Below are 48,210 nucleotides of genomic sequence, written 5' to 3'. Positions count from 1 at the left end.
GAAATTAAAAAAATAGCTCTCAAATAATTAAATGTTTCAAAAGAACTAATAAAGACAAACTCTTGGTAAAACAAAAAGAAATCTTTCATCTATGAAAAAAAAGAACCTTATAATTTTTGGAACACGACCAGAAGCCATTAAAATGGCTCCTTTAGTAAAAGAGTTTAAGAAATCTAGTGATTTTGAAACTAAGGTTTGTGTAACAGCACAACACCGCGAGATGCTAGACCAAGTACTCGATTTTTTTGAAATTACACCAGACTATGATTTAGATCTAATGAAACCTGGGCAAAATCTTTACGGACTAACAGCAGCGATTATAACAGAGCTGCAACCCGTATTAGAATCGTTTAAACCAGATTTTGTATATGTACATGGGGATACAACAACAACCATGGCTGCAGGTATCGCTGGATTCTATGCAGGAGCAAAAGTTTGCCATGTAGAAGCTGGCCTACGCACCTTTAACAAATATGCTCCTTTCCCTGAAGAAATTAATAGATCTATTACTGGCCGAATTGCGGACTACCACTTTGCCCCTACTACAACCTCTCAAGAAAATTTACTGAGAGAAAACGTAGCTAAATCATCTATTTTAATTACCGGAAATACTGTTATAGACGCACTTTTAGAGAGTTCTTCGAAAGTGCAAAACATGAAGGATAACGAAATAGAGGAGTTAAAGCGAACCTTAGATTTTGATAAAAAAATTGTGTTGGTTACTGGGCATAGACGTGAAAATCACGGACAAGGCTTTATTAACATTTGTAATGCTTTAAAAGAAATTGTTGCTAATAATCCAGATGTACAAATCGTATATCCTGTACACTTAAACCCAAAAGTACTAAAACCTGTACATGAAATTTTAGGAAATCTTTCTAATGTAAAACTAATTCAGCCTCTAGCCTATCCTGCTTTTGTTTGGTTAATGAATAAGTCAGAACTTATTATTACCGATAGTGGTGGTGTACAAGAAGAAGCACCTAGCTTAGGCAAGCCTGTATTGGTAATGAGAGATACTACGGAGCGACCAGAAGCAGTAGATGCAGGAACTGTTATTTTAGTAGGAACTGATACACAAAAAATAGTTAACGAGGCCAATAGCCTGCTAACTGATGTAGATAGATATAAATCCATGAGTAAATTACATAACCCGTATGGAGATGGAAACGCCTGTAAAAAAATAGTAGAATACATTAAAAAACTCTAAATAATGGAAAATCCAGAAGTAAATATTCTAGGACTAGGTTATATTGGTCTACCAACTGCCGCATTAATATCAAAAAACGGCACATATGTGCATGGAGTAGATATTAACCCAGATGTTGTAAAAACAATCAACGATGGAAAAATTCATATCGTAGAACCCGATTTAGGCGAAGCTGTTTCACACGCCGTTTCAAATGGATTTTTAAAGGCAAGTACGGAGGCAATAATAGCAAACACTTATCTAATAGTGGTACCAACACCCTTTAAAAATAATCATGAACCAGATATTTCCTATGTGGAGTCTGCTACCAAAAATATAATACCCCTATTAAAAAAAGGAGATACGTACATCATTGAATCAACCTCTCCAGTAGGCACCACTGAAAAAATGATGAACTTAATCTATGAAGAAAGACCTGAATTAAAAGAAGAAGTTTTTATTGCATACTGTCCAGAACGAGTATTACCAGGTAATGTGATGTACGAACTTGTAAACAACGATCGTGTTATTGGAGGAATCGATGCGAAAAGTACTAAAAAGGCTGTCGATTTTTATCGGAAATATGTTACTGGGGAGTTACATGAAACTAATGCACGAACCGCTGAAATGTGTAAATTGGTGGAAAACTCGTCCCGTGATGTGCAAATTGCTTTTGCAAATGAACTTTCCCTTATTTGTGACAAGGCCGATATTGATGTTTGGGAATTAATTAACCTAGCTAACAAACATCCAAGAGTAAACATCTTGCAGCCAGGATGTGGCGTTGGAGGACATTGTATTGCCGTTGATCCATATTTCATAGTTGCAGAGTACCCTATGGAATCCAGGATAATCGGAAAAGCCAGAGAGGTAAATAACTATAAATCTTTCTGGTGTGCCGAAAAAATTGTTTCAACCAAGCTAGAATTTGAATTACGTCATGGCAGAAAACCAAAAATTGCGCTTTTAGGATTAGCATTTAAACCAAATATTGATGATTTAAGGGAGTCACCAGCCAAATATATAGTTCAACGTGTCTTACAAGATTCTAATAACGAGGATTATTATATTGTTGAACCCAATATTGATGATCACAACGTATTTAAATTAACTGATGTTTCAGTTGCAGTTACAGAAGCAGATATCATTGCCATTTTGGTTGCTCACAAGGAATTTAAAGAACTAATTGAACTCGATAACAAGGTTGTATTAGACTTTAGTGGAGCTTTGAAAAAATGATAAGTTTTACTTAAATTGTTTTAATAATTCTGCAAGATATTTTAGACTGCTAATTGATATGGTAAAAGGCATTAATTAAGGAATATAATTCTATGTACAAAAAGTATTTTAAAAGAATTTTAGACTTTTCAATATCGCTTGTGGCGTTGATTTTACTATCACCAGTGATTATTGCATTAATCATTTTATTGATGTTTGCCAATAATGGCAAACCGTTCTTTTTTCAAAAAAGACCAGGGAGGTATACAAAAATATTTACCATCATTAAGTTTAAGACCATGAGGGATCCTAGAAAGAATGAAACTGAGTTAAGCGATCAAGAGCAGCGTATTACAAAAGTTGGTGCCTTTATTAGAAAAACTTCCTTGGACGAACTTTTGCAATTGGTTAATGTGTTAAAGGGCGATATGTCGCTCATTGGTCCTAGACCACTATTAATCGATTATCTTCCGCTATATAATGCAGAACAAGCAAGAAGGCATAATGTTAAACCTGGTATTACTGGTTGGGCCCAAGTAAATGGACGCGCAACTGTATCGTATGAAGAAAGATTTACTTATGACGTTTGGTATGTCGATAATTTAAATTTTAAGAACGATTTGAAAATCTTGTGGAAAACTGTTGAAAAAATAGTAAATAGGAAGGCAGTGTCTTCTATTGAAGATGCCACTATATTTACGGGTTGGGAGGGGAACCCCTAAACTGTATTTATAACTGAAAAAGGCTATGCATATGGCCTAAACTTCACTAATTCTTAGAGTGTTTTGCTTTTTTCCAGTACTTGTAACTATTCAGTTAGATTATTTTGTTATGAAATGCCAAACTATTGGAGCAATACCCTTCCAAAATCCTAAAGAATACAGAAACAATTAATTTAACCGGATTACCACTTTTTTAAAGTGACAATTTTACTTAATTCAGGTACCTAATTTCATCTAATAATAAGCCTGTAGCTAAAAACCATGTTTATTAAAAGGTGTATAACTTCTACGGTTCTCTATAAATTTAAAAAGTCGGAGAATTGGATTTTTTAAGTAGTAGTGAAGACTTACCTGTTTTTGTACAGGAAAGCCTTCAAAACGGTAAGTCTTCAGAAGTAAAACATAAAACTTTTGTCTATAAAGACAAATCAATTGACGCAGAATACGAATTTTTAGCGGTAAAGTTGATTAAAGAAAGTCATTGTCTTAAAGGAAAAAGTTAGGTAAGCTCCTTTAAAGAAAATTTATACGTTGATTTTCGCAATCGATATTTGGAGATAGCCAGTATTCCCCAACTGTAGCATGGCTACTTAGCCTTACTAAAAAATACTTTAGGGTCGTTACCTGATCGGAAGTAATAAAAGAGAACCGATGCCAAGCTGGCTCAAAATTTTTGTCAATCTAATTGTTCATACATAGCTGGGTAAAAATTGAATTCCTTGCGCAATCCACGAGTAATGAATCTAAAACGGTAGTTTTTCAACCTAAAGTATAATCTTTTGAGACCCTTCAAAGAAATCCAATTCCCATGTTGACCAAACGATTTAACGTTTTGGAAAGACATGAAAATATTTTCACCGTTTCCCACGTCGTATATCCCAGCCGGAAAAGGAACTTTCTGTAACGCTATGTTTGTGTTAAGGATTGTCAATCGGTGATCAAAGTAAAATGTTGAATTAATCCCTATAAAATATCTTACAAGTTCAGGCTTAACAATTATTGAACTCCCACAGAGGTGGTTGAACTTAAATGTTTTAACTAAAAACTTTCTGCCTTCAACATGAATATATCCATTTTTAATATACCAACCAGGAATATGTCCGCTACTGTTGTTCACAAATGTCGAAATATTTTTACTTACATAGTCATCTGAATCTACAGTCATTATGTAATCTGTCTTGAACTCTTTGGAAGCATACTCCACCCCTAGCAATATTTTCTTTCCTTTGTCCATTTCCTTGGCTTTATAAAAGCTCTTAGAACTTTCGAAGTCATTGGGAATTGGAGGTTCGAAATCAACTTGTACGTAATGAAGGTTTTGATGACTAAAAGTAGTTTCTGGAATTTCATGACAGACTACCACGACTTTAAAATTTGAATCTGTCTGGTTACAAATTGACTTTAGGGTTCTCTCCAATAATTGACTGAACTTATTCCAGTCTGAAGTTACCGCTTTACTTTTAACAGGAACAACAAAGGCCAACATATAACAATTGATTTGATGATTCAAATAAAGTACAATTATTTGTCACATTAGAGTTTTATCGACTAAAAACAAAAAATTCGGACCAGATAGCTTTTAACAAAAACAGTGTAATATCAGTAACTGACAACTGTTTCATTTAATCCATAATCTAAGTGTAAGAATGCTTCAAGTCATTGGTTAGCCATGACATAACACTCTAGTTACTACAATCAATCCCTTGGTATCAAGGTAATACTCCTGAAGGCAAAGTGTCAAATTCAATGGGTAACTGATACAAACCGACTTAAGACTTTAAAATGCAATGGAGATCCCTTCCAATTAAACGAGAATATTTTAAATACATAGAAGAAAAAAAATTACAATGGTATAAATAACTAAATTTGAAAATGGTAGAATCAAATTCGAAATAAACCATTATTAATGAAAACAGTAATGATATTGGGTGGAGCAAAAGGAGTTGGCAAGCAAATCCTCTATTCCTGCTTAGACAAAGGTTACAATGTTTCCTTTTGTGGTCGTAACAAAAAGCTTGGTAACGAAATCGTAGAATCTTCAAACACGGTAAATCAGCTTTATTTTCACCATCTGGATTTGAATAAAATTGATGAACTCAAAAGATATCACGATGAAACCTTAAAAAGATTTGGAAAAATTGATGCATTGATTTTATATGCAGGGATTACACCTGTTGCATCTATTTTGGATACGGAAGAAGATATTTACGACAGTGTTTTTAATGTTAATCTTAAAGCACCTTACTTTTTGTTAAAACATGTATTACAAACCATGGTAGAGGTACATACTGGATCAATAGTATTTTTTGGATCGGCGCATATGGATTATGGTGAAGAGGACAGAGCGGCCTATGCTCTTACAAAAAGTACGCTTTATACTCTATCGACCCACATTGCCCGTCATTATGCGAAATATGGAATTCGCTCAAATTACCTAGTTATGGGTTGGACTCATACTGAGGGAGAAGTTGAGTTAAGGGCCAGTGAAGGGGTAAGCGAAGAAGACTTAAAAAACAAAGCCAAGGGTATTATTCCAATGGGGCGAATGCTGAATCCAACGGATCCCGTACCTGCAGTACTATATTTTATTTCAGACGAATCTGCAATGACCACAGGTTCATTGATTAGAATTACTGGAGGTGAATATATTTAATTGCCTATGAAAGCCCAACTCGTTTTTTATGCGGACAACGAACTATTGGAAGGTCCAATATTCGATTCAAGTAATAACCTGCTGTACTTTGTTTCAATTTTTGATGGTTTGGTTTATTGCTATGAAACTGATACTAAAAAAATACTAAGTGTAAGACTAGATTCGCCAGTTAGTAATGTTTATCTCAAAGATTATAAAAAGGTTATGGCGGCATCTAAGAATGGTTTTTATGAAATAGATTTTAATACACTGCAAGCAACCTTTGTCTTTCAAATTGAAATTGATGATGATATGCGATTTAATGATGGTATAGAAGATGCTAAAGGTCGATTCCTTATTGGCACTATGGGTTATCCTGAAGTGAAGTCCAATCGAGGAAAGGTCTTTTCCTATTACCAAGGAAAATGCAAGACTATTATTGAGAATACTACCATTTCAAATGGTCTCGCATTCTCCAAAGATAATTCATTACTCTACTTCATCGACACTCCTTCTAAAAGGGTGGCAAGGTATTCTTACGATATAACCAGTGGCAATGTCAAATTTGAAACAAATGTTATTGAGTTCAAAGAAGATGGAAGTCCTGACGGAATGTGCATGGATAATAATGGAAATCTTTGGATTGCAGAATGGGGAGGGGGATGTGTATCGCTTTGGAATGCAACTTCAGGGAAAAAACTGAGGGTGTTGAAATTACCTTGCCCAAATGTAACCTCCTGCACTTTTGATAATAAAGGAGGAATGTTCGTTTCTACAGCAAAATCTCATACCCAAGACAATAATTTGGGAGGAGGTTTGTTTTATTTTGAGAACAATAATTTCCAGTAAATGAGTCTACCGTTAGTTAGTGTAATTGTTCCTATTTATGGTATTGAGGCCTATCTACCAAAGTGTATTGATAGTCTATTAGATCAGTCCTTTTTTAACTTTGAGTTAATTCTTGTGGATGACGGAAGTCCAGATAATTGCCCTGAAATCTGTGATACCTTTGTAAAAAGAGATACAAGAATTAAAGTAATCCATAAAGAAAATGGTGGATTGTTAAGTGCAAGAAAAGCAGGGCTAGAAAATTCCAGCGGTAAATACATAGCCTTTGTAGATGGTGATGATTGGGTAGATAAGTTTTACTTAGATACATTATACAAACTTGCTATTGCCAATGATGCAGACCTTGTGGTTACAGGGCATTTTAGAGAATTTGATGGTAAAATAGAAACTATCAAGCCTAAAACAGCAGGTATCTATGAGGAAAAAGAAATAAAAACCTCTATTATACCAAAAGCTATTTATAATGGAGAGTTCTGTGAACATGGTATCTCTACTTACGTATGGAATAAGCTATTTAAAAAGGAACTACTTGCTTCTATTCTTATGGATGTACCAAATGATATTATCATGGGAGAAGATGCAGCTATTTCATATTCCTATTTAGCTATTACTAGAAAACTTGTCATCAGTAGAATTCCATTGTGCTATTACCGACAAAGACATGACTCTATAGTAAAGTCCGTAGAGAATCCAAAGAAAGAGTATTACAGGTTGGGCTTACTAATGAACTTTTTAAAGATAAGGTTGAGTGAAGTATTAGATTCAGAGAACTTAAATAAGCAAATCAAGTATTATTTGTACTCGCAAATTTTAGTGCGTTCTGGAGGGTTAATCCTGAATACATCAAATAAAGTACTTCATAATCCATTTTTAAGTGTAAAAGAAAACTCGAAGGTAGTAATCTATAGCTCTGGTTCGTTTGGTCAGCATATACTGGCTACCAATCTCAAATCTAATTTTTTCAAGATTATAAAATGGATAGATGTTGATTTTCATGATATGAAAATAGGAGAGAACGTTGTAGAACCTATTAGTTCTATAAAAAATGACATTTTCGACCATTTGATAATCGCAACGATAAATCCTTCTACCCATAAATCTATTCAACAAGAGTTGTTGCTTATGGGCATAAATCAAACTAAGTTTACAAAAATTAATACAGATGAAACTGTAATTGACAACCTGTTATCACATCTAGGGTTCAATGAAGATTTCATATATAACAACAACTAAATTTAATAAAACTCTTGTTCTATAAAAATAACATCCACGGAGTTTTAAAAAATCTATAATTGATTAAAATCATGCAAAAAAAACTTATAATTCTTGGTGGAAATCCAGAAACAGGTGTTTTGGTAGAAGTTGCAAACTCAATGGGCGTCCATACTATAGTGATTGATCCAAATCCAGATGCACCAGCAAAAAAATTTGCAGCTAAAACATACGATATCGATGGCTTTGATATTGATGGAATTGTTGCTGTTGCAAGAAAAGAAAAGGTTAATGGTGTTTTAGTCGGTGTTGCCGATATTTTAGTCAAGCCTTACAGGGAGATCTGTGAGAGGCTAGATTTGCCTTGTTATGCCAATAAAAAAACCATTGAAGCATTTTGTAGTAAGGACGGTTACAAGCGCTATTGCGCTCAATATGGTGTTCAGGATATTCCAGGAATTTACTTGACTCGGGATAATGCCATAAAAAAACCCGAAAATGTAGATTTTCCATTGATGGTTAAACCAGTGGATAGTGGTGGAGGTGTAGGTATGAAGATTTGTCGTGATGAAGAAGACTATATTGCAACTGTTCAGAATGTATTGAAGTACTCTAAAAAAGGCGTGGTGTTAGTAGAAAAATACATGGACTCCCATTGTGATGACATGGCGGTTTATTATACGTTCAAAGACGGTATCCCTTCCCTTTCGGCCACCTATGATAGATATCTTACAAGACTTCAAGGCGATTCAAGTCCAATCGCCATTGGTACCGTATACCCATCGACATATACCGATTTGTTTGTGAAAAATGTACATCCCAAACTATGCGAGATGTTCGAAGGCCTAGAAATCCAAACAGGTGTTCTCAATGTACAATTTTTTGTAGAGGATAATGTTTTTTATAGCTACGACCCAGGATTTCGTCTACAAGGGGAAGCGCCACATATACACCTAGCCCACATTAATGGGTTTGATCATCGTAAGATGTTGATTAATTATGCACTAACAGGTGTTTTTGGCGAAAGTGATTTTTCAGAGAAAAATGATTACATGTTAAAGGGAGGCGCCGCTTGTTCTATTTGGGTGTTATTAAAGGGTGGAAAAATCGAATCAATTGAAGGGTTAGACGCCATAAAATCCCATAATAATGTGAATTTCGTCGTCGAACGATTTAAAGCTGGGGATACCGTGAAGGATGAGTGGATTGGAACCGAAAGACAGGTCTTATTTAGAATTTATACGGCAGCAGATTCCATTTTTGGTATAAATCAAACCATCGAAGACATAAAAAATACACTTAAGGTTAGCGATTCTAATGGTGAAGATATGGTAATCGAGTGGTTGAAACCTTGGAAAACCGAGGATTATATTTTTAGTTAAAATTCAAGTATTTTCACAGGAATTATATCAACACTACTTATTTTTCTCAATATTAACATGTTAAAAAATTTATAGAATGAATATTTTGGACAAATTTAGTTTAAAGGGAAAGAAGGCAATTGTCGTAGGAGGGGCAGGAGATCTCGGCAAATCCATGGTAGAAGCAATAAGTCAAGCGGGGGCACAAACAGTGGTCATTGATTTTGATCAGCGAGTTTTTGAGATTTGTGATGAGTTCAAGGCAAATGGTCTTAATGTAAGTGCAATTCAAGCAGATGTAAGTCAGATTGAACAAATTAAAGAGTCTTATGCTACTTCACTCGAAATACTAGGCGGCACGGTTGATATCTTAATAAACTCTGCTGGTATCCAAAGAAGATATCCCAGTGAAGACTTTCCAGAAGAGGAATGGAGTAAGGTAATAGCAATTAATCTAGACGCCACGTTCTACTATTGTAAGTATGCCGGGAATAATATGATTGAAAATGGCGGTGGAAAAATTATAAATATCGCTTCTTTGATGAGTTTTCTTGGTGGTATCACAATTCCGGCTTATGCAGCTTCCAAAGGAGGGGTTGGGCAGCTTACTAAAGCCCTCTCTAATGATTGGGCGGCAAAAGGTATTTGTGTCAATGCAATTGCACCGGGATACATGGATACTCAATTGAACACTGCGCTGATCAATGACAAAAAACGTACTGATGAGGTATTTATGAGAGTACCTATGAAAAGATGGGGGAAAGGCGAAGACTTACAAGGGCTGACGGTTTTTTTAGCATCTGCCGCAAGCGATTATGTTACGGGAACTATAATTCCTGTAGATGGAGGGTATTTGGGTCGATAACATGCCATTTAGAGGCACTATCAATCTACTACCCTACTAATTAGAAAAGAAAACTCAATTTCTTATAGTGCACCTGAAGCTATACGGGTGGTTTTTCAAGGACTTAGGACTTATGGAATTCTTATATCCAAGTCACTTTATATCTAGTATCTCTGACAAACCATCTTTTATAGACATTTTTGGAAAAAAGTCTATCTTTTTGTATATGGTATCATCGAATGTAAATCCTTGACCCGACTCTTGTCTATCTTCTAAAAATTCGATATTTATAGGGTTATTCGTTAACTCATAGACGATACTGGCAATCTCCAAATAAGTATTAGGAACCCTTGTAATAGAATCATACACCCCGAACACTCCATTTTTGACTACCCTATAAATGGTTTCAGTAAAATCCGTAATGTGAAGGTAGTTCGCACTTCCACCATGCTTTCCAAATAAGGTGATTTTCTCACCTTTAGATGCCATTTCTATTAGTTGATAAAGAAAAGGATGGTGTTTTACAAAAGCAGGGTCATTGCCATATAATTGCGAAGGCCTTAATATGGTGTAAGGAATTTCATCCTTACCTAAACAATATTTAATAATTTCTTCCGCATGTTGTTTAGAAATATTGTATATACTATAGAGTGGTGATGATTCCTCCAAATGGACAAATATGCTTGATATAAAAACAAAGTGTTTCACATTCATTTTTTTCAAATGAAAACACAATTCCATAGTATCTAATACATTATACTTTTCTGTTTCATAAATCTCCTCATCTGTTGCTCTACCAAATGCAGCAGCTGTGTGAATTACAATGTCTGCATGGTCGGGTAACTGATCAGCTAAAGACTTATTTTGATTCAAATTAATATCACAGTCCCTGCGACCAACGGTAATTATTTCATAATCCTCAGATATCAATGGCATTAGGTACCTTGAAACACTAGAATTCCCTCCAATAATTAGTATTCTCATTTACTCTTAAAAATTGTCACCTATTTCCTAAGGTGAATTAAACATGAATATTAACAAATGTATAACAAATATCTGTTTAGTCTGTAGTGCCTCCAGAGCAGGTTATACATACTGCTGAATACGAAGAAGTTGAAACAACTACCTCTCAATTCAGATGCATAATTTTAAATCAAATTACGAGAAATAAGCGGGCTTTAGGCAAATTAGGTGCAGATTATGATATAGTCTTAGACATAGGTTGCCAAGCATCTCGTAAGCAAATTTGTTTACATCTTCCTGACTGCGAAATTTGGGTGTTAATAGTTAGCCCCAGCTCTTCAGATACTTGCTTATATATTTTACCTTAATGATTGAACTTAGCATATGTTACAGTTAAAAGCTTAACTAGTTTTCTATTGCGCGTGGATAGGGTAGCGAATTTGGAAGAGTTCAATAGCTTTGATTAAGACTCATGCCTTAGCCCATACGGATTCAAAAACCCCTTGCATCAATTAGTAGCATTCCCCGATAGGTTTTCTCTTATCCTTTGACATGAAATCATTTCTAAGAGGATAAATAAAAAACTGTTTAAGATTTGCTCCTCTTTTGTAAGTATTTAAGCCAAGTTATTTAAATATCACAGGTTTGCACCCATACACTCGGCCCTTAACTGTAAGGTAATAGTCATATCTTCTTTGAGGAGAGTCAGAAAATTTAGGTGTCAACCCATGCGAACCTTATCTCTGCCCAGTCCGACTCAATTAATAAGAATGATGTGCCTCAGTACTACAACACTCTGAAAAAGATAATCAAAACCATAAAGGTCAAACAAAAGATAAGCTATCAGTTCAAATCACAGACCGCTGAATTAAACTTCACCAAAATACAGTCTTTCGTTAATGCCACAACCAAAATTGGAATGAAATTGTCAGACTTATTATACTAAAAGCTGAATTTCACTAAAAATACATAGACTGTTTAGTTACATTATTTTTAAAGCAAATTGGGTATTGGTCTTTGCTATACCTTCATATTCGCAACCAGTCATAGTAACAAAGTCTAAAAATGCCCTAAACTCATGATGTGGGCTTTGCAAAATATAGAATTCATCAAAAATTAAAATATCTGATTGTTTTATAAAAGGTAGCAAAGTTGAAAGCACATAAATAGTAGATGAATACAAATCAGCATCCAAATGGATAACCAGCTTTTTATTTTTTAGAGCTAAATCATTTTCACGTGTGAACGCAAACAGTGTCTCTTGAAAAAGACCTTTTTCAAAACTACTTCTTTCATCATTAACACCTTCCGGAGTCTTCCCCAGTGTTGAGAATTTTCCCTTGAAATGATTTTTTTTCCAATCCTCAGGCAATCCTTCAAAGCTATCAAAACCGGTAAATCGTGAATTTTTGTTGGTATTATGTGCTAACCACCATTTAAAGCTTTGCCCTTTCCATACACCAAACTCAATAAAAAAAATATCCTCTTTTCTTAGGTTTTCTTTGTTTTTGATTGTTTCATAGAAATCAGATCGATTAGATAAGGTTTTGATGTGAGCATACTTTCTAAAATGATTAGAATTTTTAATTAAATATGATAGGTGGAGTAAAAAATTAGAAAAATTTACACCCAGCCATCTGGCCTGTTTCAAAGCTATTGTTCTTCTCTTCTTTTTTAAAGTCTTTAATAGCATCAAAAATATTCTTGGTGTAGTTTTTTAAAGTAATGATTATGCTGATTTCAGTCAAACTCTGCGACATTAAAAAAATGTACTTATTAACCTATGGCTCGTTTAGAAAAAGTTGTACAATCAGTTGAAATTCGGTAAATTAACCTATCGACACTTTAGTTTCTATGTATAACTCTGCATGAAATTAAGGGAAAATAACATAGGTTTTGAAGAAATTGAATGTAAAATCAGGGTTTTTGTCGCAAATTTAATCATCAAAGCCCGTGGACAGTAAGCTTGTCTGTATCAGCACTACTTTCGAATATATAGAAGATTAAAATTCTCCGCTAATTGCCCAATAGGTGTAATACAACAATTGCTAGCCTTAAAGAACAATCAATTTTTAAAACAAAGCTCAAAAACAAAAAAGTATAAATAACTTTAAGATCATATATTACCATTCAGCGGCACAAAGGGGTAAATAACCCAAAAATTATTGAAATTTTATTTTTTTTGAAATAATTGGTTTTACTTCGCGTCTAGCCATTTGATAATAAATTGGATACTAATAAAACCAGAAATAATGAAAAAAGAGTATTTAGAAAAGGTACAAACTATAGATGACTTAATTACTGCATTTTACGCTTGCCTTGGGGGTGAACCCGGTGAAAAAAGAGACTGGGAGTTCATGAAATTTTTATTTCATCCGCAAGGGATGAAAATTGGTTATGAATACGATATCAATCGGAACTTTAGACCTCAATGGATACACCCAAATGATTATATAGAACGTATTGGTTTTTGGTTTAACAATACCAGAGAAACCGCTTTTTATGAAAGAGAGTTAGGCAGAGTTGTAGAAACCTATGGAAATATAGGTCATGCCTTTAGTCATTGTGAAGCTTTCCATAGTAAGGAAGATATGGCCAACAACAAGCCTTATAAACAAGATGTAAAAAGCATTCAATTGGCCTATTATCAAGACAGATGGTGCATCATCAACATGTTTTGGCATGGTGTAACTCCTGAATTTCCAGTACCAGATAGATATAAGAAATTTCAACAATTCCCCTAATTTTTTGTCAGGCCTTCCAAGTTTTTGACTCCACTAGTAAGTAGCTCAGTGGAAATTCAGCTTAACAAAATATAAAAAGACTCCTTCTGGAGTCTTTTTTCATTAATCATCCTAATAAAAATGGAATTTTAAAGATTAGCTGAGGTTAATTCTACTCGTATATTTACCTATAAAACAATCAAGGCTTAAAAAATATTGTCTCTTTGCCATCAGACACTGGTCAATTTCTTTAATTGGTGAAGGTGGTTGACTCAATAAACAACTATGGAGCAAGGTTTTTTTCAATCAGTGAATGATGAATGATTTCTTTCCATTTTTAGACAAAATCCTACTTTAATAATCTTTAATCCTATGCACTTACCAAGTTATCATCTTTTGGTTAGGGCTAAAAAATTATTCCTATCATAATCTTTACCATCTATTAATATTCGTTTACGATTATAATTGAAGTTCTTGTTGAATACGCTTTTAGTTTCCTCAAGTAAAGGACTTTTTATATTACTAATATCAATCATAGAATGGAATAAATCATCAGTCACATATGGTCTATCTTTGTTCGCAAATATAGTAGCTACCTTATTTTTATTATTTTTTAAATAATTGGGTGACAACCACACGATGAAAGGAATTTCTACTAAAACCTTAGGCATTTCTTTTGAAAAATCATGCCCAATTTTATTCATTTCATCATATACATTCTCTCCATGATCTGATAAATAAATTGCAGATGAAACATCTCCTTCTTCTGATAAGGTATATTTATCTAGAATGGTCAGAATTGTATCTACCACAAAATCATTGTAAAGGATAGAATTACGATATTCAGCAATCAGTTTTTCTCTTTTAGAATTTTCACCTTTAAAGTGATTAAAATTAGAAGGATATCTTTTATTGTAGGTGTAATGACTACCCATTAAATGCAATACTATAAATTTATTTTTCCCTCTTTTATTTTTTAAAACCGATTCAAAAGATTCGAATAAATCTTCATCATATGCACGGGCAAAGAATGACTCTGCTGTAGAATTACCATTCGCATTAACAAACTTTGAATAATCTGACTTCCTAGCTATGCCACTAATTACATTATCAACAAAACCAATTGGAGACTGATTCGAAATCCAAAATGTTTCAAATCCTGAAGAATGAAAAACATCTAAAATATCAATACTTTCAGTAATATCAAGTTCATTTTCCAAGCTTGACTGCGATAACATAGCTGAGACGCTTTGAAATGTGTAATTGTATCCTGAGACTATATCAGAGTATTTTATAATATCCTTTCTATTTCTAAGCCTAGGATTGGTATTTATATTTGCTCCGTATAAAGACATATGGTTTCTACTACAAGATTCACCAATTATTAAGACAAAAGTATGTTGTTGATCTTGGTTCTGTGGAAATGTAGCATCCACTATTTGAAGTTTATTCTCTTCGCCTGTCTTTTTATAATCACTAAAATTGTTGATGAAAGTATAAGACATCTTAGCCACCTGAGGAAGAAATCGATACTTGGGTATCGTGCTTATTAGACTAACCACGACTACACCAAAAATAATTACAACACTTCCAATATGAATTAATTTGTTTTTAACCTTTTTCTTTTTCGGTGATATTCTTAAAGCAAAAATGAATATAGCAGAATATATAATCAACACGATTAAACCCCATGTCGATTTCAATTCTAGAAATGAAACAGCTTCCTCATAATTAGTATTTAAAATTATAATAAGGCTTGTAAATGTTAAAGGACCTTTCATTGTAATCCAATGACCAATCTCAATAAAGCCAATTAAAAAATATGCCCATAAAGCAATTTTATAAATCCATTTTTTTTGAAAAATGGCAAAAGGAATTGTAAACCCTAACATCCACATTAGATTTGCCAGTAAGGAAAAACTATCTGACAATTCATTATCGATAAAGAATCCCAATAGAACAGGACTCAAAACCAATAACACTAAATAAGGGGGGTAGAGTAAATTTATAGTCCTTAAAATATCCTTATGATTGTACAAGACTGAAATATGTATTTTATGTAAAAAAATTAACCTTAATTTAATATTAAATTAACTTTTATTTATTTATAATTTAACGTTTGTAAAATAAAATCGATAAACTGCTTAAAAATCTGTTGTTTAACCCTATCTGTGTGTTTTCAATGAAAACGTGCACAAAGTATGCGCACATTTCTAACTCGTGAAGATTGCAAAAAAGGATAGACAATGGCATTAAAGTTGCTGATATAAAGTGAGGTTAAGAAGTTATCCACCTAGTAGCTTTACATCCCTTAAGAGACTTAGGCGAATAAAGATTTGAGGATGGAAATAGTAAACCCAAACAGAAAGAAGTAAGTGAACTTAGCAATGTCCATCAAATAGCCAAGGAGATTATTATGAACTATAGACACTATCAGGTAGGTTCTCAATACCAAGCTTTTAAAAGTTTCTTTAAAAAATTGTTGATTACCTCTTAATTCAAATTGCTTAAAAAATAGCTCCTAATAGTTCTTCTTTCTTTATACCAGTGGAAATATTTAAAATTAAAAAACCGCAGGCGCATGCCTCTGCGGTTTTTTAATTTACAAACTTTATGAGATAGTCCTATTTACAAGTTGAGCCTAGTAAATTACTACCTATTTGTTATATTAGAACTTTCTCTAACTATTTGAAAGGCAGACCTCCTATTTTCACTATGTTTGTTTTCTGGACAAGCTACATTATCATCACATTCATTTACCAATTCTTTCTCCCCTAAAGCTTTAGTTATAATTCTTTCTTCTGAAACCCCTCTTGTAGCTAAATATTTTACAGAGCGTTTTGCTCTTTTTTCGGATAGCCATTTATTATATTTATCTGTACCCCTAGAGTCCGTGTGAGCCGATATTTGAATGTTTATTTCTGGATTTTCATTTAAAATAGTAATCAATTTCTCCAAAATCTGCTTATCCTTGGAACTTAAATAAGAAGAATTCAAATCAAAATATACCAATCCAAGCGCATTGATTTTATCTTCGATAGCTTTTTTTTGTGTCGATTCGGTATCAAGTTGAGCTTTTTTGGGAGCTTTGAGCTTTTCAGCTTCTTCTCTTTTTAAACGTTCAGCAAGTTCTTTTGCCTCTCTTTCTGACTTATTAGCTTCGGAAATAGAATCTTGAACTCTTTGCTGTTCTTTTTCAAGCTCTTTCAAAAGGGTTAATTTTTCCTCTCCTTTCTTAGAAAGCCTCTTTTCAACATTAAATCGGTATACAAGTCCAGCAGCATGTTGTATATGATTAGTCGCATTCTCTGTACTCATGGCCCACTTACCTGTAGAATTAAAATCTAGACCTAGCCTGTCGGAAAACCATGTTCTAAAACCAACTGATGCATTATAAGTACCCCTACCAACATTATTAGCGTCTGTATATCCTGCGCCAATTCCTACATAAGGGTCAAAAAACCCAGTTTCGCCCAATATCTTATTCAAATCATAGCTAATACGAAAATCTGCAGCATAATAATCTATATCTTCCGTATTAATTTGGTTGTCAATTGTTTTTCCTTCTTTGTATTTGTTATAAGATCCTATTAACTCCAATCCAAGACCATTCTTAAAGTATTTACCAATACTTAGGCGAGAGGGAAATGGAACTATATTCCAGTTATCTTCTGTGTTAAATAAGTTCGTAAATTCGGAACCTGCATCATCAACAACATTAAAACCTATTCCAAAAATCCAAGAACTTTGGATAATAGAATCATTTTTTGTCAATTCAGAATCTTGAGAGAAACTAACCGCAAAAATTAATAATGCAGTTACAAGCAAGGTTATTCTTGTAGTTTTCATAAAAACTTATTTGGGGTATATCTCAACAAATGTAGAATAATGCCAGAACAGCTGAAAAAACTACCGCTAAATGTGATTAATAATCGATAATAGACCGAAAGATGATTTTAAAGCAGTTTGAAAACGATTTTATTTTCAGAAATAGACATTTTATAGACACAGAAAGGATATGAAACAACCTTATCTTCCTTTTTAGACTTATTCTTCATCTCTATTGCTATTTTAATTTCTTGATCATCATCTTTCAATAGTTTTAGAAAGGGCATAGCTGATGTTTTCTGTTCACCCATGCAAACAACTAGTGCTATTTCTTCTTCAAAATTGATTTTTGGTAAAGGTATACCTGGCTTACGTGTCCTATTAACTCGAGAAAAGAAAGACTTCAACGTTTTCTCGTCCCTAACTATACTTGTTTCCATCGTATCCGTAAAGAAGTAACTATCCTGGACCAAAAGTGTGAGTTCATTATCTTGCTTAATATCAGCTTCTGCCAAACTTTTTTGATTTTTACAAGAAGAAGTTAAAATTATTATCGCAATCAGAATAAGTTTCATGAGCCACTAATAAGAATTCTTAAATCGAGATTTGTATGCCTTATCATATACCTCTTCATACATGGGCAAAATGTTTAAAATATCAAACTGTAATGCCCAATTAAAAGCTTCGTTTTTAAATTTTTCAAGTGTATTCTCATTACTCAATATCTTGATAGAATTTTCAGCCATTTCATTAATGTTGCCAATATCACTTAAAAATCCTGTAACATCATGTTTATTAACCTCTGGTATACCTCCCGCATTTGAGGAAACTACTGGAACTTTATTAATCATAGCTTCTAATGCTGCCAAACCAAAACTTTCCGTCTCAGAAGGCAATAAAAATAGGTCTGAGAAGCATAAGATTCTATCAATTTCATTACTGTTTCCTAAGAAAACGATTTTATTTTTTATTCCAAGTCTTTCACATAATTGTTCCGCCTTTTCTTTTTCGGGTCCCTCTCCTACCATTATTAACTTAGCGGGCATTTTTTCTTGAATCTTATGGAATACATTTACTACATCAGGAATGCGCTTTACTTTTCTAAAATTACTGATATGGGTAATAATCTTTTCATTATCGTTTGCCATCAGTGAGCGCTGACAATCTGTATAATCCGAGCTATATTTTTTCTTATCAATGAAGTTCGGAATTACTTCAATTTCTTTTTCAACTTCAAAAATCTCATTAGTGCTTTTCTTTAAATTCTCGGAAACTGAGGTGACTATATCAGATTTATTTATACTAAAAGTAACCGCAGGTTTATAAAATGGGTGCTTACCCACTAGTGTAATATCAGTGCCATGTAATGTTGTAATCATTGGAATAAAAATACCTTCTTCTTGCAGCATTTTTTTTGCCATATATCCTGCATAAGCATGCGGAATTGCATAGTGAACATGCAAAACTTCTATTCCAAATTGGCGAACGGTGTCAACCAATTTACTGGATAGTGCCAGCTCATAGGGCTGATATTTAAATAAAGGATAGTCTGGAACATTTACTTCATGAAAATGAATGTTATTACTTAAAAGGTCCAAACGTACTGGTTGTTTGTAAGTCACAAAATGTACTTCATGACCTCTTTCGGCAAGAGCTATACCTAATTCAGTTGCCACTACTCCACTCCCTCCAAATGTTGGGTAACATACTATAGCTATCTTCATAGGTATAAAATTAGCTTATATTTTATTTGCTAATTGATAATAGAATCATAAATCGCTTGTTGGATTCTAGTTCGCAATCCAGATTTTACAAGAATATTGTTTCTTGAAGATGGGTAAGTCCTATTGGACAAAAAGACATATACCAATTCTTCATCTGGGTCTGCCCAAGTATAAGTTCCTGTAAAACCGCTATGTCCAAAACTTTTTCTTGAAACACAACCACAGGTTGGCCCACTATCTTTAAGCTGTGGCTTATCAAAACCAACACCTCGCCTAACATCTTTATCGCAGAAATAACACTTATTAAATTTTTCTATAGTTCTAGCATCTAAGTAGCGTTTGCCGCCATAGCGTCCACCTTGAAGATACATTTGCATAATTTTTGCGACGTCATTGGCATTTCCAAACAAACCTGCATGTCCTCCTACTCCACCTTGCATTGCCGCTCCCATATCATGGACATAGCCTTGTACGGTCGCATAACGATAATAATTATCTTCCTCTGATGGAACTATCTCTTTTTTCTCAAACTTTTCTATGGGGTTAAAACTAGTCCGAGTAGCTCCCAAAGACTTGAGTATAAAATCATCAATAAGTACATCAAGTCGTTTTCCTTCGGTGTCCTCTATATATTTTTTAAAAACATAATAGGCGACATCACTATATCGATAACGATTGGATTTTAATTCCTGACGCCCTATTCGATTGTAAATTGAGTCTTTATATGCATCGGTCAAATAAAGCTTATCTGTAACTCTTATACTAAAACCGTCAGATGGTCTATTCCTATAAAACTCTGGTGAAGGCTGCCGTTTTTTGTCTAATGTGCTTGCGTAGAATGCTATCCATGCTGGTAATCTACCATAGTGCGATAATGCTTTTAGAACAGTAACATCTTTTAAATCTGACTCAGCATATTGTGGAATTAAATCCTGGAAAGTATCGTTCAGTTCAATTTTATTGTCCTCTTCCATTTTCATTAGTAATGGCAAAGTGGATAAAATTTTAGTTAAAGACGCTAAATCATAGATATGCTTATCAGTAATACTATCTGAAGAATTGTATTTTGGTTTTCCAAAATTTTTTTGATATACGATCTTACCTTTCTTTGCAACCAAAACTTGAGCACCAGGAAACATTAAAGAATCCATTCCAATTTGCACCAAACTGTCCACAACCTTAAGTTTAGAACTACTTAAACCTACACGTTCTGGAATACTATAGCCTAAACGTGCAATCTCCTTAGTTTTAATACTTGTTTTGACTGGGAAAGCTGTACTTACCGAAACTGGCAATTCTCCTTTTCCTGGTAGTGCACCAAACAGTACTTGAGCAGTTTTCTCTTGAGCAATTTTACTATTCTGGTAACCGATGATAGCGGCATCAATACTGCTAAAGTTTACTACATCAAGTAATGCATATGGTTTTGCAAAAACTGTCAAAACAGTATTGCTTGTGCGTAATCTTGAGATTTCTTGTAACCAAAATAATTCGTTTTTAGAAAACTTATAACCTTTCCATGGGCTATCATTATTTTTATGAAAACCTATAATTACCAGATTAAAATTTTTAAGTTTCTCGCGATACCCAGCAATATCTTTGGCTTCAATTTGTGTAACTTCAGCATACTTTTTCAATGTATTGTAAAATGGTGTTCCGTCATCATCACCAAATTTCACATAGGCAATTCTTTTATTGTCCAAATTTTTAATTGGAACTAAATCAAATTTATTTTTTACAACAGTTATTGCATTTTCAATCGCCTCTTCATAAATAACATCGTTCTCTAGATTATTTATGTCTTCGTACAAATTATCAACAACCACAGGTTTATAATCTTGCAGTCCAGCCTTATATTTTGCCATCAATATTTTCTTAACAGATTCGCTTAATCGCTGTTCTGTAATCAAGCCATAATTATAAGCTTCGATTATTTTTGATTTTGCGTTCTTTACATCAACCGGCATTAAAAGAATATCATTACCAGCCATAAACGCAGAAAGCTCTACCTCTCCTTCAGGAGCGAATTCTGAAACAGCCTTCATATTCAAGGCATCCGTAAACACCAAACCTTTGAATCCAAGTTCTTTTTTAAGTAAATCTGTAATTATACTTTTTGATAGTGATGAAGGATATCCTTCTTTCTTTTCCAAGCTCGGAATATCTAAATGGGCAACCATTACACTGCTAAGCCCATTTGCAATAAGCCTCTTAAATGGGTAAAGTTCAATACTATCCAAACGTTCTTCGGTAAAATCTAGATATGGAAGTGCTTTATGGGAATCTGTCTCAGTGTCACCATGACCTGGAAAATGCTTACCTGAAGATAAGACACCTGCCCGCTCCATCCCTTTCATAAAAGCAATCCCCTTATGGGCAACATTCTCTTTATCCTCACCAAAGGAACGGTTACCAATGATTGGGTTTTTTGGATTGATGTTGATATCTATATCCGGAGCAAAATTGATATGCACTCCCAAGCGCTTCGCATGATTCCCAATTTGGTGTCCAACCTTTTGTACAATAGAATCATCCTTTACAGCACCTAGCGTCATATTCCAAGGAAAGGCATAAGTGGAATCCAAGCGCATGGCTAAACCCCACTCCGCATCCATTCCTATTAACAGTGGTATTTTTGATGCAGCTTGATAAGCATTGGTCAATTTTGCTTGGCGTCCAGGACCACCTGTAGAGAAAATTACACCACCAATATATTCTTCTTCAATAAGTTTCTTAATAGCATCAGTAGCATTTTTATCCTGACTTGATGCTACACTAACCATAAACAACTGTCCTACTTTTTCTTCAAGTGTCATTTCAGTGTACCTATCTTCCACCCATTCCTGCTGTGCAATGGAATCTGCTGTAACCAAGGGGTTTACTTGTCCATGTACAATAGTAAAAGCCAATAAAGAGAAAAGAGAGTAAAAGTATTTACGCATACTAAATTGTCTAGGGCATCAACTTAAAGCAAATAAAAATATTGTATTTCATCGAAGAAACTGAAGAAAATAGGGGAAATCAAACATATTTGGGATAAAATTCACATAAAACGGGCATGCCAACTTTCTGAAGCAGGCACTTCCCAGTTCTCCAAATAATCTTGTTTTGTGGCTACTAGATTGTTAAAAACTACGGTGTTTTTAGAAACTGCACGCTCTTTCGCCATTTTTTTGAAGTCTTTTAGGTCTTTATATGCAACATATTCTCCTTGCTTGTAAGATACATTCATTTTATCCAATAAATTCACATTGTACTTTTTCTCCAGACTTTGAATATAATGCACTGAAGCATCTATGGAACAGCCCGATGCATTAGCTTCTGTTTGATCTAGTCCAATTACAATAAAACGATTGTATTTAATCTCAAAACCAGCCTTTAAATCACTACCGTGAGCAGTCCACTGGGTCAGAAATGTGTTCAGCCCAACTGTAACCTCATCCATTTCTTGTTTGGAAAAACTACGGTTACATTGATAAATCCAGATTCTCGATTCACCTGGTAAAGATTCAAAGTCAACTAGCATTTTAAATAGAATTTGCGATAAGTTCAGCTACGTCCAATACAGTAATATCTTCTTCTTTTTCATGTGCTTTAATCCCGTCTGTCATCATTGTATTACAATATGGGCAGCCGGTAGCGATAATATTAGGATTAGTCTCTAAAGCATCTTTAGTACGTAACACATTGATGTCCATATCTCCTTTTTCAGGTTCTTTAAACATCTGTGCACCTCCTGCCCCACAACACAGAGCAGTCTTTTTGTGGCGTTTCATCTCTATAATATCCGCATTGGTTTTTTGAAGAACATTTCTTGGAGCGTCATAAACTGAATTTGCCCTTCCTAAGTAACACGGGTCGTGAAACGTAATTCGCTTCCCTTTGTAAAATTCACCCTCAACCTCTAAACGTCCGTTATCAATAAGTTCCTTAATATATTGTGTGTGATGAACTACGTTATAGTTACCACCCAAACTTGGATATTCATTTTTAAGCGTGTTATAGGAATGTGGGTCACATGTTACGATACGTTTTATTTCGTGGCCATTTAAGATTTCAATATTCATCATAGCTTGCATCTGAAACAAAAACTCGTTGCCAGCACGCTTTGCAACATCCCCTGTACAGCTCTCTTCTGAACCTAAAACAGCAAAGTCAACATTAGCTTTATTGAGTATTTTAACAAAAGCCCTAGAAATTTTTTTAGCTCTATCATCATAACTACCTGCAGAACCAACCCAAAATAAGATTTCAGGCTGTGTGCCCTGCGCCATGAATTCTTCCATAGTCTTTACCTTAAGTGTTTCACTCATAGTTTTTGATTTATTCGTTTACCCAGTTTAAGCGATCCATCTGATTATAGGGCCATGGCGCACCATTGTTTTCAATATTGGACATCATATTGTTCAACTCAGTAGGAGCAGCGGATTGCTCCATCACCAAATAGCGCCTCATTTCCACAATAATGGAAAGGGGGTCTATACTCACAGGACAAGCTTCTACACAGGCATTGCAAGTGGTACATGCCCAAAGTTCTTCATTGGTAATGTAATCTCCTAAAAGCTGTTTTCCATCATCAACAAAAGTTCCCTTGTTTTTGTCCATGTTCTTACCCACCTCTTCCAAGCGGTCGCGAGTATCCATCATTATTTTTCTGGGTGATAATTTTTTACCTGTCTGGTTTGCAGGACATTCCGAAGTACATCTACCACATTCTGTACAGGTATAAGCATTCAATAATTGCACCCAACTTAAATCCATTACGTCCGAAGCTCCAAATTTTTCAGGTTCGGCAGTATCTTCTGCCGGAGCGGCAAATGGGTCAGCTGAAGGGTCCATCATCAATTTAACTTCATTGGTTACGGCCTCCAAATTATCAAACTCCCCATTTGGCTTTAGTTTTCCATAGTAGGTGTTTGGAAACGCAAGTAGAATGTGTAAATGCTTCGAGTAATATAAATAGTTTAAAAAACCTAATATCCCTAGAATATGCAACCACCAAGCTGTACGCTCTATCATTATTAAATTGGAGATTGATATACCATCAAATAATGGGGCTATGAACTGGCTTATAGGAAAAGATCCTGCCTCAACATAATGTTCAGCCCCTAATTGCTGCAACTGAAAATCTGCAGCATTCATGGTCAAAAACAAAAACATCAACACCAACTCAATATAAAGAATTAGGTTTCCATCTTTTTTCGGCCAACCTTCCATTTCTGGTTTAATAAATCGTTTCAGTTTAATAATATTTCTTCTTATCCAAAAAATTACCACGGCGACAATAACCAAAAATGCCAGTATTTCAAAAGAACCTATTAAAAAATCATATGCAGAACCTAATGGGGCAAAAATTCTATGCGTACCTAATAAACCGTCTATAATGATTTCCAGTACCTCTATATTGATAATTACAAAACCAACATACACTATGATATGCATAAGCCCGGCAATTGGCCTTACCACCATTTTGGTCTGACCAAGGGCTATTCTCGCCATATTTTTCCAACGCTGGGACTTATTGTCACCAACTTCAACGGCTTTACCTAACTTTATGTTCCTGGATAGTTTTCTAACGTTTCTAACAAAAAAACCAATACCTAATAAAAGGGCAATCGCAAATAAAATGTTAGGAAGATATTGCATATAGTTGGTTAGTTATTATTCTTAGCTGCAGGATCGTTTTCTGGAAGCTCGTATTCTTTTTGTTTCTTACCAAAAACAGAAACATTAACATAACGCTTAGGGTTCAGTCTAAAGTCCTGAAGTAGTAAATCCAATTCACGTGAAGCATTGGAGAGGTTATCATATAACTCATCATTGTTAGCCATTTTACCTAAGGAACCTTCACCTTTTTCGATTTTTCCCAATATTCCATTTAAGCTTGAAATTGTCGTCTGTAAATTGTTCATTGTTTTAGCCAAATCAGCTTCTACCAAAGATTCTGATAATTTGGCAAAATTTGTACTCGTGGTATTGATGTTTTTAATGGAACTGTCTAATTGAAGCTTGTTGCCTTCTAAAAGTTCATTCATGGCACTCGCAGTAGTTTGGAAATTTCTGACCAGTGTATTTAACCCCGCAATACTTTGGCGAAGTTCTCTTTTGGTTTGGTCATCCAAGACATCATTAAAATTCATAAGCAATGAATCCGCATTGGAAACAGCCCCCTCGACCTTTAACTGCAAGGGAGTTAATTTTTCTTGAACCAATGCAGTAAGTCCTGGTTTAATATTTGCGCTTAGGGTATCTCCAGATTTTGCCATTGGGGCATTGTCAAATACTGGTTTTATTTGAATTCCTTTTCCACCAATGATGCCAGTGTCATATAACTCGGCCTTACTGTTTTTTGAAAAATTAAAATCGCTATTGACAGAGAAAGTAACCAATAGTTTTCCTGAGTCGTCCTTAAAACGGATACTGTTTACATTTCCAACGCTAAATCCATTTATTACAACCTCAGTTCCTGGTTGTAAACCACCAACATTGTCATATACCGCATAAAATGTTTTGCTATTGTCAAAAATTGAAGATGCTTTTAAATAGCTGTATCCAAATATGACGCAAAGGATACCAAGAATAACAATAAGACCTGTTTTAACTTCTCTAGATAGTTTCAAAGGTTTAGTTTTCTGTTCTAAACAAAATTAGGAATAATTTTAAGACATATGTTTATTGAACTGGAACAGATTTTAAAGCTTCCTGTAACGGGATTCTAACTCCGTTTTTATAAGCAACTATATACGAAGTGGTATACCCCTTAGCATCTGCATTGGATTTAAGCAATTTAGCTTTTAAATAAGAGTTGGTATTGCCATACATGTAGCGATACAAATTTTTAACAGGTTCTTTTGATAAGGTATTTAAACCTTTAAAATTATTACCATCCAAAGGGATAATCTTGGAGCTTGCCATTAATTGTACCTTAAAAATCACGTTATCCGCAGCCACAGTTTCCATTTTTTGTGGCTTAGTTTCTTTGGTCACTATCTTTGTCGCTTTTACAACATCTGGAGCTTTCTCTTCGGTTTTTACAACAATTTCCTTTTTTGGTGGCGTGATAACTTTATCTTTAACTTCTTTTATAGGTTCATCATTTTTAACGATAACTTCTTTAGGGGTACTTTTATCCAATTCTATAAGATTGGCATCAACCCCATCTTTATAACTTAGTATAGCATTGGCAATAGCGGTACCCATTTCATTTTGCCCTTTTGCTGAATTCAAATAAGCTCCTTCACCTTTATTGGTTAAAAAACCTGTTTCTACTAAAACACTGGGCATGAATGTTTGGTGAAGCACAATAAAACCCGCTTGCTTTACTTTTCTATCCTTACGTTTTAACTTCTTGGCAAAATTGTCCTGCATTAATTTTGCCAACTGAATACTTTGCTCAAGAAATTCCTCCTGCATAATCGTCAATCCTATTACGGACTCAGGTGAGTTTATGTCGTACTTTGCATATTTTTGTTCGTAATTATCCTCTAAATATATTACCGAGTTTTCCTTTTTTGCAACCTCAAAATTTTGCTTGTTGGCATGCAGCCCAAGCACAAAAGTTCCTGCACCATTGGCATCCGATGTATGGGAATCACAATGTACAGAAACAAAAAGGTTGGCGTTAGCTTTATTGGCTATTTCCCCTCTTTCAAAAAGGTCCACAAAAGTATCGTCATCCCTAGTGAATATAACTTCTATGTCTTCTTTCTTATCCAATAGCTCCCCTACTTTAAGGACTATTGCCAAGGCAATATCTTTTTCCAGATATCCATTTCCAAGGTTTCCCGGGTCATGACCACCATGTCCAGCATCTAAAACAACAATAAATTTATCTTTCTGTGGTGCTTCGGTATTATTTTTGATAAAAGAAGTAAAGAGCAAAAAAAGTGCACTAAAGAGTATTGGTAATAACCGATTTTTAATCATAAGAGCATTTCATTTTCAATGTTCAGCCTTGGTTAAATTTATCGTAATGTCCAATTAACAGAACAAAAAATATATGTAAGTTTGAGCTTCAAAAACCAAGCCAACCTGCTACAAAAATAGGATTTATCACGTTGCAAGCAAACAAACATCTTCTTCTTTTCCTATTGGTGCTGGTAACAAGTGTGCAATTTTTGGCAGCCCAAGAAGACCCAATTACACCATTGCCCATAAAAGCAGTAAGAGATACGTTAACTGCACCCCTGCTACCACCAAATATATTAAATGATTCTATCCTGGTTGATTCTATTGGCCAAGACTCATCACAAAACAAAAAGCCGTTATTACTCGATAAGATAAAGTATAAGGCAAAAGATTATGTGAGATTGAGTCAAAAAGAAAATAAAATCTATTTGTACAATGAAGCCGAAATCTATTATCAAGACACTGAGCTTAAGGCAGGTATCATTATAATGGATTATGTAAAAAATGAAGTATATGCAGGCAGAATAAAAGATTCTACAGGCACCTATTCGCAATTGCCATATTTTAAACAGGGAGAAAATGTAGTGATTCCAGATTCCATTCGATTTAATTTTGATACTCAAAAAGCATTAATATGGAATTCAAGAACTGAGCAGCAAGCTGGTGCAGGTTCATTGGGAACTGATGCTATGAAAGTACTTGCAGAAATAACCAAAAAAGAAAACGATTCAGTTTACTTTTTAAAGTCTGCTAGACTTACCACATCAAAAGATACCCTAGATCCAGATTATTATATTAAGATCCACAAAGCAAAGTTTGTTCCTGGAAAAAAAATAATTGCTGGGTTCAGTAACATGTATTTGGTGGATGTACCTACTCCAATTGCATTGCCCTTTGCCTATTTTCCATTAACAACCGGTAGAACTGGTGGGCTAATTTTTCCAACTTTTACCAATGATCCAAGAAGAGGCTATGCCATACAAAATGGAGGGTATTATTTTCCAATAAGTGATTATGTGGATTTTAGTATTCTAGGGGACTTCTTTACCAATGGTAGTTATGGATTTAGGACCCAATCCATATATACAAAACGATACCGCTACAGAGGTACCGTTAATTTTAGGTATGAGAACCAAATTACCAGCCAGAAAGGGTTTGATGATTTTTTAAGAAGTACGCTTTACAATATTCAAATATCACATAGCCAGGATCCTAAAGCGAGTCCCAATTCTAGATTTTCTGCTCAAGTAAATCTAGGAAGTAGTCAATATTTCACCAATTCATTTAATCAAATTAACGTACAGAACACTCAGAACAATAACCTGTCCTCATCTATTTCCTATTCTAAAACATTTCCCGAGTATCCATCGGTAAATGTAAGTTTAACAGCTACACATAATCAAAACATTAGCAGCAATGCCACTTCTGGAACTGATAACATCACCTTGACCTTACCCACCTTACAGGCAAGTATGGAACGTATATTCCCCTTTGCAAAGCGTGATGGAATTAAAAAGGGAATCATACAAAATGTCAACTTCCAATACAACGTTAGGGCGGAAAACCGTATTCGTACCAATGATGAAGATTTTCTAACAGGCAGAATGTTTGAGAATGCCCAAATTGGTGCAAGACATACCATTCCATTGAATACAAACTTTAAGGTAGCCAAATACTTTAGTGTTTCTGTTGGTGGTAACTATGAGGACATATGGACGGCCCAAACTTTCCAAAGAGGTTTAGACCCCAATAACCCAGACAGCAATGCAGAAGTAGTATTGGACACTATTAACGGTTTTGACAGGTATAATCGTTACGGATTAAGCGCAAGCATAGGAACAACCATCTATGGAACGTTCAATTTTGGAGAGGATAAGAAAATTCAAGCTATTCGTCATGTTATGCGTCCTTCTATAGGCTGGGGTTATACACCTTCATTTGAACAATTTTATGATAGTTATACAGACCTAAATGATGAGGAGGTATTGTTCAGTAGATTTGAAGGGACTTTAAATGGTGCTCCAAGTTTAAATAAATCCAATTCAGTTAGTTTCTCCCTGCAAAATACGTTAGAAGCAAAAGTCAGGGATAAAGATTCTACCAAACTAGAACCAAAAAAAATAAAGCTCCTCAGTAATTTTAATCTTTCCACCGCTTATAATTTTGAAGCAGATTCCCTAAAATTAGCTCCAATAGGTTTTAATGGAGGGACTAGTATCTTGAACAATAAGATGAACATTAACTTTTCTGGAAGTATGGATCCTTATGCCGTTGACAACAACGGCAGAAGAATTAATACCTTTAATGTTTCCAATGGTGGTAGTCTGCTACGTTTAACAAGAGCCAGTATGAACTTTAGCTATTCCCTAAACAATGAAACTTTTAAAAGAAAAAAAGAAGGTGGAGAAGAAGACAATGAAAGTGCACTGAATGATGAATACCGGGCTAGAAGTGGAGGTAGAACAGATGACCTCTTTGGCTTTGGCCTTAATGATGATACTTTTAACAGGAACAGTAGTAAAAATAATGATGATATAGAAAATCCAATTTATGGCACGGTAATTCCTTGGGATTTACGCATGCAATTCACCACCTCTTATAACAATAGCAATAGACAGAATGAATTTGGCACCGCCTCTTTAATGTTCTCTGGCAATATTTCACCCTCACCAAGGTGGAGCGTAAGGATTTCTTCTGGGTATGACTTTCTTGGCCGCAACAATAACAACAAACCAGGTTTTACACAAACACAACTTGGTTTTCAACGAAACTTAAAGAGTTTTGATCTTCGTTTTAATTGGGTACCTTTTGGGCGCAACGAACGCTGGGACTTTTTCATAGGGATAAGCAGTTCCATTCTACAAGACTTAAAATGGGAAAGTAGAAGTCAACGAATAAGATAATTCAGAAAATTAACAAAGAAGTAAAAGATGAAAAAGATAATTACAACACCAAATGCTCCAGCTCCAATTGGACCTTACAATCAAGCAACGTTAATACATGAGACCCTTTACATTTCTGGACAAATTCCGATAGACCCAGCTACAGGAGAATTAGTAGAAGGAGATATCAAAAAAGAGACTACACAATCTATGGAAAATCTAAAGGCAATATTAGCAGCAGCTGAAATGACTTTTGAAAATGTAGTTAAAACTTCAATTTTTGTAAAGGACATGCATCAGTTTAGTGAAATAAATGAAGCTTATGGTGCATATTTTAACTCCAAAACTGCACCAGCTAGAGAAACTGTAGAAGTTGCCAATTTGCCAAAATTTGTAAATGTGGAAATATCTATGATTGCAATTAAATAGTGCTTTTATGGAATTCAACCAAGCCATCTATTGGTCGTTGTCTAATTACCCCTAAAATAAGATCATTGCGGTGTACGACCGTTGCCAGTTCTTCCCTTAAGTAATAAGCAATGCTACCTACAAAACTCACAGGTACTTTGGTGGCCAACTCAAACTGCATAATATAATTGTTTACAAATTGCTGAAACGCTTTGTCGATAACCCCACGGCAGTACGGATGGTCCTTATTTTCAACAATAAATTTTGCAAACGTTGCCAAATACGTATTTGGGTTGGGCTGCTTGTACAGATGTTCTTTTATTACGTCTGCATCCAAATCATACTCCTTAGCGAATTTAATCCCTAAATCTTGGGGCATTTTATGGAAATAATAATCTCTTAATAGTTTTCTGCCAAAGAAATTGCCACTACCGTCATCCATTAGGATATAACCTAATGATGTTACTTTCTGAAATAATTGATGGCCATCATAATAGCTACAGTTAGAACCGGTTCCCAAAATACAGACTATTCCCTGATGACCTATTTTAGTAGTTGAATAAATTGCCGCATAGGTGTCTTCCCTCACTTCTGTTTTTGCATCGGGAAAAAAATCATTGAAAATTTCCTTCAAAAACTTCTTCATTCTATCCGTGCCACATCCGGCTCCATAGAAATATAGGTGGGTTACCTTAGCCCTATTTTTCGATAACTCAAAATTATTGGCCAGACGATCTTCAATTACCTCTCTTGTCAATACCTCTGGACTAAGTCCCAAAGTTTGTGTAACAAAAAGCTGTTCTCCTTTTTCATCCAGTGCAATCCAATCAGACTTTGTGGCGCCACTATCAACTATTAAAATCATATGTTCTAAAATAAGTATTCCTGAAAATAAAGAATTTATCCATTATTTTCAGGAATAATTTAAGGGCTATATTTAAAGGCTAGCTACGTGCTGCGCTAAATCTATCATTTTGTTGGAAAAGCCTGCTTCATTATCATACCAAGAAATTAGCTTGAAAAACTTTGAATTTAATTCAATCCCAGCTCCAGCATCAAAAATACTTGTATGTATGTCAGAAACGAAGTCTTGAGAAACAACAGCATCTTCCGTATAACCTAAAACTCCGTTCATTTCTCCTTCAGAAGCTGCTTTAAAGACTTTTTTAATTTCTTCGTAAGTAGTTTCTTTTTCTAATCTAACTGTTAAATCAACAACGGATACATCTGCAGTAGGCACTCTGAATGCCATACCTGTCAACTTACCTTCCAAAGCCGGAATAACCTTGGTAACGGCCTTAGCGGCACCAGTAGATGCTGGAATAATATTCAACATTGCACTTCTACCACCTCTAAAATCCTTTTTAGATGGTCCATCTACAGTTAGTTGGGTCGCAGTAGTTGCGTGGACAGTGGTCATCAGTCCTTCCTCAATTCCAAAATTGTCGTTCAATACTTTTGCAAGCGGAGCCAAACAGTTTGTTGTACAAGATGCGTTAGAGACAATTATATCAGAGGCTTTTACCTCGTTGTGATTTACACCCATAACAAACATTGGTGCATCTTTTGAAGGAGCAGAAATCACTACTTTTTTTGCCCCACCATCAATATGGTACTGAGCTGTATCCATTGTGGTGAAAATACCAGTACACTCAGCTACAATATCAGCACCTGCTTCATCCCATTTTAAGTTTTTTGGGTCTCTTTCCGCTGTGATTCTAATGGTTTTTCCATTAACTACCAAATGTCCATCCTTAACATCTACTGTACCATCAAATCTACCATGAACAGAATCATATTTAAGGAGGTACGCTAAATGCTCTACATCCAAAAGATCGTTAATGGCAACAACGTCAACGTTATCTCGCTTTACCGAAGCCCTAAAGACTAATCTACCAATTCTTCCAAATCCATTTATACCTATTTTCACTTGTGCCATTCTTTTGTTTTTAAAAAAGTTGAAATTATGTTGTCATTATATCTGAAACTCGTATAAGCTCCTCGTCTATTGCTGTATGTGCACTTATCGCGTCTTTGATTGGGACCAATACCAATTTGGTATCACGAATTCCAACCATATAATTTGTTTTCCCCTCCTGCAAGGCTTCAACCGCCTTTACACCCATTCTACTAGCTAAAACCCTATCAAAACAGGTAGGGTTACCTCCTCGTTGCATATGTCCCAATACTGAAACCCTAACATCATAAATTGGAAGGTTTTCCTCTACATATTCTTTCAGCTCAAAAACATTCTTTCCAGTTTTATCACCTTCAGCAACTATTACTATACTAGAAGATTTACCAGATTTTTTACTCCTCTTTAAAGAATCTAGTAATCTTTCCAAACCTAAATTCTGTTCTGGAATCAAAATTTCCTCTGCTCCTGCTCCAACACCAGCGTTCAATGCAATATGCCCTACATCTCGTCCCATAACCTCTACAAAAAACAAACGATTATGAGAACTTGCAGTATCTCTAATCTTATCAATTACATCTACTACAGTATTTATTGCTGTATCAAAACCAATAGTATATGATGTTCCAATGATATCATTGTCTATGGTACCTGGAATACCTATAACTGGGAAATCATACTCTTCATTGAATAATTGGGCGCCGGCAAAGCTTCCATTGCCACCAATGACCACAAAAGCATCAATTTCTGCCTTTACCAATTGTTCATATGCTCTTTTTCTACCCTCGGGTGTTCTAAAGTCTTCGCAACGAGCAGATTTAAGGACCGTACCTCCCTTGTTAATTATGTTGTTTACGCTTCGTGCATCCATTGGTTTAAAATCACCATCTATCATTCCTTGATAACCTCTGTAAATCGCAACGCATTCCAATTTCATAAATGCACAAGTACGAACAACAGAGCGTATTGCGGAATTCATACCAGGTGAGTCACCACCTGAAGTAAAAACCGCTATTTTTTTGATTTTCTTGGTCATTTCAAATTTTGAGAAATCAAAACTAGCAAACTTATTCCAATAAAAGAACGTCGTATTGTTCTATTTATCAATGCATAAACAACTCAAACGTTTTCGCTTAAAGTTTTTTTAGGTTTCAAAAAAAATAGTGGGAATTTTAGGGTTGTGGAAGCTCTTTTTTAGTGTAAAAACGGATAAGACTATCTTTTCCCATGACATTGCCAGACGATGGAGCTGCTTTCGTTTTCTCTGGTTTCTTGTCTTTCTTTTTAAGTACTTTTTGCATTAGCTCTTTAAAAGTATTAAAATCTACTTGATACGATAGACCAACACCTTGGGTATAGCCCTGCTCCCCAAAAAATTGTTGAATTTGATTTTCTCTGTTGAATATTTTTGCCCTAAGCGTACCATCTTCATTAATTAGAACTTCTACCTCTACATCTCCGGCCACTACAGTTTCAGAAAGTCCCCCAACCGGAACACCTACCCTACCGTTTACCAAGACCCTGTCAGAAATCTGTGTGGAGACAGTTACCCCTATTCTATCTTGGGTAAATAAATCTGCTTGCTCATCAGTATAACCTTGCTCATAAGAAACTCCAAAATTTAACTTGTCATTATCACCCGCCAGTAGTTGGTTCAAATAACCTGATGCTGACTGTAGGGCATTACCTATAGCAGCTTGACTCGTAATGTTGGTTTGCTCACTCCAAAAAGTACCTTGTGCCAATAAGAAAAAGGCGTTATTGCTTTTAATGGTAGGGTCTTGCAACCGATATTCCAGTTCTGATTTTATTACCGAGTTTGTGCCTGGGAACTCTATATCAAAATCGATTAGCGGACTTTCTAACTCTCCATTTAAAAGTATGACCACTTCGGTAGGTATTCTCCCAGTAAACCCATTATCGTCAAGCAGGGGTGCAGGATTTGCATTAAGTGGATAAACTGCTTCCATATCCAATGTGGCTTCCAAAGGGTCACCTTGCCATACCACTCTACCGCCTGGTCTTACACTAAAAGTTTTATCTATTAGACCAGCTCTTTTAAAATTGTATTCCCCCGTTACACTAACAAACTCACCATACATATTAAATTTTCCGTTGGTGTTGATCTCTATCAATAAAAGTCCGGCACCAGTTCCTTTTAAAGAGCTTCCGGTATTTTGATCAATAACAATCTCAACTTCAGCATCGGGAGTTACATCCAAATCAAAAGCCATTTCAATACCCTGGTAATCGTCAAGTACTCTTTCCTCTTCAAAAGATTTAACTTCATTTTTATCTATAAAATTGATGAAAGAATAGTCCCCAACAGTGGTTAGATCACTTAGAGGTATTTTTAGAGAACTGCCTCTGGCTGTGGAACCTTCAAAATTTATGTTCAGAGCATTTGTGGAACCAAAAATACTGCCTGTACCATTCACAAAGCCCGTTCCATAATACAAAGCCTCTTCATTAAACTCCGTGTTCAATATTAAAAAGCGGTTGTCGTTAGTATCTAAATTTAGGTTCAGCATCCAATCGTCAAAGCCCGTGTGTGAAATACTACCATCTAAGGTCGCGTTTGTACGCTCTGCTATATCTGTTAACTCAATATCATCAAAATTAAACGAGCTACCAGATAAGATAATTCTGGACCTAGGGGCAAAATCATAGTTAACATTCAAATAAGGAATTCCAATGCCCGCATCCGTTAAAGTCAGCTCACCATTAATCTCAGGATTTCTAGCATTCCCAGTAATTTTTGCTTGTCCACTAAGCATACCGCGAATATTGGAAATAACATCTTCCCCTAATGGGGCAAAAGGCTTCAAGTTAAAGTCATTAAAAGAAGCTGATAAATCCAAGGTGGTTTTTCTTTGGTCAAAAACTTTACCATTGATGTTCATTTTTTCAATACCATCTTTTCTTAGCCAAGTATTAACACCAAATTCTGTTAGGTCGTTATTTCCAAAAATCATCATTTCCAAATCTCCAAGTTCAATTTTATTTACTGCGAAATCTTTAATGTTCAAACTTGATGTTGGGAGGTATTTATTATCCTTTTGCAAAATATTTAAAAAGCCATCCACCTGGCCATCCAATTTAAGGCTATCGATTGCAGGTGTAATTTTATTAAGTGATACTATTTTAAACTGAAGTTCCAAATCTTTATACGTTGAATCTGCCAATTCCCCCCGTAATCGTATCTGTTCCTCTTGGTTGTTGTTCATTACAATTTCTCTAATTGTAATACTATCCAGGCTTTTGTTAAGTATAATTTTGTTTTTGTCATTACCATCTTCATTAATTACCCAATTATTATCCTTAAAGCTTACATCTGACTTTTTTAGTCCTATAACGGACCTATTTTCTTTATCAAAAGTGTGGTAAAAATTTAGGTTATAGGCATCATTATATTGACTGCCACCTTTAAATTCCGTCCTAAAAAATAAAGTGTCCTTAAGCTTTGTATTTATTAGGTTAAATTCCTTCACATCATAATAAACCGTGGACATATTTTCTACGGACAGAAATGTATTAAAAAGTGGGTTCTTATTATCTATCTGTAATTCAACATCATTGAATGCATTTTTGTAAGCTGCAATTTCTGGGGACTTGAACGTTAATTTAAAATCTCCCTGATCTGCTATAATATTCCCCCTGATAAATGTCTCAGGTCCTAAACTGACTTCAGGAAAAAACACACCAACAAACTTATTATAGATTTTAAAGTTGAAGTTAATGCGCTGCCCGGGGGAAATCTCATAAGGCTTATAATTTGTGTAGATACTTCCTACCGAATTTTGAATTAGTTTCCCAAGTTCGCCAACCTTGTACTTTCCTTTTAAATAACCAGAAACAATATCAGGTGATTCTATTTTTATGGTTCTGACCGTGTCTTCTTCAAAAGTTGAAGAAACTGCAAAATCATCAAAAAAGTAGATCTCATTTTTGTTTTGATAGGTCGTATTTTCAAACTTTACATCACCACTTAGGTTATCAAGTGAGTTCCCGGAAATATCCATTTTTACTTCACCCTTAAATATAGAGATACTATCATTGATAAAGTTCATGAGCTTCAAATCTGCATAATCGACATCCGCACTAAAATTAAAGTCATTACGCTCTTCACTAAAGTCCGCCAAACCTTCAAAATCAAAACGTAAGTTTCTATCGTTACAGATAAGGCTCCCATCAAAAAGTTCATCCTTTAAGATTCCAGAAACCTTGATGTCGTTGTATTCGTAGTCATTGAATTCCAACTTATAAATTTCCCCTATAGCTTCCGTATTTAGATATTCTGCTATAAAGCCCCGCCCCTCTACATTTACATCTAATGATGTTTTACCAAACTTTGGATTATCTATAAAATCCCCTAGATCAAAATCTGTCAACGATATAAAGCCCCTATAAGAGGCATCATCAATATTATTAATATTGGTCATTTGTAGGTCAGAATAGCTACTACCAATAGCAGTATTTAAGTTTACTTGGGCGTCAATCGATGTTTCTGTTACCTCGGCATCACCTCTAATTGTAAATTGCCCAAACTTTTGAAACGATGTTGGAATTGTTTTACCAAGAATATTGGGCAGCAGTGCACGGAGTTGATAATAACTTGAAGTAACATTGTCCATTTCCGCATTCATTACAAAAGGCTCTGTTTGTCTAAATAAGTTTTTAAACTTAAAATCCCCTCGTATACCCGTGTTATCTGAACGAAGTATCAAATCCTTAAAAACCAAATCATTTAGCACGCCTTCCGCTTTTGTTGAAAACACTGCTGTTTTATCTGTTCCAAACTCATTAAAATAGGTATTAACCTCATTAAAAGCCACTAAGGATTCATTGAATTCCGCTGTTAGTTTTACTTTGTCTAAAAATTCTTTGAAGTCTTCCCTGTTGTAATCAAAAACTATGCTCCCAATCAATTTTGACTCTGGGGTTTTTATGGACAAGGCGTCAAAACGCATTTGCTCTTTTGTGTATTTAAAATCGGTAGCCAAATTGTTTATTCGCAACCCTCTTTTACTAGCTAGTGACAATTGGTCCATCTCTAAAGAAACTTCGGGACCTATAATTTGGAAATCACTGGAATTAATTTCAATCTGGGAGAAATCCAAAATAGTAACGGTTTCCAAATTTTCATCAGAAAGCTTATATCTACTTTCTGATAAAGCAATACTGGACGAAGACATAAAAAAGGGAGGCGTACCAGGTTCCCTAGGTTTACCATCGTCCAATTTATCTACAAAAACATCAAGGTTCGTATCATTTTCCCCTGCATAAGTCTTCATATTTAAGTAAAGACGGTCTACTTCAATATCCCCAAACTCCAAAGTCCCATTAATCATGTTACCAATACTCAAAACCGATGTGGTCAATTTATGAATATGTATGAGGGTATCTTTTTTGTAATCTTCAACATATATACCTTTTATGTCCGCACTCATGGAAAACGGCGAAAACTTAAGTCTTTCTATGTTTATGCTCGTTCCAAATTCTTCATTCAAAGTATCTGTAGCATATCTAGCAAGACGGGTTTGCACCACAGGCAAAGAGAAGATTATTGATGTAATTACTCCTATCAAAAGAAGAATCAATACGATTCTGAGCAGTATTTTTTTAAATTTTTTGATAGTGTATTACCTTTTATCTTTGTACGACCAACTTTTGTTCCAAAATAGGTGAAAAGTCAAGAAAATTATATTCTAGCCATAGAATCATCATGTGATGATACTTCCGCCGCGGTGCTTTGCAATAAAAAAGTGCTCAGCAATGTGGTGGCAACACAAGAAATACACAAAAAATATGGTGGTGTTGTACCTGAATTGGCATCAAGGGCACATCAACAAAATATAGTTCCAGTTGTACATCAGGCGTTGGCTCAAGCAAATATCGATAAAAAACAACTATCAACCATAGCATTTACTAGAGGACCTGGGCTCATGGGCTCGTTATTGGTCGGAACATCTTTTGCCAAATCATTGGCATTGGGTTTGGATATTCCCCTGATTGAAGTAAATCATATGCAGGCCCATATATTGGCGCATTTTATAGAAGATAAGGAGCAAAAAGCACCCAAGTTTCCATTTCTAGCAATGACCATAAGTGGAGGGCATACCCAAATCGTTTTGGTTGAACATTATTTTAAAATGGAAATCCTTGGGGAAACTTTGGATGATGCCGTGGGGGAAGCATTTGACAAAAGTGCCAAGCTCTTGGGACTCCCTTACCCTGGCGGTCCATTGATAGACAAACATGCGAAACTGGGAAATGAAAAAGCCTTTGAGTTTCCCAAGCCAAAAGTGGAAGGTCTAAACTTTAGCTTTAGCGGTTTAAAAACGAGTATTTTATATTTTATCCAAAAGAAAACCAAGCAAGACCCTGAATTTATCAAAAATAATTTGAATGATATCTGTGCATCAATTCAGTTTACCATTTTGGAAATACTGATGCAGAAATTAAAACTTGCCGTTAAGCAGACCGGAATAACACAAATTGCCATTGGCGGTGGTGTAGCAGCTAATTCTGGAATACGTTCACGCTTACGCGATGCGGAAAAGGAATTGGGCTGGGAAACGTATATTCCCAAGTTTGCTTATTGTACTGATAATGCCGCTATGATTGGAATTGTTGGATATCTAAAGTTTTTGGAAAAAGATTTTGCTGAACAAAATATTGCTGCTAAGGCTAGATATATCATATAAATTATGGCCTACGATGAGAGATTGGTTTTAAGGATAAAGGCGGCTTTAAAAAGTTTTCCTGAAAACTTTACCGAAAAGAAAATGTTTGGTGGAGTTGCTTTTTTACTTGAAGGAAAAATGACAATTGGCACCATTAACAATGATTTAATGGTCAGAGTGATTTCTTCAAAAATTGATAGAGAGCTTCAAAAGGATTTTGTGAGACCTATGAATTTCACTGGAAAACCGATGAAAGAATTTGTTTTCGTTGGGTTAGATGGTTTAAAAAGTGAGGAAGACTTACAGTATTGGGTTGAATTAGGGGTCGAACATGCAAAAGAAAAGTTGAAGTAGTATATCAATTCAAAATAATGGACAGTTGGTTAGATAAGATTGAATTGGAGCTAAACGGGGTTAAACTAATTCCGTTAGAAAAACAGCATAAAGAAGCTTTATTAAAAGCTGCATCGGATGGCGACCTTTGGAAACTTTGGGTCACTTCGGTTCCATCAAAGGATACCATAGATGAATATATAGCTATAGCCCTTTCTGAACAGCAGTTGCAAAAATCCTTGCCTTTTGTTGTAGTGGACACAAAAACAAATGCCATTATTGGTTCAACCAGATTTTGCAACGTTGATGCATCAAACAAAAGATTGGAGATAGGTTACACTTGGTATTCAAAATCTCATCAAAGAACTGGTGTTAATACCAAGTGTAAATTGTTGCTGTTACAACACGCTTTTGAAAACTTAAACGTCATTGCTGTAGAATTTAGGACGAATTGGTTCAATTATGCATCTCGGAAAGCAATAACGAGACTTGGCGCCAAACAGGATGGGGTTTTAAGGAACCATAGAATGAATAGCGATGGCACCTTAAGGGATACTGTGGTTTTTTCGATTATCAAAAACGAATGGCCAACTGTAAAAAAATCATTACTTTTTGAGATAGAAAAACACAGTTAAACTGCGCCCATGCAACTTTTTTACAATGCTTCTTTGGACAATAGTTTTAAACAATTCAGTTTTGCTACTGAAGAGAGCAAACACATCATAAAAGTTTTGCGAAAAAAAGAAGGTGATATTTTAAAAATTACAAATGGTAAGGGCTACTTATTTGAAGCAGAAATTTTAGAAGCAAATTCAAAGAAGTGTAAGGCCCAGATTGTATCCTCAGAAAAGACGTTATCCAGATTACACACCCTGCATTTGGCTGTTGCCCCAACCAAAATGAACGACCGCTTTGAATGGTTTTTAGAAAAAGCGACGGAAATAGGCATCAATGAAATTACACCTATCCTATGCGACCACTCCGAACGCAAAGTAATTAAACCCGAACGTTTGGAAAAAGTATTACAATCTGCCATGAAACAGTCCTTACAGACCTATTTGCCCAAGTTAAACCCATTGACAACCTACAAAGACTTTTTAGAAAACGCAGTTGGAGATTTAAAGTTCATTGCGCATTGCGAAGACGAGGAAAAAGTAGAATTAAAAAGACGCCTTGCCGCAGATAAAGATGTTATCATACTAATTGGCCCAGAGGGAGATTTTTCACATGACGAGATTGAGTTTGCTCATGAAAAAGGTTTTGTTCCGGTATCCTTAGGAAGAAACCGTTTACGCACCGAAACTGCGGCTATTTATGCCTGTACTGTGGTATCTATTATCAATAGCTAAATAGCTTTCTTAGCTGCTCCTGTTATATCTGCAGTTTCATTTTCAATAAGTAACAATAAGGTGATTTTATCCTTTTTAGCCACTAAAGATGGAATTTTAACAGTACTATTATCTTTACCATTTTCAAGTTCAATGTACTTTTCAGCTATGACAATATTTGAATTTTTTAGTGTTCTATCTCTATTTTCTCCTCTTTTTACAGAAGTTGTCCTTTCATCCAACACCAAAACCACGCGTAATTGCTTATCCTTAAGTTCACCTTCAATGTTATAATCAAAATTCACATACTCATTATCTTTCGTGACATTGGGAATTGTAATCTTATTTTCCGATTGTAGTTTTCCATATTCAGAAATCTTTGCGGCTAATTTACTTCCGTTGGAGCCCACAAAATGTTCCTTTCCATTCACCACCAATTGCGGTGTATAATTACTTCTGTACCTGAATTTTTGATTATAAAAACGTTGTTTTTTAGTATAGATTGATTTGCTGTACGGATCTTCCCATCCAATATAATTCCAATAATCTACATGATAAGAAAGTGCATAAATCTTATTAGGATATTGCTTCTTGGCCTTATCCAAAAGAATATCCGCAGGTGGACAACTGGAACATCCTTGAGAGGTGAAAAGCTCCAACACTACAATAGGCTCAAAACTCCCAACATCGTCCAACCTAGGTATAATGGTTGCTGTCTTATGAGACAAAAATAATATTGAAGTGAAGAACACTACAGTTAGACCTAGCGTCGGAATTATGATTTTTTTATACATGAAATACCCTATTTTTGAGTTTATTAATTATTCGTCAGCAAATGAAATACCTTACTGGTCTAGCTCTTTTTTTAACTTTTTTTGTGATTGTTCCACTTAGAGCGCAGGAATTGGCCATCCTTAAATATGGTGGAGGAGGCGATTGGTATTCCAACCCAACGGCATTACCAAATCTAATACAATTTTGCAATCAGAACATTGATACGGCAATAGACACAAAACCTGAGACTGTTGAAGCTGGAGATGTAAATATTTTTCAATTTCCATTTTTGCATATGACAGGGCATGGCAATGTTTTTTTTTCTGAGGAAGAAGCGGAAAACCTAAGAATGTATTTATTATCAGGTGGTTTTTTACATATTGATGATAACTATGGCATGGAACCTTATTTAAAAAGGGAACTCGTAAAAGTGTTCCCAAGTAAGGATTTGGAAGAGCTTGGAGCTGACCACCCAATTTTTAACCAGAGGTTTCAATTCTCCGAAGGTTTGCCAAAAATCCATGAACACGATGGGAAAAGACCACAAGCCCTAGGTATATTTCATGAAGGTAGATTAGTACTTCTTTATACCTATGAAAGTGATTTAGGGGATGGCTGGGAAGACCCTTCTGTCCATAACGACCCGGAAGCAATCCGTTTAAAAGCCTTGCAAATGGGAGCAAATATTGTAGCTTACGTTTTTAAATCTTAATAATGACCTCTAAAAACATTGCAAACGGAATTCTAAGGGCAGTATTTATTTTAGCTGCCATTGTTCTTTTAGGTTATTTTCTGTTTAAAATCCAATCTGTTCTGGCCTATTTGGCAATTGCTGCGGTAATCGCCTTGTTGGGTAGGCCAATAGTCCTGTTTCTAAGAAGAAAATTAAAAATGCCCAATCTGCTCGCGGTAATTTTAACCATGCTGCTAATGCTAGGAGTATTTATAGGGGTTTTAGCTCTTTTTATTCCTTTGATCAATGAACAGAGTAAAAATCTATCGCTATTGGATATTGAAGCACTTAAAGCAGATGTAAATACACTTTATCTTCAAATCGTGGATTACTTTGGAATCACAACTTCCAATGTTAATGAAATTATTGAAGACTCGGACATTGAGAAAAATGTTCTAGAAGGTCTTAATCTTAATTTTATCCCCAATTTTTTAAATTCCTTTTTAAATGTATTGAGCAACTTCAGCGTTGGCCTTTTTTCTGTCTTATTTATTTCGTTTTTCTTTTTAAAGGACAGTAAACTTTTCCAAAATGGTATTCTGACTTTTGTTCCTGACAACAAAGAAGGGAACATGGTTAAGTCCATTGATAAAATCAATAATTTACTTTCTAGATATTTTGGCGGCATACTTTTACAGCTTTTTATCCTGTTTGTCATCTACACAATTACGTTATTTATTGTTGGGGTAGAAAACGCTATCGTGATTGCCTTTTTGTGTGCCCTTTTTAACATCATTCCATACGTGGGTCCAATCATTGGAGGAGTGCTTATGATTACCCTTACCATGACCAGTAATTTGGGGATGGATTTTAGCACCGTAATATTGCCAAAAGCACTCTATGTTTTCATTGGTTTAACCATTGGTCAGTTAGTAGATAATTTCTTTTCGCAACCCTTTATTTTTTCTAATTCGGTGAAGTCCCATCCGTTGGAAATTTTCTTAATCATCATCATTGCAGGACTACTTTTTGGGGTGGTGGGAATGGTCATTGCAGTGCCCGGATATACAGCAATTAAGGTGGTTTTGAAGGAATTTTTAAGCGAAAATAGCTTTGTAAAAAAGTTGACTAAGAATTTATAGTTTTAGTTTGAATAAAAACATATTAAAAACTGGTGTTCAGGAATTTATAAAAAATTATTGGGATACTGACATCGTGTCAGTTTTGCTAAAAAAGCAACAATTTGAGGGAGTTTCACAAAAAGAACTCGCAGAACAGCTCGAGGCTAAAAAAAAATGTCAAAATAAGCTCCCCTCTTGGTTTAACGCAGAACAAATTTATTACCCTAACAAACTGAATATTGAACAAACCAGTTCCGAAACCACAGCGCAATATAAAGCTAATTTAGTAAGCGGAAAATCGCTCTTGGACATCACTGGGGGCTTTGGAATCGACAGTCATTTTTTTGCCCAGAAATTACTCCAAATCATTCACTGCGAACTGGACAAAAATTTATCTGAAATTGCCTCTTACAATGCTCAAATTTTAAATCAAAAAAACATCGTTTTTAAAGCACAAAATGGACTGGGTTTTTTGGAAAATTTCAATAAGAATTTTGATTGGATTTATGCCGATCCATCTCGAAGAGATAATGCAAAAGGAAAGGTGTTTAAATTAGCAGATTGCATTCCAAATATTCCAAAAAATTTAGATTTACTATTTGAGCATACCGATTCTATTTTACTAAAAGTATCTCCCCTACTCGATTTAACTTTAGGAATAAAAGAGCTAAAATGGGTAACAGAAATTCATGTGATTGCCGTGCAAAATGAAGTAAAAGAAGTATTGTTTCTTTTGAGAAAAGATGCTGAGGAAAACATTAAGATTAAAACCGTCAACTTAAAAAAAGATGGTGAAGAGCGTTTTGAGTTTTTAAAGAAAGATGAAAAAGAAGCGAATGTGGAATATGACTTACCGCAAAAATATCTCTATGAACCTAATACTGCTGTGCTAAAATCTGGCGGGTTTAAAAGTATTGGTAGTGCCTTTGACTTGAATAAACTTCACGAGCATTCTCATCTATATACTTCAGATACACTAATTAATTTCCCTGGACGGGTTTTTAAAATTCATTCTGTTGTTCCGTATAGTAAGAAAGCTATTTTAAAGCTAGCTATAAAAAAAGCGAATATAACTACACGTAATTTCCCTGAATCCGTGGCAACTATTCGCAGAAAGCTAAAAATTAAAGATGGCGGCGACGACTATCTGTTTTTTACCACCAATTTAAATAATGAACGAGTGGTGGTCCATTGTAAAAAGACATAATTGTACCCTAGTTGAGTATAAAAAATAACTAACAACCAATGAAAAACACTTTTCTTACACTATCATTGTTTTCTGTATTATTAGGATGCAACGAGCAGAAACCAACCCATAAAGAAATTGTCACAAGCTATTTTAATGCATTTAATTCTCGTAACTACAGTCAAATAAAAGCACTGGTTAGCGATAGCCTAACCATTACAGAAGGAGATTTTATCACCACCTTTGACCATGATAGTTACTATGAGCATTTTAAATGGGACTCTATATTTAAACCATCTTATGAGATTTTAGAAATAAAAGAAGAAAACAACCAGGTTTTAGCTACTATAGCTTCAAAATCTGTGCGCTACGAGTTTTTAAAAAACAACCCTTTAACCTGTAAACGTAGAACCTCCTTTACCTCTGGGAAAATCTCTAAAATTGAAATACTGGATTGTATTGATGTGGATTGGACAGTCTGGCAAAAAGAACGGGATTCTTTAGTTGCTTGGACAACTTCGAATCATCCAGAACTAAATGGTTTTATCAATGATTTAACTATGAAAGGTGCTCAAAACTATCTAAAAGCAATGAAACTATATGGGGCTACAAAAGCTCAGTGATAGTCATTGGGAAATACTAAAATTCCATGTTCACTCCAGAAAAAATTAGAACTGATGGTTTTCGTCACGATAATCACTCACACTCCCACTTAAAATTGGCAATTTTAGCATTACTTCCGGCAGACAAGTTATAATGCCACCATTCCGTTCTTATGGACCAAAAACCATGTTTTTCCATGGTTTCCTTGAGTAGTTTTCTATTGTCAAGAATCTTTTGGGGCAAATCTAAGTTATCATGATAGGCACGCTTGCCAAAGAAGTCAAAGTCGGTTCCCATGTCCAATTCATTACCTTCCAAATCTACCAAAGTAATATCCACAGCACCACCCTTATTATGAATAGAGCCTTTAACAGGGTTAGCTACATATTGTGGATTGGGAACTATCTCCCACATTTTATATTGTACCGAGTTGGGTCGGTAGCAGTCAAAAAATTTAATCTTGAAGCCTTTTTCCAAAAAATCCTTGTTCGCTTTTAATAAAGCTTTTGCTGTCTTTACACGGGTATAGCATTCCGCACAATCATACACTTTGGCCTTTAGAAAGTTATTTTCTGTAGCATAGCGCATATCATAGGCAAAATCAGCACTAAAATCTGCCAAACGAATAAAAGTAGTATCTGCCAAACCTTCAAAAGACCGTAATTGTTGGGTTTGAAGCTGTTTTTCTATGGTATCTCTCTGAACGATTACTTTTTCAGATACAGTTTTCTCAACCTTATCTTCAGCCGCTTTTTGTTTGCACGAGATTGAAAACAACGCCAAAAAAACAATACTTAAATACTTTATCATTTTCGTTCTTGTTTTGCCATCCAAGTGTACAATTCTTCATTCAGGTAGGCTTTTTCCCAAGAATTATGCCCCACATCTTGATAACGTGTATACGTGACATCATAACCCATTTCCTTAAGTTTTGCCACCATACCATCCGATTCTTCAACGGATATGACGGCATCCAAATCCCCATGAAAAACCCAGATGGGTAATTTTTTATCTATCCAATGTGCATAAGGCAACGGTGCCATACCACACACTACTGCCAATGCTGCCCATTTCTTGGGGTATTGTACGGCCAAATCCCAAGCAGCACTACCTCCCCTGCTCAATCCAGATAAATAAATACGTTTTGGGTCAACCCGATTAGTTGCCACCACGGAATCCAACAATTGGTTAATTGCATTTATGTTCCACCATTTGCGCTTATGAGGGTTTTGAGGTGCCAATACTAAAAAAGGAAACTGTTTGCCCTCTACTAATAGTTTTGGTGGGCCGTTCTTTTTAATTTCATCCAACTCTCCCCCAGCTTCTCCTCCACCGTGTAGAAATAACAACAAACCGAATTCATCATTTTGATTTTCCTCATATTCAGCTGGGTAATACAGATAATATTGTAGGTTTTCGGTAGTAACGGTCTCAAGTTCAGCATCTATTAGTTGACTTTGCCCAGCGCATCCTTGGACTAAAAAAATTATCAGAAGTGTAAGTGCTGATCTTATTTTCAATACATAGCAATTTTTCATTCCGGTTTTAGCTAAACTGGTTCAATATATTCTCGAAAAGCTCTTGTTTGCCACTAATTTGCTCTGGCTCACCACTATGTTGAGCATAATCGTACAGGTCTTTAAGTTCAAGCTTTCCAGCGGAGAAATCTGCACCTTTACCAGAAGTAAAAGACTTGTACCTTTTATTGAGCAAGGACTCATAAGAAGAATTCTGGATAATATTATCAGCTATTAAGAGTGCTCTGGCAAACGTATCAGCACCCCCAATATGAGCAATAAAAATATCCTCGAGATCAGTTGAGTTTCTTCTGGTTTTAGCGTCAAAGTTAATTCCACCACCTTGTAAACCACCAGATTTTAGGAAAACTAACATTGCCTCTGTAGTTTCCATTACATTATTTGGGAATTGGTCTGTGTCCCAACCATTTTGATAGTCACCTCTATTAGCATCAATACTGCCCAGCATTCCTGCATTCGCAGCAACTTGTAGTTCATGCTGAAAAGTGTGTTGTGCCAACGTAGCGTGATTGACTTCTATATTCAATTTAAAATCATTTTCAAGCCCATATTCCCTAATACTGTTTATTGAAGTAGCCGCATCAAAATCATACTGATGTTTAGTGGGTTCCATGGGTTTGGGCTCTATAAAGAAAGTACCTTTAAAACCTTGACTCCTAGCATAATCCTTCGCCATATTTAAGAAACGTCCTATATTATCCTGCTCTAGCTTCATGTTTGTGTTCAACAAGGACATATATCCTTCTCTACCCCCCCAAAACACATAATTCTCACCACCAAGTTCTATTGTGGCATCTAAAGCAATCTTAACCTGAGCCCCGGCTCTAGCAACAACATCAAAATTTGGGTTGGAGGCAGCTCCGTTCATATATCTAGGATTCGAAAAACAGTTGGATGTTCCCCAAAGTAATTTAACTCCAGAAGCCTCTTGCTTTTGTTTTAGATATTCTACTGTTTTTTGTATTCTTTTCTCCGATTCTACTAAGGTATTAGCTTCGTCCACTAGGTCAAAATCATGAAAACAGTAGTAATCAAAACCCATTTTTGTAATAAATTCAAAAGCAGCATCTGCTTTGTCTTCCGCTGCTTTTATTGGATTCGAAGCTGTAGCCCAAGGAAAGCTTTTTGTTCCAGGTCCAAATGGGTCACCACCAGTACCACATAAGGTATGCCAATAAGCTACTGCAAACTTAAAGTGCTCCCGCATTGTTTTACCAGCAACCAATTGTTCTGGATTATAAAATTTATAAGCTAAGGGATTGTCAGATTTTGACCCCTCATATTTTATTTCACTTATACCCTTAAAAAATTCTTTATCACCTATAACAGCCATGGTTCATTCTATTAATTGATTATTGACTTTAATTCTTTTTTCCAGTTTTCAAAAGCAATCTGGTAAGCCTTTTTATCTTCTGAAGGATGGAAAGATAGTACGTAATCATTTTTCATGAATTCTGAGAATGTATCAAAACCTTTCTCTGTAATAGCACAAGCTCTAGCTGCTCCAATTGCTCCAGTAGTATTATAAATTTCAATCTCTTTATCTATCAAGGTGGCAATAGTATTCGAAAATAGAGAAGACCTAAAAAG

The 48,210-nt window shown here is 35.2% G+C and carries 42 protein-coding genes (1 of these 42 running past the window's edge); 20 read left to right on the top strand and 22 right to left on the bottom strand.

All coding sequences use genetic code 11. From position 1 onward, the window contains the following. The first annotated feature begins 91 nt into the window (after window positions 1–91). The 4 genes from wecB (at window position 92) to AACP56_RS13850 (ending at window position 3,632) form a co-directional block, all read left to right on the top strand. Window positions 92–1,210, top strand: coding sequence for a non-hydrolyzing UDP-N-acetylglucosamine 2-epimerase (gene wecB, locus AACP56_RS13865; RefSeq protein WP_339334925.1), 1,119 nt, complete (start codon window positions 92–94; stop codon window positions 1,208–1,210). 3 nt (window positions 1,211–1,213) lie between these two features. Next, window positions 1,214–2,428 (top strand): UDP-N-acetyl-D-mannosamine dehydrogenase, encoded by a 1,215-nt coding sequence (wecC, locus tag AACP56_RS13860; protein ID WP_339334927.1) that lies wholly within the window; start codon window positions 1,214–1,216, stop codon window positions 2,426–2,428. Between the two features lie 92 nt (window positions 2,429–2,520). After that, a complete protein-coding gene (locus AACP56_RS13855; RefSeq protein WP_339334929.1) occupies window positions 2,521–3,129 on the top strand; it encodes a sugar transferase in 609 nt (202 codons plus the stop codon). Between the two features lie 320 nt (window positions 3,130–3,449). Beyond that, window positions 3,450–3,632 (top strand): hypothetical protein, encoded by a 183-nt coding sequence (locus AACP56_RS13850; RefSeq protein WP_339334931.1) that lies wholly within the window; start codon window positions 3,450–3,452, stop codon window positions 3,630–3,632. 173 nt (window positions 3,633–3,805) lie between these two features. On the opposite strand, the gene AACP56_RS13845 is transcribed toward AACP56_RS13850, so the two are convergent. Beyond that, the gene (locus AACP56_RS13845; protein WP_339334933.1) at window positions 3,806–4,615 is read right to left on the bottom strand and encodes a glycosyltransferase family A protein; all 810 of its coding nucleotides are present in this window, start codon (window positions 4,613–4,615) and stop codon (window positions 3,806–3,808) included. Window positions 4,616–5,035: 420 nt separating this feature from the next. Here AACP56_RS13845 and AACP56_RS13840 point away from each other — a divergent pair, with 420 nt between their 5' ends. The 5 genes from AACP56_RS13840 to AACP56_RS13820 all read left to right on the top strand — a co-directional run bounded on the left by AACP56_RS13840 (window position 5,036) and on the right by AACP56_RS13820 (window position 10,048). Further along, window positions 5,036–5,782, top strand: coding sequence for an SDR family NAD(P)-dependent oxidoreductase (locus tag AACP56_RS13840; RefSeq protein ID WP_339334935.1), 747 nt, complete (start codon window positions 5,036–5,038; stop codon window positions 5,780–5,782). Between the two features lie 6 nt (window positions 5,783–5,788). Then, window positions 5,789–6,610 carry an SMP-30/gluconolactonase/LRE family protein gene (locus AACP56_RS13835; protein WP_339334937.1) on the top strand — a complete coding sequence of 274 codons (822 nt, stop codon included), beginning with the start codon at window positions 5,789–5,791 and terminating at the stop codon, window positions 6,608–6,610. Next, window positions 6,611–7,843 carry a glycosyltransferase family 2 protein gene (locus tag AACP56_RS13830; RefSeq protein WP_339334939.1) on the top strand — a complete coding sequence of 411 codons (1,233 nt, stop codon included), beginning with the start codon at window positions 6,611–6,613 and terminating at the stop codon, window positions 7,841–7,843. It abuts the gene before it with no gap. Window positions 7,844–7,914: 71 nt separating this feature from the next. Next, window positions 7,915–9,204: an ATP-grasp domain-containing protein gene (locus AACP56_RS13825; RefSeq protein ID WP_339334941.1), complete on the top strand. Its 1,290-nt coding sequence runs from the start codon at window positions 7,915–7,917 to the stop codon at window positions 9,202–9,204. Between the two features lie 76 nt (window positions 9,205–9,280). Further along, on the top strand, window positions 9,281–10,048 hold the full coding sequence (locus AACP56_RS13820) for an SDR family oxidoreductase (RefSeq protein ID WP_339334943.1): 768 nt from the start codon (window positions 9,281–9,283) through the stop codon (window positions 10,046–10,048). 132 nt (window positions 10,049–10,180) lie between these two features. Here AACP56_RS13820 and AACP56_RS13815 read toward each other — a convergent pair whose 3' ends face one another. Then, window positions 10,181–11,011, bottom strand: coding sequence for an NAD-dependent epimerase/dehydratase family protein (locus AACP56_RS13815; RefSeq protein WP_339334945.1), 831 nt, complete (start codon window positions 11,009–11,011; stop codon window positions 10,181–10,183). A 961-nt stretch (window positions 11,012–11,972) separates the two neighbouring features. After that, a complete protein-coding gene (locus tag AACP56_RS13810) occupies window positions 11,973–12,683 on the bottom strand; it encodes a TylF/MycF/NovP-related O-methyltransferase (RefSeq protein WP_339334947.1) in 711 nt (236 codons plus the stop codon). Between the two features lie 559 nt (window positions 12,684–13,242). Between AACP56_RS13810 and AACP56_RS13805 the strand changes: the two genes are divergently transcribed. After that, window positions 13,243–13,734 (top strand): hypothetical protein, encoded by a 492-nt coding sequence (locus tag AACP56_RS13805; protein ID WP_339334949.1) that lies wholly within the window; start codon window positions 13,243–13,245, stop codon window positions 13,732–13,734. A gap of 368 nt (window positions 13,735–14,102) precedes the next feature. On the opposite strand, the gene AACP56_RS13800 is transcribed toward AACP56_RS13805, so the two are convergent. The 10 genes from AACP56_RS13800 to AACP56_RS13755 form a co-directional block, all read right to left on the bottom strand. Next, entirely contained in the window at window positions 14,103–15,605 is a 1,503-nt protein-coding gene (locus AACP56_RS13800; RefSeq protein WP_339339972.1) for a phosphoethanolamine transferase, read from the bottom strand. Window positions 15,606–16,365: 760 nt separating this feature from the next. Next, the gene (locus tag AACP56_RS13795) at window positions 16,366–17,562 is read right to left on the bottom strand and encodes an OmpA family protein (RefSeq protein ID WP_339334953.1); all 1,197 of its coding nucleotides are present in this window, start codon (window positions 17,560–17,562) and stop codon (window positions 16,366–16,368) included. 107 nt (window positions 17,563–17,669) lie between these two features. Continuing rightward, window positions 17,670–18,116, bottom strand: a complete 447-nt coding sequence (locus AACP56_RS13790; RefSeq protein ID WP_339334955.1) for a hypothetical protein — start codon at window positions 18,114–18,116, stop codon at window positions 17,670–17,672. 6 nt (window positions 18,117–18,122) lie between these two features. Beyond that, complete coding sequence (bshA, locus tag AACP56_RS13785) at window positions 18,123–19,265, bottom strand: N-acetyl-alpha-D-glucosaminyl L-malate synthase BshA (RefSeq protein WP_339334957.1); 1,143 nt, start codon at window positions 19,263–19,265, stop codon at window positions 18,123–18,125. A 29-nt stretch (window positions 19,266–19,294) separates the two neighbouring features. Further along, entirely contained in the window at window positions 19,295–22,207 is a 2,913-nt protein-coding gene (locus AACP56_RS13780; protein WP_339334959.1) for a glycoside hydrolase family 3 N-terminal domain-containing protein, read from the bottom strand. Window positions 22,208–22,308: 101 nt separating this feature from the next. Further along, window positions 22,309–22,791 carry an ABC transporter ATPase gene (locus AACP56_RS13775; protein WP_339334961.1) on the bottom strand — a complete coding sequence of 161 codons (483 nt, stop codon included), beginning with the start codon at window positions 22,789–22,791 and terminating at the stop codon, window positions 22,309–22,311. A 1-nt stretch (window position 22,792) separates the two neighbouring features. Continuing rightward, window positions 22,793–23,578 (bottom strand): (Fe-S)-binding protein, encoded by a 786-nt coding sequence (locus tag AACP56_RS13770; RefSeq protein ID WP_339334963.1) that lies wholly within the window; start codon window positions 23,576–23,578, stop codon window positions 22,793–22,795. Between the two features lie 10 nt (window positions 23,579–23,588). Then, window positions 23,589–24,911 (bottom strand): (Fe-S)-binding protein, encoded by a 1,323-nt coding sequence (locus AACP56_RS13765; RefSeq protein WP_339334965.1) that lies wholly within the window; start codon window positions 24,909–24,911, stop codon window positions 23,589–23,591. Between the two features lie 8 nt (window positions 24,912–24,919). Then, complete coding sequence (locus AACP56_RS13760; RefSeq protein ID WP_339334967.1) at window positions 24,920–25,885, bottom strand: MlaD family protein; 966 nt, start codon at window positions 25,883–25,885, stop codon at window positions 24,920–24,922. A gap of 52 nt (window positions 25,886–25,937) precedes the next feature. Further along, a complete protein-coding gene (locus AACP56_RS13755) occupies window positions 25,938–27,191 on the bottom strand; it encodes an N-acetylmuramoyl-L-alanine amidase family protein (protein ID WP_339334970.1) in 1,254 nt (417 codons plus the stop codon). A 131-nt stretch (window positions 27,192–27,322) separates the two neighbouring features. Here AACP56_RS13755 and AACP56_RS13750 point away from each other — a divergent pair, with 131 nt between their 5' ends. Both AACP56_RS13750 and AACP56_RS13745 read left to right on the top strand, forming a co-directional pair. Next, complete coding sequence (locus tag AACP56_RS13750; protein WP_339334972.1) at window positions 27,323–30,076, top strand: putative LPS assembly protein LptD; 2,754 nt, start codon at window positions 27,323–27,325, stop codon at window positions 30,074–30,076. Window positions 30,077–30,103: 27 nt separating this feature from the next. Then, window positions 30,104–30,484 (top strand): Rid family detoxifying hydrolase, encoded by a 381-nt coding sequence (locus AACP56_RS13745; protein ID WP_339334974.1) that lies wholly within the window; start codon window positions 30,104–30,106, stop codon window positions 30,482–30,484. Here the strand turns inward: AACP56_RS13745 and AACP56_RS13740 are convergent. From AACP56_RS13740 to AACP56_RS13725, 4 genes are all read right to left on the bottom strand, one after another. After that, a complete protein-coding gene (locus AACP56_RS13740) occupies window positions 30,477–31,328 on the bottom strand; it encodes an N-acetylglucosamine kinase (RefSeq protein ID WP_339334976.1) in 852 nt (283 codons plus the stop codon). The genes AACP56_RS13745 and AACP56_RS13740 overlap by 8 nt on opposite strands. Window positions 31,329–31,400: 72 nt before the next feature. Beyond that, window positions 31,401–32,402: a type I glyceraldehyde-3-phosphate dehydrogenase gene (gap, locus tag AACP56_RS13735; protein ID WP_339334978.1), complete on the bottom strand. Its 1,002-nt coding sequence runs from the start codon at window positions 32,400–32,402 to the stop codon at window positions 31,401–31,403. Between the two features lie 25 nt (window positions 32,403–32,427). Beyond that, on the bottom strand, window positions 32,428–33,414 hold the full coding sequence (gene pfkA / locus AACP56_RS13730) for a 6-phosphofructokinase (protein ID WP_339334981.1): 987 nt from the start codon (window positions 33,412–33,414) through the stop codon (window positions 32,428–32,430). Window positions 33,415–33,550: 136 nt separating this feature from the next. Further along, complete coding sequence (locus AACP56_RS13725) at window positions 33,551–37,996, bottom strand: translocation/assembly module TamB domain-containing protein (RefSeq protein ID WP_445227741.1); 4,446 nt, start codon at window positions 37,994–37,996, stop codon at window positions 33,551–33,553. A gap of 66 nt (window positions 37,997–38,062) precedes the next feature. On the opposite strand from AACP56_RS13725, the gene tsaD reads away from it, so the two are divergent. The 4 genes from tsaD to AACP56_RS13705 are packed head-to-tail and all read left to right on the top strand — an operon-like array spanning window position 38,063 to window position 40,746. After that, entirely contained in the window at window positions 38,063–39,085 is a 1,023-nt protein-coding gene (gene tsaD / locus AACP56_RS13720) for a tRNA (adenosine(37)-N6)-threonylcarbamoyltransferase complex transferase subunit TsaD (protein WP_339334983.1), read from the top strand. Window positions 39,086–39,088: 3 nt separating this feature from the next. Continuing rightward, window positions 39,089–39,418: a TfoX/Sxy family protein gene (locus AACP56_RS13715; protein ID WP_339334985.1), complete on the top strand. Its 330-nt coding sequence runs from the start codon at window positions 39,089–39,091 to the stop codon at window positions 39,416–39,418. 17 nt (window positions 39,419–39,435) lie between these two features. Next, entirely contained in the window at window positions 39,436–40,032 is a 597-nt protein-coding gene (locus tag AACP56_RS13710) for a GNAT family N-acetyltransferase (RefSeq protein ID WP_339334987.1), read from the top strand. 9 nt (window positions 40,033–40,041) lie between these two features. After that, a complete protein-coding gene (locus AACP56_RS13705) occupies window positions 40,042–40,746 on the top strand; it encodes a 16S rRNA (uracil(1498)-N(3))-methyltransferase (RefSeq protein ID WP_339334989.1) in 705 nt (234 codons plus the stop codon). Here the strand turns inward: AACP56_RS13705 and AACP56_RS13700 are convergent. Beyond that, window positions 40,743–41,453 carry a DUF1223 domain-containing protein gene (locus AACP56_RS13700; RefSeq protein ID WP_339334991.1) on the bottom strand — a complete coding sequence of 237 codons (711 nt, stop codon included), beginning with the start codon at window positions 41,451–41,453 and terminating at the stop codon, window positions 40,743–40,745. The two genes, AACP56_RS13705 and AACP56_RS13700, sit on opposite strands and share 4 nt — an antisense overlap. A gap of 107 nt (window positions 41,454–41,560) precedes the next feature. Between AACP56_RS13700 and AACP56_RS13695 the strand changes: the two genes are divergently transcribed. From AACP56_RS13695 to AACP56_RS13680, 4 genes are read left to right on the top strand one after another with little or no spacing between them, the layout of a single operon-like run. Beyond that, on the top strand, window positions 41,561–42,211 hold the full coding sequence (locus AACP56_RS13695) for a DUF4159 domain-containing protein (protein ID WP_339335486.1): 651 nt from the start codon (window positions 41,561–41,563) through the stop codon (window positions 42,209–42,211). Between the two features lie 2 nt (window positions 42,212–42,213). Then, window positions 42,214–43,314, top strand: a complete 1,101-nt coding sequence (locus AACP56_RS13690; RefSeq protein WP_339334993.1) for an AI-2E family transporter — start codon at window positions 42,214–42,216, stop codon at window positions 43,312–43,314. Window positions 43,315–43,321: 7 nt separating this feature from the next. Then, window positions 43,322–44,500 carry a class I SAM-dependent methyltransferase gene (locus tag AACP56_RS13685; RefSeq protein WP_339334995.1) on the top strand — a complete coding sequence of 393 codons (1,179 nt, stop codon included), beginning with the start codon at window positions 43,322–43,324 and terminating at the stop codon, window positions 44,498–44,500. Window positions 44,501–44,538: 38 nt separating this feature from the next. After that, complete coding sequence (locus AACP56_RS13680; RefSeq protein ID WP_339334997.1) at window positions 44,539–45,102, top strand: hypothetical protein; 564 nt, start codon at window positions 44,539–44,541, stop codon at window positions 45,100–45,102. A 73-nt stretch (window positions 45,103–45,175) separates the two neighbouring features. On the opposite strand, the gene AACP56_RS13675 is transcribed toward AACP56_RS13680, so the two are convergent. The 4 genes in view from AACP56_RS13675 to AACP56_RS13660 are tightly spaced (at most 25 nt apart) and all read right to left on the bottom strand, a layout consistent with a single transcriptional unit that may run on beyond the window. Then, on the bottom strand, window positions 45,176–45,892 hold the full coding sequence (locus AACP56_RS13675) for a M15 family metallopeptidase (RefSeq protein ID WP_339334999.1): 717 nt from the start codon (window positions 45,890–45,892) through the stop codon (window positions 45,176–45,178). Beyond that, on the bottom strand, window positions 45,889–46,602 hold the full coding sequence (locus tag AACP56_RS13670; protein ID WP_339335001.1) for a carboxylesterase family protein: 714 nt from the start codon (window positions 46,600–46,602) through the stop codon (window positions 45,889–45,891). Before AACP56_RS13670 ends, AACP56_RS13675 begins: the two co-directional genes overlap by 4 nt. Before the next feature lie 25 nt (window positions 46,603–46,627). Then, window positions 46,628–47,953: a xylose isomerase gene (gene xylA, locus AACP56_RS13665; protein WP_339335003.1), complete on the bottom strand. Its 1,326-nt coding sequence runs from the start codon at window positions 47,951–47,953 to the stop codon at window positions 46,628–46,630. An 11-nt stretch (window positions 47,954–47,964) separates the two neighbouring features. Then, on the bottom strand, window positions 47,965–48,210 hold the 3' portion of the coding sequence (locus AACP56_RS13660; protein ID WP_339335005.1) for a xylulokinase. The gene runs 1,233 nt beyond the window's last position; the window shows 246 of its 1,479 coding nt (coding positions 1,234–1,479); its start codon lies off the right edge, out of view; the stop codon is at window positions 47,965–47,967.

This window comes from Croceitalea sp. MTPC6 (genome assembly GCF_036985525.1).
Taxonomy (GTDB): domain Bacteria; phylum Bacteroidota; class Bacteroidia; order Flavobacteriales; family Flavobacteriaceae; genus Croceitalea.
Note: the sequence above shows the minus strand (reverse complement) of the source record. Positions and strands in the feature narration are given on the sequence as shown.

Excerpts from the sequence above, each read along its gene's own strand:
- wecB (WP_339334925.1), top strand. The coding sequence starts at position 92 with ATGAAAAAAAAGAACCTTATAATTTTTGGAACACGACCAGAAGCCATT.
- wecC (WP_339334927.1), top strand. The coding sequence starts at position 1,214 with ATGGAAAATCCAGAAGTAAATATTCTAGGACTAGGTTATATTGGTCTA.
- AACP56_RS13855 (WP_339334929.1), top strand. The coding sequence starts at position 2,521 with ATGTACAAAAAGTATTTTAAAAGAATTTTAGACTTTTCAATATCGCTT.
- AACP56_RS13845 (WP_339334933.1), bottom strand. The coding sequence starts at position 4,615 with ATGTTGGCCTTTGTTGTTCCTGTTAAAAGTAAAGCGGTAACTTCAGAC.
- AACP56_RS13840 (WP_339334935.1), top strand. The coding sequence starts at position 5,036 with ATGAAAACAGTAATGATATTGGGTGGAGCAAAAGGAGTTGGCAAGCAA.
- AACP56_RS13835 (WP_339334937.1), top strand. The coding sequence starts at position 5,789 with ATGAAAGCCCAACTCGTTTTTTATGCGGACAACGAACTATTGGAAGGT.
- AACP56_RS13830 (WP_339334939.1), top strand. The coding sequence starts at position 6,611 with ATGAGTCTACCGTTAGTTAGTGTAATTGTTCCTATTTATGGTATTGAG.
- AACP56_RS13825 (WP_339334941.1), top strand. The coding sequence starts at position 7,915 with ATGCAAAAAAAACTTATAATTCTTGGTGGAAATCCAGAAACAGGTGTT.
- AACP56_RS13820 (WP_339334943.1), top strand. The coding sequence starts at position 9,281 with ATGAATATTTTGGACAAATTTAGTTTAAAGGGAAAGAAGGCAATTGTC.
- AACP56_RS13815 (WP_339334945.1), bottom strand. The coding sequence starts at position 11,011 with ATGAGAATACTAATTATTGGAGGGAATTCTAGTGTTTCAAGGTACCTA.
- AACP56_RS13810 (WP_339334947.1), bottom strand. The coding sequence starts at position 12,683 with ATGCTATTAAAGACTTTAAAAAAGAAGAGAAGAACAATAGCTTTGAAA.
- AACP56_RS13805 (WP_339334949.1), top strand. The coding sequence starts at position 13,243 with ATGAAAAAAGAGTATTTAGAAAAGGTACAAACTATAGATGACTTAATT.
- AACP56_RS13800 (WP_339339972.1), bottom strand. The coding sequence starts at position 15,605 with ATGTTAGGGTTTACAATTCCTTTTGCCATTTTTCAAAAAAAATGGATT.
- AACP56_RS13795 (WP_339334953.1), bottom strand. The coding sequence starts at position 17,562 with ATGAAAACTACAAGAATAACCTTGCTTGTAACTGCATTATTAATTTTT.
- AACP56_RS13790 (WP_339334955.1), bottom strand. The coding sequence starts at position 18,116 with ATGAAACTTATTCTGATTGCGATAATAATTTTAACTTCTTCTTGTAAA.
- bshA (WP_339334957.1), bottom strand. The coding sequence starts at position 19,265 with ATGAAGATAGCTATAGTATGTTACCCAACATTTGGAGGGAGTGGAGTA.
- AACP56_RS13780 (WP_339334959.1), bottom strand. The coding sequence starts at position 22,207 with ATGCGTAAATACTTTTACTCTCTTTTCTCTTTATTGGCTTTTACTATT.
- AACP56_RS13775 (WP_339334961.1), bottom strand. The coding sequence starts at position 22,791 with ATGCTAGTTGACTTTGAATCTTTACCAGGTGAATCGAGAATCTGGATT.
- AACP56_RS13770 (WP_339334963.1), bottom strand. The coding sequence starts at position 23,578 with ATGAGTGAAACACTTAAGGTAAAGACTATGGAAGAATTCATGGCGCAG.
- AACP56_RS13765 (WP_339334965.1), bottom strand. The coding sequence starts at position 24,911 with ATGCAATATCTTCCTAACATTTTATTTGCGATTGCCCTTTTATTAGGT.
- AACP56_RS13755 (WP_339334970.1), bottom strand. The coding sequence starts at position 27,191 with ATGATTAAAAATCGGTTATTACCAATACTCTTTAGTGCACTTTTTTTG.
- AACP56_RS13745 (WP_339334974.1), top strand. The coding sequence starts at position 30,104 with ATGAAAAAGATAATTACAACACCAAATGCTCCAGCTCCAATTGGACCT.
- AACP56_RS13740 (WP_339334976.1), bottom strand. The coding sequence starts at position 31,328 with ATGATTTTAATAGTTGATAGTGGCGCCACAAAGTCTGATTGGATTGCA.
- gap (WP_339334978.1), bottom strand. The coding sequence starts at position 32,402 with ATGGCACAAGTGAAAATAGGTATAAATGGATTTGGAAGAATTGGTAGA.
- pfkA (WP_339334981.1), bottom strand. The coding sequence starts at position 33,414 with ATGACCAAGAAAATCAAAAAAATAGCGGTTTTTACTTCAGGTGGTGAC.
- AACP56_RS13715 (WP_339334985.1), top strand. The coding sequence starts at position 39,089 with ATGGCCTACGATGAGAGATTGGTTTTAAGGATAAAGGCGGCTTTAAAA.
- AACP56_RS13710 (WP_339334987.1), top strand. The coding sequence starts at position 39,436 with ATGGACAGTTGGTTAGATAAGATTGAATTGGAGCTAAACGGGGTTAAA.
- AACP56_RS13705 (WP_339334989.1), top strand. The coding sequence starts at position 40,042 with ATGCAACTTTTTTACAATGCTTCTTTGGACAATAGTTTTAAACAATTC.
- AACP56_RS13695 (WP_339335486.1), top strand. The coding sequence starts at position 41,561 with ATGAAATACCTTACTGGTCTAGCTCTTTTTTTAACTTTTTTTGTGATT.
- AACP56_RS13690 (WP_339334993.1), top strand. The coding sequence starts at position 42,214 with ATGACCTCTAAAAACATTGCAAACGGAATTCTAAGGGCAGTATTTATT.
- AACP56_RS13680 (WP_339334997.1), top strand. The coding sequence starts at position 44,539 with ATGAAAAACACTTTTCTTACACTATCATTGTTTTCTGTATTATTAGGA.
- AACP56_RS13675 (WP_339334999.1), bottom strand. The coding sequence starts at position 45,892 with ATGATAAAGTATTTAAGTATTGTTTTTTTGGCGTTGTTTTCAATCTCG.
- xylA (WP_339335003.1), bottom strand. The coding sequence starts at position 47,953 with ATGGCTGTTATAGGTGATAAAGAATTTTTTAAGGGTATAAGTGAAATA.